The sequence below is a fragment of the Streptomyces solicamelliae genome, assembly GCF_045348655.1.
GTDB lineage: Bacteria > Actinomycetota > Actinomycetes > Streptomycetales > Streptomycetaceae > Streptomyces > Streptomyces solicamelliae.
This window is the reverse complement of the sequence record NZ_CP160404.1, coordinates 1222687-1280357: the sequence shown is the minus strand read 5'-3', so window position 1 is coordinate 1280357 and position 57671 is coordinate 1222687. Positions and strand designations below refer to the sequence as shown.

Genomic DNA, 57671 nt, shown 5'->3' with positions numbered 1-57671 from the left:
CGCGTCCACGAGCCCCTCGCGGGAGCCGAAGTGGTACTGCACGGCCGACGGATTGGCCTGTCCGGCCAGGGCGACGACGTCCCTGAGCTGGCCGCCGTGCACGCCCTGGGCGGCGAAGATCTCCTCCGCCGCCCGGATCAGCTTCTCCCGGGTCTCGGGTCCCGATGTCCTCGCCATGGGATCCATGGTAATGCTCGACATTAGAAAACGGGAGTGAGGCGACTCCGCCCGGACGGTTGACTGGATACAGTCCTGTATCCAAGATGCGGTCCATGTCGTACGACGCTGATGTGATCGTCATCGGGGCCGGGCTCGCCGGGCTCGTCGCCACCGCGGAGCTGGTCGAGGCCGGCCGGAGCGTGATCCTGCTCGACCAGGAGCCCGAACAGTCCCTCGGAGGCCAGGCACACTGGTCCTTCGGCGGACTCTTCCTCGTCGACTCGCCGGAGCAGCGGCGGATGCGGATCAAGGACAGCCACGCCCTCGCCCTGCAGGACTGGTACGGCACCGCCGGCTTCGACCGGGACGAGGACCACTGGCCGCGCCGCTGGGCGGAGGCGTACGTCGACTTCGCGGCGGGGGAGAAGCGCAGCTGGCTGCACTCCCGCGGGGTCCGCTTCTTCCCGGTGGTCGGCTGGGCCGAGCGCGGCGGCTACGACGCGAACGGGCACGGCAATTCCGTACCCCGCTTCCACATCACCTGGGGCACCGGCCCCGGCCTCGTCGCCCCCTTCGAGGCGAAGGTCCGCGAGGGCGCCGCCCGCGGCCTGGTGACCTTCCGCTTCCGGCACCGGGTGACCGGCCTCGGCCGTACCGCGGGCAGCGTCGACACCGTCACCGGCGAGATCCTGGCGCCCTCCGACGCCGAGCGCGGCACCGCCAGCAGCCGCGAGGTCACCGGCTCCTTCGAACTCCGCGCCCAGGCGGTGATCGTCACCTCCGGCGGCATCGGCGGCAACCACGACCTGGTGCGCAAGCAGTGGCCCGAGCGGCTCGGCACGCCGCCCGCCCGGCTGCTCTCCGGTGTCCCCGCGCACGTCGACGGGCTGATGCTCGGGATCACCGAGGACGCCGGCGCCCGCCACATCAACCGCGACCGGATGTGGCACTACACCGAGGGCATCGAGAACTGGAACCCGATCTGGGCCAGGCACGGCATCCGCATCCTGCCCGGCCCGTCGTCGCTCTGGCTGGACGCCCGCGGCCGCCGCCTGCCGGTGCCGCTGTTCCCCGGCTTCGACACCCTCGGCACCCTCGAACACATCATGCGGACCGGGTACGACCACACCTGGTTCGTCCTCGACAAGCGCATCATCGGCAAGGAGTTCGCGCTCTCCGGCTCCGAGCAGAACCCCGACCTCACCGGCAAGTCGGTCCGCGACGTGATCGGCCGCGCCCGCGCCGACGTGCCCGGCCCGGTGCAGGCGTTCATGGACCACGGCGTCGACTTCGTCGTCGAGGACGACCTGTCCGCACTGGTCCGGGGCATGAACGCGCTCACCGACGAGCCGCTGATCGACGAGGCGGAGCTGCGCCGCGAGATCACCGCCCGGGACCGCGAGATCGCCAACCCGTTCACCAAGGACCTCCAGGTCACGGCGATCCGCGGGGCCCGCAAGTACCTCGGCGACAAGCTGATCCGCACCGCGTCCCCGCACCGCATCCTCGACCCGAAGGCCGGCCCGCTGATCGCCGTACGGCTCAACATCCTGACCCGCAAGTCCCTCGGCGGCCTGGAGACGGACCTCTCCTCGCGGGTCCTGAAGGAGGGCGGCGAGGTCCTGGAGGGCGTGTACGCGGCGGGCGAGGCGGCCGGCTTCGGCGGCGGCGGCGTCCACGGCTACCGCTCCCTGGAGGGCACCTTCCTCGGCGGCTGCATCTTCTCCGGCCGCGCGGCGGGCCGGGCCGCGGCGCGGTCGGTCGGGTAGGCGGGCACGGGAAGGGCCGGCCGCCTCATCAGCGAGGCGACCGGCCCTTTCCCGTTCCAGGGGCCTTACAACACCAGCGACAGCAGCAGCACGAAGATGATGCCGACGACCGAGATGATCGTCTCCATCACCGACCAGGTCTTGATCGTCTGGCCGACGTTCATGCCGAAGTACTCCTTCACCAGCCAGAAGCCGGCGTCGTTGACGTGGCTGAAGAAGAGCGAGCCGGCGCCGATGGCCAGGACCAGCAGCGCGGTCTCGGTGGTCGACATGCCCTCGGCCAGCGGGGCCACCAGACCGGCGGCGGAGATCGTCGCCACGGTCGCGGAGCCGGTCGCGAGCCGGATCGCCACCGCGATCAGCCAGGCGAGCAGCAGGGCGGGGATCGACCAGTTCTCGGAGAACTCCAGGATCATCTGGCCGACGCCGACGTCGATCAGGGTCTGCTTGAAGCCGCCGCCCGCGCCGACGATCAGCAGCACGCCCGCGATGGGGGCGAGGGACTTCTCGACGGTCGTGGCGATCCGGTCCTTGCCGAAGCCGGCGGCGCGGCCCAGCGTGAACATGCCCACGATCACCGCGGCGAGCAGCGCGATCAGCGGCGAGCCGATGACGTCGGTGACCTTCTGGACCGGGTTCTCCGGGTCGTCCACGACGATGTCGACGAGCGCCTTGACCAGCATCAGGACGACCGGCAGCAGCACGGTGGCGACGGTCACGCCGAAGCCGGGGCGCTTCTCCAGGTCCTCCGTGGGCCGCTGCGGGATCAGGTTCTCCGGGGCGTGCACGTCCACCCAGCGGGCGGCGTACCGGGAGAACAGCGGACCCGCGATGATCACGGTCGGTATCGCGACCAGCAGGCCGAGGGCCAGCGTGATGCCGAGGTTCGCCTTGAGGGCGTCGATGGCCACCAGCGGGCCGGGGTGCGGCGGGATCAGGCCGTGCATGACCGACAGACCGGCCAGCGCCGGGATGCCGATCCGCATCAGCGAGTAGTTGCCGCGCTTGGCGACGAGCAGCACGACCGGGATCAGCAGCACGATGCCGACCTCGAAGAACAGCGGCAGGCCGATCACCGAGGCGATCAGCACCATCGCCCACGGCATGGACCGGCCCTTGGCCTTGGCCAGGATCGTGTCGACGATCTGGTCCGCGCCGCCGGAGTCGGCGAGCAGCTTGCCCAGGATCGCGCCGAGCGCGATCAGCACGCCGACGCTCGCCACCGTCTTGCCCAGACCCGTGGTGAACGAGTCGAGGGTCGCCCCGAGCGGCGCGCCGGCGAACGCGCCGAGCGCCAGGGAGCCGATGGTCAGCGCCAGGAAGGCGTGCAGCTTGAACTTGGTGATGAGCAGGACGATGACGGCGATGCCGGCGAGCACGGCGATGCCGAGCTGGGCGTTGCCGGCCGAGGTGATCGGCTCGGTCGCGTCCGCTGCCAGCATCTCGACGCTGAGTCTGGTCACGGGGGTTCCTTAGGGACGGGGGAGTAGCGGGGGACGGGGGTGCGGAGGAGCAGTGGGGGTCAGTCGGCGAAGCCGTCGAGCAACGCGGTCACGGCCCGCTCGGTGATCTCCTCCGGGGAGCCGGAGACGTCGACGGCGACGCCGGCCTCGTCGCCCTGCAGCGGCTGCAGGGTGGCGAACTGCGAGTCGAGGAGAGCGGTCGGCATGAAGTGGCCCTTGCGGGCCGCCATCCGCTGCTCGATCAGCTCGCGGTCGCCGGTCAGATGCAGGAAGACCACGCCGGGCGCGGCCGCCCGCAGCCGGTCCCGGTAGATCCGCTTGAGGGCGGAGCTGCTCACCACGCCGCCGAGCCCGGCCCGGCCGTGCGCCCAGCGCCCGATGGCGTCGAGCCAGGGGGCGCGGTCGTCGTCGTCCAGCGGGATGCCGGCCGACATCTTCGCCACGTTCGCCTCGGGGTGGAAGTCGTCGCCCTCGGCGTAGGGGACGCCGAGCGCCTCGGCCACCAGCGGACCGATCGTGGTCTTGCCGGTGCCGGCGACTCCCATCACGACGACGACCCGGGGGATCGTGCGAGAAGTGGTGCTCATGGGGTGCCTCGCGTTCTTCGCTGTCTTCGTCGACAGATTTCCGTCGCGCTCATGAAACCCATTGGGTACGACGTATTCAAGTCTCTGTGACATAAAAGTCGTACTTTTTGTTCCCGGCTCTCGCACGCCCGTAGGCTGAGCCCCATGACGACACCGGCCCCGGGCCTCCACCCGCAGGTTCTGGCCACTCTGGGCCTCGCGATCACGGCCGGTGAGTACCCGCCGGGCACCGTGCTCCGCAGCGACGAGCTCGCCGAGCGCTTCGACGTCTCCCGCACCGTGGTCCGCGAGGTCGTCCGCGTCCTCGAGTCCATGCACCTCGTCGAGTCCCGCCGCCGCGTCGGCGTGATCGTGCTGCCGACCGAGGCGTGGAACATGTACGACCCCCAGGTCATCCGCTGGCGGCTGGCGGGCGCCGACCGGCCCCGGCAGCTCCGCTCGCTCACCGTGCTGCGCTCCGCCGTCGAGCCCGTCGCCGCCGGGCTCGCCGCCCTCCACGCCACCCCCGAGCAGTGCCGCGAGCTCACCGAGGAGGCCCTCGGCATGGTCGCCACCTCGCGCGGCCGGCAACTGGAGGCGTACCTGGTGCACGACATCGCCTTCCACCGGGTCGTGCTCAACGCCTCCGGCAACGAGATGTTCGCCCGGCTCGGCGACGTCGTCGCCGAGGTGCTCACCGGCCGTACCCACCACCACGTGATGTTCGAGGACCCCGACCCGGCCGCCGTCACCCTCCACGTCCAGGTCGCCGAGGCCGTGCGGGAGCGCGACGCCGAGCGGGCCGAGCGGCTGACCCGCGAGATCGCCGAGGGCGCGCTGAAGGAACTGGACGTGCTCGCCCCGTAGTCCCGCGGATTCCTTGGTAATACCTGCGCGTAACCTCAGAAGTAGCTCAAAAATGGGCCTTCAGTGACCTTGCTCACTGTCAGTGAGGGGTTCTTGGCTGACGATGTGCGCTGGCCGCACGACGGGACGAACGCCCCCCGACCCGGCCGGGTACCGCACAGACCCTCCCCCTCACGAAGGCGAACAACTCCATGAGTGACCGCATCTCCACTGCGGCCGACCCGCTGTCCGCCGATTCGGCGGCGTCCACGGCGTCGAACACCTCCACCCACGTGGACGCCGGCGACGCCGGATACCGCAAGGACCTCAAGTCCCGGCACATCAACATGATCGCCATCGGCGGCGCGATCGGCACGGGCCTCTTCCTCGGCGCCGGCGGCCGCATGGCGAACGCCGGCCCCTCGCTCTTCATCGCCTACGCGGTCTGCGGCCTCTTCGCCTTCTTCGTGGTCCGGGCCCTCGGCGAGCTGGTGCTCTACCGCCCGTCGTCCGGAGCCTTCGTCTCCTACGCCCGTGAGTTCATGGGGGAGAAGGGCGCGTACACGGCCGGCTGGCTGTACTTCCTGAACTGGTCGACCACCGCCGTCGCCGACATCACCGCGGCCGCGACCTACGCCCACTTCTGGTCGATGTTCAGCGACATCCCGCAGTGGATCCTCGCGCTGATCGCCCTGGCGATCGTGCTCGCCGCCAACCTCATCTCCGTGAAGTACTTCGGCGAGATGGAGTTCTGGTTCGCCATCGTCAAGGTCGCCGCCCTGGTGATCTTCATGGTGGTCGGCATCTTCCTCATCGTGACCTCGCACGACGTCGGCGGCCACACCCCGGGCCTGGCCAACATCACCGAGAACGGCGGCATCTTCCCCAACGGCGTCATGCCGATGCTGCTGCTGATCCAGGGCGTCGTCTTCGCCTACGCCTCCGTCGAGCTGTGCGGCGTCGCCGCCGGTGAGACCGAGAACCCCGAGAAGATCATGCCGAAGGCGATCAACTCGATCATGTGGCGCGTCGGCCTGTTCTACGTCGGCTCCGTCGTCCTGCTCGCGCTGATCCTCCCGTACACCGCCTACACCGGCGACCAGAGCCCGTTCGTCACCGTCTTCGACAAGCTCGGCATCCCCGGCGCCGCCGGCGTGATGAACCTCGTCGTCCTGACGGCCGCGCTCTCCAGCCTGAACTCCGGCCTGTACTCCACCGGCCGCATCCTGCGCTCCATGTCGCTGGCCGGCTCCGCGCCGAAGTTCACCGGCGTCATGAACAAGGGCGGCGTCCCCTACGGCGGCATCCTGCTCACCGCGGGCTTCGGCGTCGTCGGCGTCTTCCTGAACTTCGTGATGCCGGGCGAGGCCTTCGAACTCGTCCTGAACTTCGCCTCCATCGGCATCATCGGCACCTGGGCGATGATCATGCTCTGCTCGCTGCTGTTCGTCCGCCGCGCCAAGCAGGGCAAGCTCGTCCGCCCGTCGTACCAGCTGCCCTGGGCCCCGTACACCCAGATCGTGACGCTGGTCTTCCTGGCCTCCGTCGTGGTCCTGATGTGGATGGACGGCGGCGTGGGCCGCACCACCGTCAACTTCCTGCCGCTCATCGCGGCGGCCCTGGTCGGCGGCTGGTTCCTGGTCCGCGGCCGGGTCCGCGCCGCGGCCGGCGGCGCGCAGGACTGACGCACCGCACGGATTCCCCCACGGGAGTACGAGACCCCCGCAGGCGTGGCCTGCGGGGGTCTCGCGCCGTGTCAGGGGACAGTGGTACCCAAGAGCCTTACAAGATCCGTTTTCGACGGGATCCCGTCCGACGAAGGGAAGTCCACGATGCCGCAGCAGGTGCAGGGGGTCGTCGCCCCCGGAAAGAACGAGCCCGTACGCGTCGAGACGATCGTGATCCCCGACCCGGGCCCGGGCGAGGCCGTGGTGAAGATCCAGGCGTGCGGCGTCTGCCACACGGACCTCCACTACAAACAGGGCGCCATCAACGACGAGTTCCCCTTCCTCCTCGGTCACGAGGCCGCGGGCGTCGTGGAGTCCGTCGGCGAGGGCGTCACCGACGTCGCCGCCGGCGACTTCGTGGTCCTCAACTGGCGCGCCGTCTGCGGCGCCTGCCGGGCCTGTCTGCGTGGCCGCCCCTGGTACTGCTTCGACACCCACAACGCGAAGCAGAAGATGACGCTCCTCGACGGCACGGAACTCTCCCCGGCCCTCGGGATCGGCGCGTTCGCCGAGAAGACCCTGGTCGCCGCCGGACAGTGCACCAAGGTGGACCCCGCGGTCTCCCCGTCCGTCGCCGGACTGCTCGGCTGCGGCGTGATGGCCGGCATCGGCGCCGCGATCAACACCGGCGACGTCGGCCGCGGCGACTCCGTCGCCGTCATCGGCTGCGGCGGCGTCGGCGACGCGGCGATCGTCGGCGCCCGGCTCGCCGGAGCGGCCCGGATCATCGCGGTCGACATCGACGACCGCAAGCTCGAGACCGCCCGCTCCATGGGCGCGACGCACACCGTCAACTCCCGCACCACCGACCCCGTCGAGGCGATCCGCGAGCTCACCGGCGGCTTCGGCGCCGACGTCGTCATTGAGGCCGTCGGCCGCCCCGAGACGTACCAGCAGGCCTTCTACGCCCGCGACCTCGCCGGCACCGTGGTCCTCGTCGGCGTCCCCACCCCCGACATGAAGCTCGAACTCCCGCTGCTCGACGTCTTCGGCCGCGGCGGCGCGCTCAAGTCCTCCTGGTACGGCGACTGCCTGCCGTCCCGGGACTTCCCGATGCTGATCGACCTGCACCAGCAGGGCCGTATCGACCTCGCCGCCTTCGTCACCGAGACCATCGGCCTCGGCGACGTCGAGAAGGCGTTCGCCCGCATGCACGAGGGCGACGTCCTGCGCTCGGTGGTGGTCCTCTAATGTCCGTCCGCATCGACCGCCTGGTCACCTCCGGCACCTTCTCGCTCGACGGCGGCACCTGGGAGGTGGACAACAACGTCTGGATCGTCGGCGACGACTCGGAGGCCCTCGTGATCGACGCCGCCCACGACGCCGACGCGATCCTGGCCGCCCTCGACGGCCGTACCCTGCGCGCCATCGTCTGCACCCACGCGCACGACGACCACATCGACGCCGCCCCGGCGCTCGCCGCCGCCACCGGCGCGCGGATCCTGCTGCACCCCGACGACCACGCCCTGTGGAAGCTCACCCACCCCGACCACACCCCGGACGGCGAACTCGCCGACGGTCAGGTCCTCACCATCGCCGGCACGGACCTCACGGTCCTGCACACCCCCGGCCATGCCCCCGGCGCGGTCTGCCTGTACGCCGCCGACCTCGGCACGGTCTTCTCCGGCGACACCCTCTTCCAGGGCGGCCCGGGCGCGACCGGCCGATCGTTCTCGGACTTCCCGACGATCATCGACTCGATCCGCGAGAAGCTTCTGACGCTGCCGCCGGAGACGGTGGTCCGCACCGGCCACGGCGACCCCACGACGATCGGCGACGAGGCCCCGCACCTGGAGGAATGGATCACCCGGGGCCACTGAGAGACAACCGACTGACGAACGTCGTCGCATCCCCCGTGAACGGGTCGGGGAACTCCAGCGTCCGCGCCAGCAGCCGCAGCGGCCGCGTGTAGTCCTCCGGCCCGTCCGGGCGCACCACCGGGTACACCGGATCGTCCAGGATCGGCACGCCCAGCGCGTTCATGTGCACCCGCAGCTGATGCGTCCGCCCGGTCACCGGCACCAGCCGGTACCGGGCGAGCCCGCCGGGCAGCCGCTCGAGGAGCTCGACGCGACTCTCGCTGTTCGGCTCACCGGGCACCTCCCGAGCGGCGATGACCCCCCGCTCCTTCTCGATCCGGCTCCGCACGGTGACGGGCAGCACCAGCTCCGGGTCGTACGGCGCCACCGCCTCGTACACCTTGCGCACGGCCCGGTCCCGGAACAGCGTCTGGTACGCCCCCCGGTCCTCCGGCCGCACGACGAACAGCACGAGCCCCGCGGTGAGCCGGTCCAGCCGGTGCGCCGGCTGCAGCGCGGGCACACCGAGGTCCCGCCGCAGGCGCGCGACCGCGGTCTCGGTCACGTGCCGCCCCCGCGGCATGGTGGCGAGGAAGTGCGGCTTGTCGGCCACCACGATCCGCTCGTCCCGGTACACCACCCCCATCTCGAACGGCACCCGCTCCTCCGGGGCGAAGTCCCGGTGGAACCACAGGTACCGCCCCGCGGCATACGGCTCGTCCCCGTCCACACCCCGCCCGTCGGCCCCCACGAACCGCCCCTCCCGGAGCATCGCCTCGACCCGCTCGACCCCCACGACCCCACCGAACCGCGCCACCAGATGCTCCCCCACGGTCCCCCAGCCCCCCTCGGGCAACCGCACCCGCACCGCATCGATCCCGCCCCGCTGCGGCAACGGCGACACCGGGGCCTTCGTCTTCCGTCGCATCAGGGTCGCTCCGTCGTACGTTTCCGGCCAAAAGCAAGAAGGACCCCACATCGTGGGGTCCTTCGTTGGTGTCCGAGGGGGGACTTGAACCCCCACGCCCGATAAAGGGCACTAGCACCTCAAGCTAGCGCGTCTGCCATTCCGCCACCCGGACCAGGTGGTGTCTTTTCGGCCTGGGCCGTTCCGACGAGGAAAACCATAGCAAACATTCGAGGGGGTCGATCACCACCCCGGGGCGCGGGAGGATGAGGGGGACCACCGGCAGTGATGGGGCAGTGAAGTGGGAGGAAGCAGCGTGAGCGAGTCGAACACGACCCGGGGCATCACCGGCGAGGACGAGGTCGTCGATCTCTGTCGCGACCTCATCCGCATCGACACCAGCAACTACGGCGACCACTCCGGGCCGGGGGAGCGGGCGGCGGCCGAGTACGTGGCCGAGAAGCTCGCCGAGGTCGGCCTGGAACCGAAGATCATCGAGTCGCACAAGGGGCGCGCCTCCACGGTCGCCCGGATCGAGGGCGAGGACCCGTCCCGGCCGGCGCTGCTGATCCACGGCCACACCGACGTCGTGCCGGCCAACGCCGACGACTGGACCCACCACCCCTTCTCCGGCGAGATCGCCGACGGCTGCGTCTGGGGCCGGGGCGCGGTGGACATGAAGGACATGGACGCGATGACCCTGGCGGTCGTCCGCGACCGGCTGCGCAGCGGGCGCAAGCCCCCGCGGGACGTCGTGCTCGCGTTCCTCGCCGACGAGGAGGCGGGCGGCACGTACGGGGCGCGGCACCTGGTCGACAAGCATCCGGATCTCTTCGAGGGCGTGACCGAGGCGATCGGCGAGGTGGGAGGGTTCTCGTTCACGGTCAACGAGAACCTGCGGCTCTACCTGGTGGAGACGGCGCAGAAGGGCATGCACTGGATGCGCCTGACCGTCGAGGGCACCGCCGGGCACGGCTCGATGACCAACAGCGACAACGCGATCACCGAGCTCTGCGAGGCCGTGGGCCGGCTGGGCCGGCACACCTGGCCGGTGCGGGTCACCAAGACCGTGCGGTCCTTCCTGGACGAGCTCTCGGACGCGCTGGGCACCCCGCTCGACCCGGAGGACATGGACGCCACCCTCGCCAAGCTCGGCGGCATCGCCAAGATGGTCGGCGCCACCCTGCAGAACTCCGCCGCCCCGACGATGCTCGGCGCCGGCTACAAGGTGAACGTGATCCCCGGCCAGGCCACCGCCCATGTCGACGGCCGCTTCCTGCCCGGCTACGAGCAGGAGTTCCTGGCCGATCTCGACCGGATCCTCGGGCCGCGGGTCAAGCGCGAGGACGTGCACGCCGACAAGGCGCTGGAGACCAGCTTCGACGGCAGCCTCGTGGACGCCATGCAGTCGGCGCTGCGGGCCGAGGACCCGATCGCGCGGGCCGTCCCGTACATGCTCTCCGGCGGCACCGACGCCAAGTCCTTCGACGACCTCGGCATCCGCTGCTTCGGTTTCGCGCCGCTGCAACTGCCGCCGGAGCTGGACTTCGCCGGAATGTTCCACGGCGTGGACGAGCGAGTCCCGGTCGACGGGCTGAAGTTCGGCGTACGGGTGCTCGACCGGTTCCTCGACGCCTCATGAGGAAACCGGCGGCAGGGTCGTGAGCGGACGGGCGAATTCGGGCATCGGATTCGCCCGTCTGTTTGTGTGTGCCCGGAAAGAGTGAATGCACTCATAGGTTCGTAGCCCCATAACTTCCCCCTCGTTACAGGTGTTGCGGTCTTCAGCGATGAGGCCGCTTGCCAACAAGGAGGAATAATGATCAAGAAGGTCGTCGCTGCTGCGGCTGCCACCGGCGGTCTCGTTCTCGCGGGCGCGGGCATGGCCGTTGCCGACGCGGGCGCCCAGGGTGCCGCCGTGCACTCCCCCGGCGTGCTCTCGGGCAACGTTGTCCAGGTGCCGGTTCACATCCCGGTGAACGTGTGCGGCAACACGGTCTCCGTGATCGGGCTGCTGAACCCCGCCTTCGGCAACACCTGCATCAACGCCTGACGTTGAGCCACGACCCCCTGGGGGTCTGAGCCAGGCCGGCCCCGGAGTGCGTGCCATGCACTCCGGGGCCGGTGGGCATTCCGCCTCCCGGCCGGGTTGCCGGGAGGATTCCGAGAAGCCGAGACGGCTTCAGCCGAGAAGGCAGGACAAGCTATGCGACAGGTCACGCGCAAGGGCCTGATCACCGTTGCGGCCGCGGGCGGAGTATTCGCCGCGCTGGGCGGCGGTTACGCGCACGCCGACGCGAACGCCGACGGCGTCGCGAAGAACTCCCCGGGCGTCGCGTCCGGCAATTCCGTCCAGGTTCCGGTGCACATTCCGGTGAACGCCTGCGGAAACACCGTCGACGTGATCGGGGTGCTGAACCCGGCGTTCGGCAACAAGTGCGCCAACGTCTCGAAGCCGGGCTCCCAGCCCGGGGGCGGGGACAGCGGCTCCTCCGCGGACGGACAGACGGGCAACTCGCCGGGCGTCGGCTCCGGCAACAACGTCCAGGTGCCGGTCGACGTGCCGGTGAACGCCTGCGGCAACAGCGTCAACGTCATCGGCGTGGGCAACGGCGCGTACGGCAACGAGTGCGACAACGGCATCGAGCCGTCGCCGCCCGGTCAGCCGGAGGAGCCGGGCAACCCCGGCGAGCCCGGCAACCCGGGCGAGCCGAACAACCCGGGCAACCCCGGCGAACCGAACAACCCCGGCAACCCGGGCCAGCCCGGAAACCCGGGGACGTCCGGCGGGCACAATAACCCCGGGCCGCAGACGGTCACCCCGCCGAAGGGCTCCGAGGAGCTCGCCGAGACCGGCGCGGGCCTCCCGCTCGGCCTGGCCGGCGCGGTCGGCGCGGGCGCGCTGATCGGTGGCGCGATCCTGTACCGCCGCGCGCGCATGTCCGCCTGAGGTACGGCGGCACGACGCACAGGGGGCCCCGCGCGGCGGGGCCCCTTCCCTGTCACCAGGTGGCGCGGAGCTGGCGGATGATCCGCCGGCGCAGCCGCACCCGGCGGCTGCCGTCCCGGTGCAGGCTCAACCGGTCCAACTCCCAGTGTCCGTACTCGGCATGGTCGGTCAGGAGCCGGGTCGCCTCCTTGCGGGAGACGCCTCGCGGCACGTACACGTCGACAAATTCGTATTCCGGCATCGCATCTATTGTGCGGGCACCGGCCCCGTACGGATAGCGTCTGTCCTATGTCTGATGCTGCGCAGCCCACCGCTGCCGAGGTACGCGCCGCCGCCGAGGCGGTCAAAACCGCACTGGACCGTCATCTGCAGGCGGTCGAAAGTCGCGAAGGTGACGACGACCCTGCTGTCTACGAGGCATTCAACGCCCTGGCCGCCGCGGCCGAGGCCTACGACGAGCGGCTCTACGACCGGTACGACGAGGTCACGCCCTTCGAGATCCCCGGTGCCGAGGACTCGCTGCCGCCGTACGCGGGGCCCGAGGAGCCGCACGCGCTGAGCGTGCTGATCCGGCGCGACTACGCCGTGGTGGAACCGCAGCGCCTGCTCGCCCAGGCGCAGCGGATCGCGGACGTGGAGGCCGACGAGGACGGGCCGGAGGCCGCGGCGGTGGTCGGCGGCAGCACGCATGCGGCGATCGGCGTGCTGTTCGGGGAGTACGAACCGGACGAGATCGCCTCCCGGCACAAGGAGTTCGGTCTGGAGGAGGGCGACTCCACGCTCTGGGTCTCGGCCGCCGAGGAACCGTCGGAGCCGGGGGAGTGGCTGGACGCCCCCTTCGAGCAGGCCGACCCGGAGCGGATCGTCTGCCGCTTCGACGTCAGCGCGGTCTTCGACGACGAACCGTCCGACGAGGACGGTGGCCGCGGCTGAGCGCTCGGGGGCGCGGGTATGCGAAGGGGCGGGACACCGGGTGTCCCGCCCCTTCGCGCGTGTCCGGGGGCGCTGCTACTCCTCGTCCGGCGCTGCCAGCAGGGACTCCAGCAGGGGGCGCAGGCGGGTCGTGCGCGGCGGGGCGAGGCCCTCCGCGACGGCGCGGGGGAGTGCCTGGTCCACGCCGTGGACGACCGACAGGTGACGCTCGGCCCGGCCGAAGGCCGTGTACACCCAGGCCCGGCTCAGGCCCTGCGCCGCGTCGCCCGGCAGCACCGCCACCACGGCCGGCCAGCGCATCCCGGCCGCCTGGTGCGCGGTCAGCGCCCAGCCGTGCCGGACCTCCGGCTCGACGCGGTCCTTCGGTACGAGGACCTTCTCGCCCTCGCAGTCCAGGTGCAGGCCCTCCGCGTCGGCCGAGACCACCGTGCCGGTCCTGGTGCGGCCGGGCGCGGGGGAGTGGGCCACGCGGTCGCCCGGGTCGAAGCCGCCGAAGCGGCCCGGGCCGGGGTTGAGCCGCTGCTTCAGCGCCGCGTTCAGCGCGCGGGTGCCGGCCGAGCCACCGTGGCCGACCGTGATCACCTGCGTCTGCTCGGCGGGGACGCCGATCGCCCGCGGGACCGAGTCCGCGACCAACTGGACCGTGCGGTGCACGGCCTCGCCCGCGTCCCGCACCGGGACGATCACCAGTTCCTTGCCCGGGGCGTCGACCTGGGTGAGCTCGCCGGCGCCGATGCCGGAGACCAGCTCGCCGAGCGGGCCCGGGTCCGGCGTGCGGGAGGCGAGCTGCGGGCAGACCTTGGCGGCCAGGACGTCGCCGAAGACACGGCCCGCGCCGGCCGGGCCCAGTACCCCGGGGTCGCCGCTCAGCAGCAGCCGGCAGCCGTCGGGCAGCGCCTCGACCAGCATCGCCGCCGTCTCCACGTCCAGCTGCGGGGCGTCCAGGACGGCGAGCAGATCGAGGGCGAGCGCGCCGTCCTCGTCGCGGTCCGGGCCCGCCGTACCGGACAGCAGGCCCGCGACGGTGACCGCGGCCGCGTCCGGGCCGAGCCGGCGGCGGCCGTTCTCGCCGTGCACCGCCACGGCGGCGCGCAGGCCCCGCTCCCGGGCGGTACGGACCAGCGCCACCGGCTCGGCGCGGGCGGCCTCGCCGCCGGTGTGCAGGACCAGGCCGTGCGTCCCGCAGGCGCGGGCGAGCTCGGGGCCGTCCCAGTCGGCCGGGGTGACCGTACGGGCCAGCCGCGCCAGGCCGTCGGCCAGGCTCTCCTCGGCGAGGGCGTACCGGTCCAGGCCCAGCAGCACGGGCGCCGGCGGACCGGCGTCCTGCACGGGCTCCGGGGCCTCCTCGCCCTCGACGGCCTCCTCCTCCGGTTCCTCCTCCTGGAACACCAGGACCACGCCCTCGGCGACCGCGTGCTGCACCGCCTCCTCCGGCTCGGGCACCGCCCGCTCGGCGAGCGCGGCGCGCAGCGCCGACAGCTCCATCGCGGTGTGGCCCTGCAGCGCGGCCCGCTCCAGGAGCCAGGCCACCAGGCCGTCGGTACGACGCGCGTCACCCGGCCCCGCGTCCGGACCGATCAGCGCCCGGGCGAAGCCGTCGGCATGGTCCGGCTGCACGCCGGGCACGGCGAGCAGCTGCCACGGGTCCTCCCGCAGGGCCTCCGCCGCACCCTCGCCGAGCAGCGCGGCGACCTTGGGCGCGAGCCCCTCGGGCGCGCCGCCCGCCGTCAGCACCTCCCGCACCGCCGCGACCGTCTCCGGGGCGGCGGCCCGCGGCGCGGGCACCGCCTCGGGCTGCCGCTGCGTCCGCTGGGGCGCGGCCGGCTGCGGGGCGGGCCGTCTGGGCGCGGGCCGGTCGTAGAACGCCGTCCCCGACTTCTCCCCGGACTCCACGGCGCGTACGGCCGCGAGCAGATCCGCCGCCGTGCCGCTCAGCTTCGCCCCGCTGTCGATCGGCCCGTCCTTCTCGGCCTTCCGCCGCTCGATCCGCGCCCGCTCCTCCCGCTGCGCCGCCAGCTCGGCCTCCGCCTCGGACACCTGCGCGGCACCCTCGGTACCCGCCGCACCGTCCGTGCCCGCACCGTCCGTGCCCGCACCGTCCGTGCCCGCACCGTCGGCAAGCGCCGCATCGTCCCTGCCCGCATCGTCCGTGCTCGCACCGTCCGCAAGCGCCGCACCGTCCGTGCCCGCCTCCTCCGCCCCCGCAGGCTCCACCGCGTCCTCCTGCGGCGCGGTGTCGGCCGCCTCCGGCTCGGGGGCGTCGGGGGTCGGGGGAACCCGCTCGGGGTCGGGGACGGTCACAAGGTGCTCCAGTCGTGGTCCGGGTAGCGGTGCACGGGCGCCGAGACGTCGTCGAGGGCCCGGCAGATCTCGTCAGGAAGACTAAGGGTCTCCACCGACAACGCCTCGACGAGCTGCCGCGCGTCGCGCGCGCCGACGATCGGCGCCGCCACGCCCGGCCGGTCCCGCACCCACGCGAGCGCCACCTGCAGCGGCGTCGCCGCCAGACCGTCCGCCGCCGTGGCCACCGCCTCCACGATGCGGCCCGCCGTCTCGTCCAGATACGGCTCCACGAACGGAGCCATCGTCTCCGAGCCGCCCCGCGAGTCCGCCGGGGTGCCGTGCCGGTATTTGCCGGTGAGCACCCCGCGGCCCAGCGGGGACGAGGGCAGCAGACCTATGCCGAGGTCCCGCGCCGCGGGCAGCACCTCCCGCTCGACGCCCCGCTGCAGCAGCGAGTACTCCATCTGCGCGCCGGCCAGCCGGGTCCGCGTCCCCGCCCCGCCCAGCTGCCAGGTCGCCGCCTTCGCCAGCTGCCAGCCGCAGAAGTTCGCCACCCCCGCGTACCGCGCCCGCCCGCTGCTCACGGCCAGGTCGAGCGCCTGCAGCGACTCCTCCAGCGGGGTGTGCGGGTCGTACGCGTGCAGCTGCCAGAGGTCCACGTAGTCCGTGCCGAGCCGCGCCAGCGAGGCGTCCAGCGCGTCCAGCAGATGCCCCCGCGAGCCGTCGCACCGCCGGTCCGGGTCGGGCACGCTGCCCGCCTTCGTGGTGATCACCAGGTCCCGCCGCGGCACCAGGCCGCCCACGAGCTGCCCGAGCAGATACTCCGCCTCCCCGCCGCCGTACACGTCCGCCGTGTCGACCAGCGTGCCGCCCGCCTCCCAGAACGCCTTGAGCTGGTCCGCGGCGTCGTGTTCGTCCGTGTCCCGGCCCCAGGTCAGGGTGCCGAGCCCGATCCGGGACACGCGCAGGCCGGTACGGCCGAGATGCCTCTGCTCCATGAGCGCGAGAGTACTGGCCAGGGCACCACGCGGAGAGAGCCTGTGGACAACCTGCTCCTGACGGATCCGGCGCACCGCGCTAGAGTCCGGCGCACAGGGACGTTACTGATCGGTAAAGAGGGTGTTGGGCATGCGACTGGGCATCAACCTCGGCTACTGGGGCGCCGGAATGGACGGCGACAACCTCGCCGTCGCGCAGGAGGCCGACCGGCTCGGCTACGACGTGTGCTGGGCCGCGGAGGCGTACGGCTCGGACGCTCCGACCGTGCTGTCCTGGGTCGCCGCCCAGACCGAGCGCATCGACGTCGGCTCCGCGATCATGCAGATCCCGGCCCGCCAGCCCGCCATGACCGCGATGACCGCGGCCACCCTCGACTCGCTCTCCGGCGGCCGCTTCCGACTCGGGCTCGGCGTCTCGGGCCCGCAGGTCTCCGAGGGCTGGTACGGCGTCAAGTTCGACAAGCCGCTCGCCCGCACCCGCGAGTACGTGGAGATCGTCCGCAAGGCGATGACCCGCGAGCGCCTGACCTACGCCGGCGAGCACTGGACGCTGCCGCTGCCCGACGGCCCGGGCAAGCCCATCAAGCTCACCGTGCACCCGGAGCGCGAGCACATCCCGCTCTACATCGCCGCGATCGGCCCGAAGAACCTGGAGCAGACCGGCGAGATCGCCGACGGCGCGCTGCTGATCTTCCCCTCGGCCGAGCACCTGGAGGAGACCGCGATCCGCCACATCCGGGCGGGCCGCGAGAAGGCCGGTCTGACCATGGACGGCTTCGACGTCCACCCGACCCTGCCGATCGCCCTGGGCCCGGACGTGGACGCGCTGGCGGACATGTTCCGCCCGTACACCGCCCTGTACGTCGGCGGCATGGGCAGCCGCAAGCAGAACTTCTACAACCAGCTCGCCCAGCGCATGGGCTACGAGAAGGAAGCCGCCGAGATCCAGGAGAAGTACCTGGCCGGCGACAAGACCGGCGCGGCCGCCGCCGTGCCGCAGCGGCTGATCGAGCAGACCGCGCTGCTCGGCGACGTGGCCGCCATCGCGGACCGGATGGCCGCCTACGCCGCGGCCGGCGTCAACACGCTGACGCTGTCCCCCGCCGGATTCACCCTGGACGAGCGGCTGGCCGCCCTCCGGACCGGCGTCGAGGCCCTGGAGCGCGCGGGCCTCGCGTAACGCCCGGCGGAGAGCGAAGTCCGCGGCCGTGGTGGGGGCTCGGGGGGTCTTCCCCGCCACGGCCGTCACGCTGCACAACGCGTCACCGGGCCCCCGGTTACGGCCCCGGGCGATTCCGCGTGATTCCACCGTTCGGCGGAGCGGTCCCGTCCTCGTGTTGCCGCCTTCGGCCGAGCGCATTTGACTTTTCCTCTGCGGGCGTGCGACGTGCGGACGTCCGCGTGGAGGTGGCAGCAATGCTCTCGGCCCGAAGCCTGTTCCAGGAAATCATCGACGACGACGACTCGTTCCGGCTCTTCTGTTCCATCGCCGCCAGCGGCGAGGCGCAGGGCGGCTGGGAGAACGGCCGGATCGCCGCCCTCGTCCCCGCGAGCATGCGGGACCTGGCGCCGAAGATCACCCGGCACGGCGCCGACGAGGACAAACACGGCAGGATCTTCCAGGCGCTGCTCAAGAAGCGCAGCCTGCCGCCCGCGGACGTCCCGCCGGAGACCGACTACACGATGCTCCTGGAGAAGCAGGGGATCGGTCTGCCCCACGCCAAGCTCAAGCGCGACGAGCCGCTGACCGAGCGCGACATCATCGTCTACCTCGCGCACAGCCGGGTCACCGAGCAGCGGGCCGCCGACCAGATGGACATGCTGGTCAAGTACTTCGGCGACCACCCGGAGGTCGGCAAGGCGATCCGGATGATCTGCAACGACGAGGACAACCACCTCGCGTACTGCCACGAGGAGCTCCTGCGCCTCGCGTACGCCGGGAACGGCCGGCTCATCCAGCGCACCCTGCGCGAGTCCGCCCTGACAGAGATCCGGATCTACCGCGACGTCAGCCTCGCCGTGATGGCCCACATGGGCCGGCTGCTTCGCTGGCCGAAGCCCAAGTCCCTCGCCCTGGCGGCCGGTATCCACGCCATGTACACCTACGAGCGGCTCGGCGGCTGGCGGCGCATGGTCGACCTCAAGATGCCCGAGCGCCGCGACGCCCTCGGCGGCCCGGCCACCCCCGCGCCCGCGTTCTGAGCGGCCACGGGCCCGGGCCGCTACAGCCAGCCGCGCCGCTTGAACAGCCGGTGCAGGCCCACCACCGCGGTCGCCATCAGGAGGATCATCCCGGGATACGCCCACCACCAGCGCAGTTCGGGCATGTGCTCGAAGTTCATGCCGTAGATCCCCGCCACCATGGTGGGGACCGCGGCCATGGCCGCCCAGGCCGAGATCTTGCGCATGTCGTCGTTCTGCCGCACGCCCATCTGCGCCAGATGCGCCGACAACACGTCCGAGAGCAGCCGGTCCAGGCCCTCCACCTGCTCGTTGGCGCGCAGCAGATGGTCGCTCACGTCCCGGAAGAACGGCCGTGCCTCCTCGTGCACGAACGGCACCGAGCCCGCCGCCAGCCGCGACAGCGGCGCCGTCAGCGGGCCGCTGGCCCGGCGGAACTCCAGCACCTGCCGCTTCGCCGTGTAGATCCGGGCCGCGGTGCCCTTCGCGTCCCCGCCCTGCGGCGACCCGCTCGGCGCGAACACGGCCGTCTCCAGCTCCTCCAGGTCCACCTGGAGTTCGGCCGCCACGTCGATGTAGTGGTCCACGATCGTGTCGCTGATCGCGTACATCACCGCCGTCGGCCCCTGCCGCAGCATCCCGGGCTCCGCCTCCAGCCGGCGGCGGACCTCCGCCAGCGGCGTGCTCTCGCCGTGCCGGACCGTCACCACGAACGAGTCGCCGACGAAGACCATCAGTTCGTCCGTGGAGACCCGGTCGCTCTCCGGCTCGTACACGACCGGCTTGAGGACCATGAACAGCGAGTCGTCGTACACCTCCAGCTTCGGCCGCTGATGCGCCTTCAGCGCGTCCTCGACCGCCAGCGGATGCAGCGTGAACTCCTTGGTGACGTGATCGAACTCGTCCTCGGTGGGCTCGTAGAGGCCCACCCACAGGAACGCGTCCCCCGTCGCCCTGGCCTCGTCCAGCGCGTCCGAGAGATCCGCGGGACCCTCCGTACGGCGTCCGCCCCGATAGATGGCACTGTCCACGATCACGCCGCGTATTCTTCCCCGCCCGTCCGCCCCGTGCACCTGCTCGGGCCCTTACCCTTCCCCCATGGCCACGCTGATCCTCGTCCGCCACGGACGCTCCACCGCCAACACCTCCGCGGTCCTCGCCGGCCGGACCCCCGGCGTCGGGCTCGACGAACGAGGCGTCGCGCAGGCCGCCGCACTGCCCGGCCGGCTGGCCGGAGTACCGCTGGCCGCCGTCGTCAGCAGCCCGCTCCAGCGCTGCCGGGAGACCCTCGGGCCGCTTCTCGAGGCCCGCCCGGACCTGCCGCTGCACATCGAGGAGCGGATCAACGAGTGCGACTACGGCGACTGGTCCGGACGCAAACTCGCCGAACTCGCCGACGCGCCCCTGATGGAGGTCGTCCAGACGCACCCGTCCGCCGTCGCGTTCCCCGGCGGCGAGTCGATGCGCGGCATGCAGCAGCGGGCCGTCGAGGCGGTACGGGACTGGAACGCCCGGATCGACGCCGAGCACGGCGAGGACGCCGTCTACGCCATGTGCTCGCACGGCGACATCATCAAGTCGATCGTCGCCGACGCCCTCGGCATGCACCTGGACCTCTTCCAGCGCATCCACGTCGACCCCTGCTCCGTCACCGCGATCCGCTACGGCCGGCTGCGGCCGTTCCTCCTGCGCCTCGGCGACACCGGCGACCTCACCGGCGTCGCGCCCCGCGCGGGCCGCGACACGGAGGCAGCCGAGGTCGGCGGCGGCGCGGGCGCACCGTGATCGCTCCGCGCAGTAGGGTGGACGGGCCGGAGGGCTGCCGCCGGGACAACCCCGGGGCCCCATAGCCCGATTGCATCGCCGCCGAGACCCAAGGGAGACAGGGACGTGGCCCGTCAGGTGTTCCTCTACGACCCACCGGAGCGTTTCGTGGCCGGCACGGTCGGGCTGCCTGGCCGCCGCTCGTTCTTCCTGCAGGCCTCCGCCGCCGGCCGGATCACCAGCGTGGCCCTGGAGAAGACGCAGGTCGCGGCGCTCGCCGAGCGCATGGACGAACTCCTCGACGAGGTCGTGCGGCGCACCGGCGGCAACGCCCCAGTGCCCGCCGTCGCCCCGCCGGACGTCTCCGACACCGCCCCGCTCGACAGCCCCGTCGAGGAGGAGTTCCGCGTCGGCACCATGGCCCTGGCCTGGGACGGCGAGGAACAGCGGATGATCGTCGAGGCGCAGGCCCTGGTCGAACTCGACGTCGAGTCCGAGGAGGACCTCGCCGAGGCCGAGGAGCGGCTGCTCCAGGACGAGGAGAACGGCCCGCCCATGCTGCGGGTCCGGCTGACCGGCGCCCAGGCCCGCGCCTTCGCGAAGCGGGCCCTCGACGTCGTCAACGCCGGCCGACCGCCGTGCCCGCTGTGCAGCCTCCCGCTCGACCCGGAAGGACACGTATGCCCGCGCCAGAACGGATACCGCCGGGGGGCGTGACGGTGCTCGACCTGCTGACCAAGGGCGAGCTCACCGTCAAGGGCCAGGTCCGCGAGGCGTCCAACGCCGTCCTGTTCTGCACCGTCGCGTACGAGGGCGAGTCCGCCGACTGCGTGTACAAGCCGGTCGCCGGCGAGCGGCCCCTGTGGGACTTCCCCGACGGCAACCTGGCCCGGCGGGAGGTCGCCGCGTACGAGATCTCCGAGGCCACCGGCTGGGGCCTGGTGCCGCCCACCGTGCTGCGCGACGGCCCGTACGGCGAGGGCATGGTCCAGCTGTGGATCGACGCCGACGACGGCACCGAGCTGCTCGCCCTCGTCGAGCGGGACGAGCCCGGCGAGGGCTGGAAGGCCGTCGGGCTCGCCCAGGTCGCCGAGGACCGCACCGCCCTGCTCGTGCACGCCGACGACCCCGCGCTGCGCCGCCTCGCCGTCCTCGACGCGGTGATCAACAACGGCGACCGCAAGGGCGGCCACCTGCTGCCCGCGCCCGACGGCCGGCTGTACGCCATCGACCACGGCGTCACCTTCCACGTCGAGGACAAGCTGCGCACCCTGCTGTGGGGCTGGGCCGGCGAACCGCTGCCCGGCGAGTCCGCCGCCCCGCTCGCCGCACTCGACGCCGGGCTCGCCCCCGGCGCCCCGCTCGCCACCCGCCTGGCGGAGCTGCTCACCCCGGCCGAGGTCGACGCGATCAGGGCCCGCGTCACCCGGCTGCGCACCACCGGACGCCACCCCGAACCGTCCGGCCGGTGGCCCGCGATCCCCTGGCCCCCGGTCTGACGAGGAAGGAAGCGGCCGGCGGGCTCGTCCTGCCACAGGCACACCTCGCGCGCATCCGCAAGAACGCCTGATCGGACAAGATCTCGTATCCGGTTCGTATCCGGAACACCCGTCCGGTTACGCTCGGGGCATGCATGCCTGGCCCGCTTCCGAGGTCCCCGCCCTGCCCGGCAAGGGCCGCGACCTCAGGATCCACGACACTGCGACCGGTGGACGAGTGACCCTCGCCCCCGGCCCCGTCGCCCGTATCTACGTCTGCGGCATCACGCCGTACGACGCGACCCACATGGGTCACGCGGCGACCTACAACGCGTTCGACCTCGTTCAGCGCGTGTGGCTCGACACCAAGCGGCAGGTCCACTACGTCCAGAACGTCACCGACGTCGACGACCCGCTTCTGGAGCGCGCGCTCCGCGACGACATCGACTGGGTCGCCCTCGCCGAGCGCGAGACCGCCCTCTTCCGCGAGGACATGACGGCCCTGCGTCTGCTCCCGCCGCAGCACTACATCGGCGCCGTCGAGGCGATACCCGGGATCGTGCCGCTGATCGAGCGGCTGCGCGACGCCGGAGCCGCCTACGAGCTGGACGGCGACATCTACTTCTCCGTCGAGGCCGACCCGCACTTCGGCTCGGTCTCGCACTACGACACCGACCTCATGCGGCACCTGTCCGCCGAGCGGGGCGGCGACCCGGACCGTCCGGGCAAGAAGAACCCGCTCGACCCGATGCTGTGGATGGCCGCCCGCGAGGGCGAGCCGAGCTGGGACGGCGGCAGCCTCGGTGCCGGCCGCCCCGGCTGGCACATCGAGTGCGTCGCCATCGCCCTGGACCACCTCGGCATGGGCTTCGACGTGCAGGGCGGCGGCTCCGACCTGATCTTCCCGCACCACGAGATGGGCGCCTCGCACGCCCAGGCCCTCACGGGCGAGTACCCCATGGCCAAGGCGTACGTGCACGCCGGCATGGTCGCCCTGCACGGCGAGAAGATGTCCAAGTCCAAGGGCAACCTGGTCTTCGTCTCCGCGCTGCGCCGCGCCGGCGTCGACCCGGCGGCGATCCGCCTCGCCCTGCTCGCCCACCACTACCGCGCCGACTGGGAGTGGACCGACGACGTCCTCGACCAGGCCGTCGCCCGACTCGGCCGCTGGCGCGCGGCCGTCTCCCGGCCGGACGGCCCGTCGGCCGACGCGCTGGTCGAGGAGCTCCGCGAGGCCCTCGCGGACGACCTCGACGCCCCGGCCGCGCTCGCCGCGGTCGACCGCTGGGCCGCGCTCCAGGAGAGCGGGGGCGGCACGGACGAGTCCGCGCCCGGCCTCGTCTCCCGCGCCGTCGACGCCCTCCTCGGCGTCGCGCTGTAACAGCCGCCGCGGGCCGCTCCCGGACACATAAGTCCAGGAGCGGCCCGCGCAAGTCCATGGTCCGGCCCGCCGCCGCGGCGCTACACACGGGCCATGAGATCACCGACACGACTGACAACAGCGGCCGTCGGCACACTTCTCGGGCTGCTCGCCGCCCTCGCCGTCCCCCTCCCCGCCGGCGCGGCGGAACCCGCCGACACCACCGTCGGCGCCGTCACCGGCTTCACCGCCGACGGCCCGGTCTACCGGCTGGCCGCGGGGCACGCGGAGGCCCGGGTGAGCTTCGTCACCGACGAGACCTTCCGCATCGAACTCGCCCCCGACGGCACGTACACCGACCCCACCGGCCAGGACATCGTCCTGCCCCAGGGCACCCCGCCCGCCACCCGCTGGGCGGACCGCGGTGACCGCTACGAGCTGAGCACCGACCGGGTCACCCTGCGCGCCTACAAGTCGCCGCTGCGCTTCGCCGCGTACCGCGCCGACGGCACCGAACTCTGGTCCGAGACCAAGGGCCTGACGTGGAACCAGGACCGCACCGTGCAGACCCTGGCCCGCGGCGGCGCCGAGCAGTACTACGGCGCGGGGATGCAGAACGGGCGCGGCAACACCTCGCACCGCGGCAAGACCGTCGAGGTCGGCGTCGACTACAACTGGAACGACGGCGGCCACCCCAACTCCGTCCCGTTCTACCTCTCCTCGTCCGGCTACGGCGTCTACCGCAACACCTACGCCCCCAACACCTACGTCTTCGGCGAGCCCGTCACCACCACCGCCCGCGAACGCCGCTTCGACGCCTACTACTTCGCCGGCGCCGGACCGGACGCGCTGAAGGACGTCATCGGCCAGTACACGAAGCTCACCGGCAAACCCTTCCTGCCGCCCGTGTACGGTCTCGAGATCGGCGACGCCGACTGCTATCTGCACAACGCCAACCGCGGCGAGCGGCACACCCTCGACGCCCTCGAGGTCGCCGACGGGTACGTGCAGAACGACATGCCGAACGGCTGGATGCTCGTCAACGACGGCTACGGCTGCGGCTACGAGAACCTCGCCGAGACCGCGACCGGCCTGCAGCAGCGCGGCATGCAACTCGGCCTGTGGACCGAGGACGGCCTCGACCGGCTCGCCGACCAGGTGAAGGCCGGCCAGCGGGTCGCCAAACTGGACGTCGCCTGGGTCGGCGCCGGCTACAAGTTCGCCCTGGACGGCTGCAAGGCCGCGCACGCCGGCATCGAGGCGCACAGCGACGCCCGCGGCTTCACCTGGGCCCCCGAGAGCTGGTCCGGCGCGCAGCGCTGCGGCGTCCAGTGGTCCGGCGACCAGTCCGGCAGCTGGGAGTACATCCGCTGGCAGATCCCCACCTACGCCGGCGCGTCCATGTCCGGGCTCGCCTACACCACCGGCGACGTCGACGGCATCTTCGGCGGCAGCGCCAAGACCTACACCCGCGACCTGCAGTGGAAGACGTTCCTGCCGGTCACCATGACCATGGACGGCTGGGCCGCCAACGACAAGCAGCCCTTCCGGTACGGCGAGCCGTACACCACGATCAACCGCAGCTACCTCAAGCTCCACGAGGCCCTGCTGCCGTACATCTACAGCCACGCCCACCAGGCGACGCGGACCGGCGTCGGCCTCGCCCGCCCGCTGGTCCTGGAGTACCCCGACGACCCGAAGGCCGCGTCGGACGCCGCGAAGTACGAATTCCTCAGCGGCGAGGACTTCCTCGTCGCCCCGGTCTACCAGGACGCCGTCGAACGCGACGGCATCTACCTGCCGAAGGGCACCTGGATCGACTACTGGAGCGGCCGCGTCTACGAGGGGCCGCGCACCCTCGACGACCACAGCGCCCCGCTCGACACCCTGCCGCTGTTCGTCCGCGCCGGGGCGACCGTGCCGATGTGGCCCGGCGGCATCCGCTCGTACACCGACCGCACGCCCGGCTCCCCGGTCGCCTGGGACGTGTACCCGCAGGGGAAGTCGTCGTTCACCCTGTACGAGGACGACGGCGTCACCCGCGCCCACCGCACCGGCGCCCACGCCACCCAGCGCGCCGACGTCACCGCCCCGGTGCGCGGCGCGGGCGACGTGACGGTACGCATCGACGCGAGCCGCGGCACCTACCGCGGCAAGGCGGCCGCCCGGCCGTACGACTTCACCGTGCACACCGGCGACGCGCCGGGCCGGGTCGTCCTCGGGGGCACGACGCTCACCCGTCATTCCGGCCGCGCCGCGTTCGAGGCGGCCGAGCAGGGCTGGTGGTACGACCCCGCCGACCGCGGGGGAGTGGTGCGGGTGAAGACCGCTGCGCTGCGCACCGACCGGCCCTTCGCGCTCACCCTGCACGACACCGCGGCCGTCGGCGGAGCCGTGCCGGGCGCCGCGGCGTCCGTCGCCGCGCCCACCGGGCAGGAGCTCGGCGCGGGTGTGCCCGGGACGGTCGCCGTGGACGTCACCGCGGGCTCCCGGGACGCCACCGGCGTCGACGTGACCGTGGCCGCCCCGGAGGGGTGGCAGGTCGAGCCGGCCGCCCGGATCGACCGGCTCCCGGCCGGGACGACCCGGCGCGTCGAGGTGACGGTGACCCCGTCGAAGGAGGCCGTGCCGGGGGAGTCGACGCTCACCGCGACCGTGCGGCACCGGTCCGCCGGACAGGACCGGGTGGCGGTGCAGCGATTCGCGGTCGGGGTCGTGCCCGAGCCGCCGACCGCCGACGCCTGGGCGAGCGACCTGGTGTGGCTGAAGTCCGCCAACGGCTGGGGGCCGCCCGAACGCGACCGCTCCAACGGCGAGTCCGGCGCGAACGACGGCCGGACCCTGACCCTGGCCGGCACGACCTATGAGAAGGGCATCGGCGCGCACGCCGACTCCGACATCGAGGTCTACCTCGGCGGCCGGTGCACCGCCTTCACCGCGGACGTCGGCATCGACGACGAGATCAATGGGTACGGCGAGGTGGCCTTCTCGGTCGAGGCCGACGGCCGTGTGCTGTGGACCTCGCCGAAACTGACCGGGGCATCCGCCACCGTCCCGGTGCGGGTGGACCTGGCCGGAGCCCGGCACGTCCGGCTCAGGATCACCGACACCAACGGCTCGAAGTCCGGCGACCACGGCGACTGGGCCGCGGCGCGCTTCGCCTGCGGCTGACGACCGTCCGGGCGCCGGAAGCGGCGACGGGAGGGGCGGCCGCGCCGCCCCTCCCGTACCGCTCAGTCCTCCGAGCCGGTGTCCGTGTCGCCGTCCTCGTCGCCGGAGGCTCCGGACTCCCCGGACTGCTCGGACTCGCCGGACTCCCCGGACTGATCGGGCGGCTCCGTGCCCGGTACCGCCTCCGGCCCCGGCTGCTGCGGTTTCGGCGGCCGGGTGCGGTCGCTGCCCGGGTCCCGCAGGTACGAGCCGTCGCCGCCCTCCGTCGCCAGGCCCGGGCCGGTACCGGGCTCGCGGCGGCGCAGATAGCGCTCGAACTCGCGGGCGATGGCCTCGCCCGACGCCTCCGGCAGCTCCGCGGTGTCCCGGGCCTCCTCGAGCGTCTGCACGTACTCGGCCACCTCGCTGTCCTCGGAGGCGAGTTGGTCCACGCCCAGCTGCCAGGCCCGCGCGTCCTCGGGGAGTTCGCCCAGCGGGATGTGCAGCCCGATGAGGTCCTCGAGACGGTTCAGCAGCGCCAGCGTCGCCTTCGGGTTCGGCGGCTGGGACACGTAGTGCGGCACCGCCGCCCACAGGCTCACCGCCGGGACGCCGGCGTGCGTGCACGCCTCCTGGAGGATGCCGACGATGCCGGTGGGACCCTCGTACCGGGTCTCCTCCAGGTCCATGGTGCGGGCCAGGTCGGGGTCGGAGGTGACGCCGCTGACCGGGACCGGACGGGTGTGCGGGGTGTCGCCGAGCAGTGCGCCCAGGATCACCACCATCTCCACGCCCAGCTCGTGGGCGAAGCCCAGCAGCTCGTTGCAGAACGAACGCCAGCGCATGGACGGCTCGATGCCGCGGACCAGTACCAGGTCGCGCGGCTTCTCGCCGCCGATCCGGACCACGGAGAGCCGGGTGGTGGGCCAGGTGATCTTCCGGACTCCGCCGTCCATCCACACCGTGGGCCGGTTGACCTGGAAGTCGTAGTAGTCCTCGGCGTCGAGCGCCGCGAAGACCTCGCCCTTCCATTCCCGGTCGAGATGGGCGACCGCGGTGGAGGCGGCGTCGCCGGCGTCGTTCCAGCCCTCGAACGCGGCCACCATGACCGGGTCGATCAGCTCGGGTACCCCCTCGAGCTCGATCACCCAGTGCCTCCTTTTCGAAGTTCCTGTCGTACGGACCAACCTTACGGCTTTCCGAAGACCGATTCGGTCTTGATCAACTACCCAGGAAACCCCGCCCGCACACGAAACCGACCGCACACGAAGACGTCAGGGACGGTCCCCCGTGAGACCGCCCCTGACCGTTTTGTGTCCGCGCCTTACTTGCGCAGCATGTCCTCGACCTTCGCGCGGACCTCGTCCGTCGCCAGACCGCGGATCGTCAGCGTGGTGCGGCGGCGCAGCACGTCGTCCGCCGTCTCCGCCCACTCGTGGTCCCGGGCGTACGCCACCTGCGCCCAGATCTCCGGGGCGTCGGGGTGGATGCGCTCGCCGAGCTCCGGGTTCTCGTTCGCCATCCGGGCGATGTCGAAGGAGAGCGAACCGTAGTGCGTCGCCAGGTGCTTGGCGGTGTCGGCGGCCATCCGCGGACCGGGCGCGGGGCCGTCCACGAGCAGCCGGTGCGCGACCGCGTTCGGGTTGGCTATGCCGGGCAGCGGCAGCCGCTTGGGCAGCGTGGCGACCGGCTCGTAGTCCTCGCCCAGCGGACGGCCCGGCAGCGACTCCAGCTTCTTCATGATCGTGCGGCCGATGTGGCGGAACGTCGTCCACTTGCCGCCGGCCACCGACAGCATCCCGCCGCGGCCCTCGGTGACGACCGTCTCGCGCTTGGCCTTGGAGGTGTCGCCGGGACCGCCCGGCAGCACCCGCAGACCCGCGAACGAGTAGGTGATCAGGTCGCGCGACAGCTGCTGGTCGCGGATCGAGAAGGCCGCCTCGTCCAGGATCTGGGCGGTGTCCTTGTCGTTCACCGCGACCTCGGACGGGTCGCCCTCGAACTCCTCGTCGGTGGTGCCGAGCAGCAGCATGTCCTCCCACGGGAGGGCGAAGGTGATCCGGTACTTGTCGATCGGGGTGGCCAGCGCCGCCTTCCAGGGGGAGGTGCGCTTGAGGACGAGGTGCGCGCCCTTGGACAGGCGGATCGACGGGGCCGCGTTCGGGTCCTCCATCCGGCGCAGGTGGTCCACCCACGGGCCGGTGGCGTTGAGCACCAGCCGGGCGGAGACGCCGAACTCGTCGCCGGAGAGCCGGTCCCGCAGCTCCGCGCCGGTGACCCGGCCGTGGGTGAAGCGCAGCCCGGTGACCTCGGCGTGGTTGAGGACGGTCGCGCCGGCGTCGACGGCGGCCCGGACGGTCATCAGGGCCATGCGGGAGTCGTTCATCTGGTCGTCGCCGTACACGGCCACGGCCTTGAGGTCCCGCGTCCGCAGCTCCGGCACGTCCTGCGCCGCCTTGGCGGGGGAGAGCAGGTGGCCGACGCCGTCGCCGAACGCGGAGAGCGCGCTGTACGCGAAGACGCCCGCGCCCAGCTTCGCGGCGCCGTGCGGGCCGCCCTTGTAGACGGGCAGGTAGAAGGTCAGGGGGTTCGAGAGGTGCGGTGCCACCTGACGGGACACCGCACGCCGCTCGAAGTGGTTCTCCGCGACCAGCTTCACCGCGCCGGTCTGCAGGTAGCGCAGACCGCCGTGGAGCAGCTTGGAGGAGGCGGAGGAGGTGGCGCCGGCGAAGTCGCCGGCGTCCACCAGGGCCACCCGCAGACCGGACTGCGCGGCGTGCCAGGCGGTGGAGATGCCCAGGATGCCGCCGCCGATCACCAGAAGGTCGTACGTCGCCTTCGCAAGCTGCTCTCTGGTCTCGGCGCGGGTCGGAAGCGACCCGGCCGCCGGGTGCGTCCCGAGGGAGGGGACGCTCTGCAGGGTGGTCATCTCGAATTACTCCTCGTCCTCGATCCAGCCCATGGTCCGCTCGACGGCCTTGAGCCAGCTCTTGTACTCGCTCTCACGCTTGTCGGCGTCCATGCGAGGGGTCCATTCCGCGGCCCGGCGCCAGTTGGCGCGCAGGGCGTCGGTGTCCGGCCAGAAGCCGACGGCGAGGCCGGCGGCGTAGGCCGCGCCGAGGCAGGTGGTCTCGGCGACCATGGGGCGCACGACCGGCGCGTCCAGGAAGTCCGAGAGGGTCTGCATCAGCAGGTTGTTGGAGGTCATGCCGCCGTCGACCTTCAGCGCGGTCAGCTCGACGCCGGAGTCCTTCGTCATGGCGTCGGTGATCTCGCGGGTCTGCCAGGCGGTGGCCTCCAGGACGGCGCGCGCGATGTGCGCCTTGGTGACGTACCGGGTGAGGCCGGCGATCACACCGCGGGCGTCGGAGCGCCAGTACGGGGCGAAGAGACCGGAGAAGGCCGGCACGAAGTAGGCGCCGCCGTTGTCGTCGACCGAGGACGCCAGGGTCTCGATCTCGGCGGCGGAGTTGATCAGGCCCATCTGGTCGCGCATCCACTGCACCAGCGAACCGGTGACGGCGATCGAGCCCTCCAGGGCGTAGACCGGCTTCTCGGCGCCGATCTGGTAGCCGACCGTGGTCAGCAGGCCGCTGTAGGAGTTGATGATCTTGTCGCCGGTGTTCATCAGCATGAACGTGCCGGTGCCGTACGTGGACTTGGCCTCGCCCTCGGCGAAACAGGTCTGGCCGAACAGGGCGGCCTGCTGGTCGCCGAGCGCGGAGGCGACCGGGACGCCGTCCAGGACGCCGCCCTTGACCGCGCCGTACACCTCGGCGGAGGAGCGGATCTCGGGCAGGACCGAGGCCGGGACCTCCATGGAGGTGAGGATCTTGTCGTCCCACTCCATGGTGTGCAGGTTCATCAGCATCGTGCGCGAGGCGTTGGTGACGTCGGTGACGTGCCTGCCGCCGTCGGTGCCGCCGGTCAGGTTCCAGATGACCCAGGAGTCCATGGTGCCGAAGAGGATGTCGCCGCGCTCGGCGCGCTCGCGCAGGCCCTCGACGTTGTCGAGCAGCCAGCGGACCTTGGGACCGGAGAAGTACGAGGCCAGCGGCAGGCCGGTCTCGCGGCGGAAGCGGTCCTGACCGACGTTGCGGCCGAGCTCCTTGCAGAGGGCGTCGGTGCGGGTGTCCTGCCAGACGAGGGCGTTGTGCACCGGCTCGCCGGTGTTCTTGTCCCACAGCACGGTGGTCTCGCGCTGGTTGGTGATGCCGATGGCCTTGACGTCGGCGGCGGTGATGCCGGCCTTGTCGAGGGCGCCGGCCACGACCTCCTGGACGTTGGTCCAGATCTCGGTGGCGTCGTGCTCCACCCAGCCCGGCTTCGGGAAGATCTGCTCGTGCTCCTTCTGGTCGACGGAGACGATGCGTCCGTCGCGGTCGAAGACGATGCAGCGGGAAGAGGTCGTGCCCTGGTCGATCGCGGCGATGAACGGGCCGGCGGTGTGTGCGTCGGTCACGGTGAACTCCAAGAGAGGTCTGGAAGCAGGACGGCTCAGGCGAACGCGATGTTGTAGATACCCGCGGCGAGGGCGCCGCCCACCAGGGGGCCGACGACCGGGATCCAGGCGTAGCTCCAGTCGGAGCCGCCCTTGTTCGGCAGCGGGAGCAGGGCGTGCACGATGCGCGGACCGAGGTCACGGGCGGGGTTGATGGCGTAGCCGGTCGGGCCGCCGAGCGAGAGGCCGATGCCGACGACGACGAGCGCGGTGATCAGGGCGCCGAGGACGCCGAGGCCCTTGCCGCTGTCGTTCAGGCCCTGGGTGAGCACCGCGAGGACCAGCACGACCGTGCCGATGATCTCGGTGGCCAGGTTCTGCCAGACGACGCGGACCTCGGGTCCGGTGGAGAAGACGCCGAGGACGGGGCCGGCGCCGCCGTTGTCGTGCGGGCCCTCGATGGCCTTCTTCTCCGGGTCGCCCACGATCTCCGGGTCGGTGAGGTGGGCCTGGAACTGGCCGTAGTACGCGATCCAGACCAGGAAGGCGCCGAGCATGGCGCCCAGCAGCTGGCCGGCGAAGTAGACCGGAACGTTGTTCCAGTCGCCGTCCTTGATCGCGATACCGACGGTGACGGCCGGGTTGAGGTGCGCGCCCGAGAGGGAGCCGGTCATGTAGACGGCGGTCAGGACCGCGAAACCCCACCCGAAGGTGATCGCGAGCCAGCCGGCGTTCTGCGCCTTGGAGCGCTTGAGCACGACGGCGGCGACGACGCCACCACCGAGGAGGATGAGTACGGCGGTCCCGATGACCTCGCCGATGAAGATGTCGGAGCTGGACACCCGCGACTCCTTTGTCCTACGTCCAGGGGAAAGGCGAACCCCAGGTCCCACCAGGGTTCGCGCCCTCAGGTGAGGGCGAACTCGGCCCTTGGCACCGTCACACTCTAGCGGTCATTCCCGGTAGGTGTTCGACAATGCCGACCGATGAACGGAAGTTTTGCCCTCGTGTGAACAACCCGTCAAGGGTTCCGGTAACGAAAAACCCGCCGATAACGCGATCGTTACCAGCGGGTTCCAGGGATTCCGCTTAGCGGTCCCGTGCCTCCGTCGAGCGGTTCAGAAGCGGCCGGCCCCCAGGTCCCTGGAGACCGCCCGCGCACAGTCGCGCACCGCCGCCACGAGCTCCGAGCGCAGCTCCCCGCCGTCGCAGACCCGCTCCACCGCGCCCGTGATGGCCACCGCACCCACCGGCATCCGCCGCCGGTCGTGGATCGGCGCAGCCACCGAGGCCACGCCCTCCCAGGTCTCCTCCACGTCCGCGGCCCAGCCGCGCGACCGCGTCATGTCCAGCAACGACTCGAAGTCCTGCAGCCCGGTCACCGTACGGTCCGTGAAGGACTTCAGCTCGACCTCCAGAACCTCGCTGTGCGCCACCGGGTCGTACGCCGACAGCACCTTGCCCAGGGCCGTGGAGTGCAGCGGCTGCATGGCCCCCACCTCCAGGACCTGGCGGCTGTCGTCCGGCCGGAACACGTGGTGCACGATCAGCACGCCCTGCTGGTGCAGCACGCCCAGGTGGACGCTCTCGCCGCTGGACCGGGCCAGATCGTCCGTCCACACCAGCGCCCGCGCCCGCAGCTCGTGCACGTCCAGATAGCTGTTGCCCAGGCGCAGCAGCTCCGCGCCCAGCTGGTACCGGCCCGAGGCCGCGTCCTGCTCGACGAAGCCCTCCGCCTGCAGCGTGCGCAGGATGCCGTGCGCGGTGCCCTTGGCCAGACCCAGGGAAGAAGCGATGTCGGACAGGCCGAGCCGGCGCTCGCCGCCCGCGAGCAGTCGCAGCATCGCCGCCGCCCGTTCAAGCGACTGGATGTTCTTCGCCATCGCCCGGCCCTTTCTCCTGCCTGGATCGCGTGGATCGATCGTCGATCAACGCCGTTCGACAATGCTGAACACTATCGGTCGATGCCGACCTCGTGTGACACATGCCTAGTGTCCGCCACGAACGAGCCGACCGGGAGTACCCCGACACAGGATGCCGTCCGGCCAGTGGGACACCGTGTCCACCCCGGCATCCGCACGGTTACGCTGGCCCCGTGCGCCCTCCCCCGAGGGTGCAAAGCCGACAGCCGTCGCATCCCAGGGAGCACATCCATGGCCTCGTTGCCGACCCCTTCCGCCGACAGCCGGACCCGCGCCGCCGCGCTCCGCGAGGCACTCGCCACCCGTGTGGTGGTCGCCGACGGAGCGATGGGCACCATGCTCCAGGCGCAGGACCCGACGCTCGAGGACTTCCAGAACCTCGAGGGCTGCAACGAGATCCTCAACGTCACCCGGCCCGACATCGTCCGTTCGGTGCACCAGGAGTACTTCGCCGCCGGCGTCGACTGCGTCGAGACCAACACCTTCGGCGCCAACTTCGCCGCCCTCGGCGAGTACGACATCCCCGAGCGCGTCCACGAGCTCTCCGAGTCCGGCGCCCGCATCGCCCGCGAGGTCGCGGACGAGTTCGCGGCCGGGGACGGGCGGCAGCGCTGGGTGCTCGGCTCCATCGGCCCCGGCACCAAGCTGCCCACCCTCGGCCACGCTCCCTACACGACGCTGCGCGACGCCTACCAGGCCAACGCGGAGGGCCTGCTCTCCGGGGGCGCGGACGCGCTTCTGGTGGAGACGACCCAGGACCTGCTGCAGACCAAGGCGTCCGTGATCGGTGCGCGCCGGGCCATGGAGAGCGCCGGATACACCGTGCCGCTGATCTGCTCGGTCACTGTGGAGACGACCGGGACGATGCTGCTCGGCTCGGAGATCGGGGCGGCGCTGACCGCGTTGGAGCCGCTGGGTATCGACATGATCGGTCTGAACTGTGCGACCGGTCCTGCCGAGATGAGTGAGCACCTGCGCTATCTGGCCCGGCATTCCCGGATCCCGTTGTCGTGTATGCCGAATGCGGGTCTGCCGGTGCTGGGGAAGAACGGTGCGCATTACCCGTTGGGTCCGGGCGAGCTGGCGGATGCGCAGGAGACGTTCGTGCGCGAGTACGGGCTGTCTCTGGTGGGCGGGTGCTGTGGTACGACGCCGGAGCATCTGCGGCAGGTCGTGGAGCGGGTGAAGGGCCTGGCTCCGGTGGTCCGTGTGCCGCAGCCGGAGCCGGGTGCTGCGTCGTTGTATCAGACGGTGCCGTTCCGGCAGGACATCTCGTACATGGCGATCGGTGAGCGGACGAACGCCAATGGTTCGAAGAAGTTCCGTGAGGCGATGCTGGACGGTCGTTGGGACGACTGTGTGGAGATGGCCCGGGATCAGATCCGTGAGGGCGCGCACATGCTCGACCTGTGTGTCGATTATGTGGGCCGTGACGGGGTCGCGGACATGAAGGAGTTGGCCGGCCGGTTCGCGACGGCCTCCACGCTGCCGATCGTGCTGGACTCCACCGAGGTCGAGGTGATCCGGGCCGGTCTGGAGAAGCTCGGCGGCCGGGCGGTGATCAATTCCGTCAACTACGAGGACGGTGACGGCCCGGATTCGCGTTTCGCCAGGGTCACCCGGCTGGCGCAGGAGCATGGTGCGGCGTTGATCGCGCTGACCATCGACGAGACGGGTCAGGCCCGCAGTGTCGAGGACAAGGTCGCGATCGCGGAGCGGATCATCGCCGACCTCACCGGCAACTGGGGGATTCTGGAGTCGGACATTCTGATCGACACGCTGACGTTCACGATCTGCACGGGTCAGGAGGAGTCCCGCAGGGACGGTGTCCACACGATCGAGGCGATCCGTGAGCTCAAGCGTCGTCATCCGGACGTGCAGACCACCCTGGGTCTGTCGAACATCTCCTTCGGTCTCAACCCGGCCGCGCGGATCCTGCTGAACTCGGTGTTCCTCGACGAGTGTGTGAAGGCGGGTCTCGACTCGGCGATCGTGCACGCCTCGAAGATCCTGCCGATCGCGCGGTTCGAGGAGGAGCAGGTGCGGACGGCCCTCGACCTGATCTATGACCGGCGTGCGGAGGGTTATGACCCGTTGCAGAAGCTGATGGCGCTGTTCGAGGGTGCCACGGCGAAGTCGCTGAAGGCGGGCAAGGCCGAGGAGCTGCTCGCGCTGCCGCTGGAGGAGCGGCTGAAGCGGCGGATCATCGACGGGGAGAAGAACGGTCTGGAGGCCGATCTCGATCAGGCGCTGACCACCACTCCCGCCCTGGACATCGTCAACGAGACGCTGCTGGACGGGATGAAGGTCGTCGGTGAGCTGTTCGGGTCGGGTCAGATGCAGCTGCCGTTCGTGCTGCAGTCGGCCGAGGTGATGAAGAGTGCGGTGGCCTATCTGGAGCCGCACATGGAGAAGTCGGACGCGGAGGGCAAGGGCACCATCGTGCTGGCCACGGTCCGTGGCGACGTGCATGACATCGGCAAGAACCTCGTCGACATCATCCTGTCCAACAACGGCTACAACGTCGTCAACCTGGGCATCAAGCAGCCGGTCTCCGCGATCCTCGAGGCCGCCGAGGAACACCGGGCCGACGTCATCGGCATGTCCGGGCTCCTGGTCAAGTCCACGGTGATCATGAAGGAGAACCTGGAGGAGCTCAACCAGCGCGAGCTGGCCGCCAAGTACCCCGTCATCCTCGGCGGCGCGGCCCTCACCCGCGCCTACGTCGAACAGGACCTCCACGAGATCTACCAGGGCGAGGTCCGCTACGCCCGCGACGCCTTCGAGGGCCTGCGCCTGATGGACGCACTCATCGCCGTCAAGCGCGGCGTCCCCGGAGCCACCCTGCCCGAACTCAAGCAGCGCCGTGTCGCCAAGCGGGACACGGCCCTGGAGATCAACGAGCCCGAGCCCGGCGGCCGCTCCGACGTCGCCGTCGACAATCCCGTGCCCACCCCGCCGTTCTGGGGCACCCGCGTCGTCAAGGGCATCCCGCTCAAGGACTACGCGAGCTGGCTCGACGAGGGCGCCCTGTTCAAGGGCCAGTGGGGCCTGAAGCAGAACCGCGCCGGTGACGGCCCGACGTACGAGGAGCTGGTGGAGACCGAGGGCCGGCCGCGGCTGCGCGGCTGGCTGGACCGGCTGCACACCGACAACCTCCTGGAGGCGGCCGTCGTCCACGGCTACTTCCCGTGCGTCTCCAAGGGCGACGACCTGATCATCCTGGACGAGGAGGGCAACGAGCGGACCCGCTTCACCTTCCCGCGCCAGCGTCGCGGCCGCCACCTCTGCCTCGCGGACTTCTTCCGCCCGGAGGAGTCCGGGGAGACCGACGTGGTCGGCCTCCAGGTCGTCACCGTCGGCTCGAGGATCGGCGAGGCCACGGCCGAGCTGTTCGCCGCCGACTCCTACCGCGACTACCTGGAGCTGCACGGCCTGTCCGTCCAGCTGGCCGAGGCCCTCGCCGAGTACTGGCACGCCCGCGTCCGCGCCGAGCTCGGCTTCGGCGGCGAGGACCCGGCGAACGTCGAGGACATGTTCGACCTGAAGTACCGCGGCGCGCGCTTCTCGCTCGGCTACGGGGCCTGCCCCGACCTGGAGGACCGGGCGAAGATCGCCGAGCTGCTGAAGCCCGAGCGGATCGGCGTCCACCTCTCCGAGGAGTTCCAGCTGCACCCCGAGCAGTCAACGGACGCCATCGTGATCCACCACCCGGAGGCGAAGTACTTCAACGCTCGGTGACCGGAATCAGCGCACCGTGACGGGGGACACGGGTACATCCGTGCTTCCCGTGTGATTCCGACGTACACTGGTCGGTCCAGTGCAGGCCGGTCTCCCTCCCCGTACCGGGGTGGGTGACCGGCCTCTTCGTCCCTTCGTGGAGGTGTCCGGATGACCAGTACGGTCCCCGCGTCCTTGTTCCGTGCCAACGGCAGCTCCGCCCTGCAGGCGGTCTTCCTGGACATGGACGGCACCCTCGTGGACACGGAGGGGTTCTGGTGGGACGCGGAGGTCGAGGCGTTCGCCGCGCTCGGTCACGCCCTGGAGGAGTCCTGGCGCGACATCGTCGTGGGCGGCCCGATGAGCCGCAGCGCCGGGTACCTCATCGAGGCCACGGGCGCCGACATCACCCTCCCCGAGCTGACCGTGCTGCTCAACGAGAAGTTCGAGCAGCGCATCGACCGGGGCGTGCCCCTGATGCCCGGGGCCGAGCGGCTGCTCACGGAGCTGGCCCGGCACAACATCCCCACGGCGCTGGTCTCCGCCTCGCACCGGCGGATCATCGACCGGGTGCTCGCCTCGGTGGGCCGCGACCGGTTCGCGTACTCCATCGCCGGCGACGAGGTGAGCCGTACCAAGCCGCACCCGGAGCCGTACCTCACGGCCGCCGAGCGGGCCGGGGCCGACCCGGTGCTGTGCGCGGTCATCGAGGACACCGCGACCGGCGTGGCCTCCGCGGAGGCGGCCGGCTGCCGGGTCGTGGCGGTGCCGTCCGTCGCGCCGATCGCGCCCGCGGGCGGCCGGGTCGTGGTCCGCTCGCTCGAAGAGGTCGACGTGCCGTTCCTGCGGACGCTGATCTCCGGCGCCTGAGCCGGTCCGCGCCAACGCGGACGTCGGTTCGCGCGAACGCGGAAGGGAACGCAGGGCTCCGTACCGTGCGTTCTCCGTGATCGCGGCCCCTCGCCTCTCGGCCACCTGTCCTGAAGTCGCCCGAGTGACCTTGGTCACCCAGCGTACTGGGGGGTAGGTGGCCTTTCTGTGCCCCATGCCCGGAACATGCGCTTCAGCTGTCTCCATGTGTCCGGATTCATGGACCCTTGGGCGGGTCGTACCTTCGCATGACTATCGATCATCGCGCATCGGTGATCACTCACCGGTGACCGTTCTCCGGCGACCGCGTCAGGCCCGCACCCCGCCGCGCACTAATCTTTCGGTCGTACTTCGCCGCACCCACCGTGTGCGCCGGCGCAAACCCGAGTCGCCGCGCCCAGAGGAACGATCGCTGTATCCGGCCCGATCGCTCCGCCCCGACCGGGCGGCAGCGGCGGAGTGTTCCGTACCCGCTGCATCCCGTGCCGGATGAGGAGAACGTTTCCGTTGAACCGCAAGACCCTTGTGCTGCCGGCCCTCGCCGGCGTACTCGCCCCCGTACTCGCCGGCTGCGGTACCACCGTCGGCGGCGGCGAGGAGCACATCGTCGTCGGCACCACGGACCAGTTCGTCGCCACCGAGGACGCCCCCGCGCCCCTCGACCCCGCCTATGCGTACGACACCGGCACCTGGAACGTCCTCCGCCAGACCCTCCAGACCCTGATGCACGTCCCGCGCGGCGGCGGCCGCCCGGTCGGCGACGCCGCCTCCGGCTGCGGTTTCACCGACAAGGCCAGCCAGAGCTTCCGGTGCACCCTGCGCGAGGGCCTGTCCTTCGCCGACGGCACGCCCGTCACCTCCGAGGACGTCAAGTTCTCCATCGAGCGCGTCCTCGCCATCAAGTCCGACAACGGCACCGCCGCCCTGCTCGCCAACATCGACAAGGTCGAACCCCAGGGCGAGCGGGCGGTCGTCTTCCACCTGAAGACCCCCGACGCCACCTTCCCGTACAAGCTCTCCACCCCCGTCGCCGGCATCGTCAGCAAGGACAAGTACGACGGCAAGAAGCTCCGCGAGGGCTTCGACGTCGACGGCTCCGGCCCGTACACCCTCCAGGTCGAGCGCGACGGCGACCGGATGACCAAGGCCGCCTTCATCAAGAACCCGCGCTACAAGGGCGACGTCACGCTCCGCAACGACAAGGTCGAACTGCGCTCCTTCGAGACCGCCGAGGCCATGGGCGACGCGCTGAAGGCCGGCCAGGTCGACCTGGCCACCCGCGCCCTCGGCCCCGAGCAGATCAAGGAACTCGGCGACGACCCCAAGCCGGGCATCGAACTCATCGAGGTCCCCGGGCTCGAGATCCGCTACCTCGCCTTCAACACCACCGACCCGTCCGTCAAGAACAAGGCCGTCCGGCAGGCCATGGCCGCCGTCGTCGACCGCGGCCGGATCGCCGGCGAGGTGTACGGCTCCACCGCCCAGCCGCTGTACTCGCTGATCCCGTCGAGCATCCCCGCGCACACCAACTCGTTCTTCGACAAGTACGGCGAGCCCAGCAAGGCCAAGGCCGCCGAACTGCTGCGCGACGCCGGCATCACCACCCCGGTGAAGCTCACCCTGCACTACACCACCGACCGCTACGGCGACAGCACCGCCAAGGAGTTCGCCGCCCTGCAGTCGCAGCTCAACGCCACCGGCCTCTTCGACGTCACCGTCAAGGGCACGAAGTGGTCCGAGTTCCGCCCCGCGCAGAAGCGCGGCGACTACCCCGTCTACGGCCTCGGCTGGTTCCCCGACTTCCCGGACCCGGACAACTACGTCGCCCCGTTCCTCGACGCGGACAACTTCCTCAACACCCCCTACGTCAGCAAGGTCGTCCGCGACCGACTGATCCCGCAGTCGCGCCGCGAGGCCGACCGCAACGCCGCGGCCCCCGCGTTCGAGCAGATGCAGGAGATCGTCGCCGGCGACGTGCCCGTCCTCCCGCTGTGGCAGGGCAAGCAGTACGTCGCCGCCCGCGACGATGTGACCGGCGTCGAATGGGCGCTGAACAACTCCTCCGACCTGCAGCTCTGGGAGCTCGGTCGCGGCACCGCCTGACCCCCTGCGTTACCCGGCCGCGCGACCCGCGCGCGGCCGGCCGGCAAGAGATCACGAGGCAAGGTTCTGTGAAGGCACACAACAAGTGGCTGACCGCCCCGCTGGCGGCCGGCCTGGCCACCGCACTGCTCAGCGGCTGTGGCACGGAGACGGGCGGCGGCGCGGGCGGCGCGGGCGACGCCATACGCGTCGGCATGTCGGACGAGGTCATGGCCACCGACCCCGCCGCCGGCTACGACCCCGGCTCCTGGCTGCTGTTCAACAACGTCTTCCAGTCCCTCCTCGCCTTCCCCAAGGGCGGCACGGAGCCCGAGCCCGAGGCCGCCGAGCAGTGCGGCTTCGAGGGCGGCAGCAAGGTCTACCGCTGCACCCTGCGGGACGGTCTGAAGTTCAGCAACGGCAACCCGCTGACCTCGGAGGACGTCAAGTTCTCCTTCGAACGCGCGCTGAAGATCGACGACCAGTCCGGCCCCGGCCCGCTGCTCGCCACCATCGACAAGATCGAGACCCCCGACGAGAAGACCGTCGTCTTCCGCCTCAAGGTCCCCGACGCCACCTTCCCCAGCAAGATCGCCTCCGGCGCCGGCTCCATCGTCGACCACCGCGAGTACGAGGCCGACGCGCTGCGCACCGACGGCAAGGCCGTCGGCTCCGGCCCGTACAAGCTCGACAAGATCGACGACCGCGAGGCCGTCTTCTCCGTCAACACCGAGTACAAGGGCACCGCCAAGACCCAGAACAAGGGCGTCACCCTCAAGCTGTACGACGGCGACCGCAAGGCCCTGGCCGAGGCGCTCACCAAGGGCGACATCGACGTCGCCTACCGCGGTCTCGCCGCCGGCGACGTCGCCGCCCTGGAGACCGCCGCGACCAGTGCCGACCGCGAGGTCGAGGTCGTCGAGGGCAGCAGCGCCGAGGTCCAGCACCTGGTGTTCAACCTCAAGGACCCGGTAGTCGGCAAGCTCGGCGTCCGCAAGGCCATCGCCCACCTGGTCGACCGCGACGCACTCGTCGAGGACGTCTACAAGTCGACCGCCACGCCGCTGTACTCGATCGTCCCCGCGGGCATCGCCGGCCACAACACCGCCTTCTTCGACGCCTACGGCGGCCGCCCCGACCCGGCCAAGGCCAAGGCCGCGCTGCGCGCCGCCGGCATCAAGGACAAGGTCAAGCTCACCCTCTGGTCCACGCCCAGCCGCTACGGCCCGGCCACCGACCAGGAGTTCGAGGCCATCGCCAAGCAGCTCAACGACAGCGGCCTGTTCGAGGCCGACGTCCAGTCCGTCGAGTTCGAGCAGTACGAGAAGGACATCGAGGCCGGCAAGTACGGCGTCTACGTCAAGGGCTGGGTGCCCGACTACCCGGACCCCGACAACTTCACCGGCCCGTTCTTCGGCGAGGGCAACGTCCTCGGCAACAACTACGAGAACAAGCGGATCACCGGCACCCTCATCCCGAAGACCTCCTCCGCCGCCGAGCGCGCCACCACCGCCGCCGACTTCGGCGAGCTGCAGGACCTGGTCGCCGAGGACCTGCCGATCCTGCCGCTGTGGCAGGGCAAGCAGTACGCGGTCGCCGCCCCGAACATCACCGGCCTGGAGTGGACCCTCGACGCCTCCACCGTCTTCCGCTTCTGGGAGCTCAAGAAGTCCTGACCGGGACACCGCACCACGCGGACGGGCCCGGCGCGCAGACGATGCGCGCCGGGCCCGTCCCCGTACTGCCGAAGGTCTACTGCGCGCCGGGGCGGACCAGACCGCTCTCGTACGCGTACACCGCCGCCTGCACCCGGTCGCGCAGCCCCAGCTTCGTCAGCACATGACCCACATGCGTCTTGACCGTCGTCTCGCTGACGAACAGATCCGCCGCGATCTCCGCGTTCGACAGACCCCGCGCCACCAGCTTCAGCACCTCTACCTCACGCTCCGTCAGCGTGTTCAGGGTGTCCGGCACCTGCTCGTCACCCGACGGCAGATGCCCCGCGTACTTGTCCAGTAGCCGCCGCGTGATGCTCGGCGCCAGCATCGCCTCACCGGCCGCCACCACCCGGATCGCCTGCACCAGCTCGTTGGCCGGCGCGTCCTTCAGCAGAAAGCCGCTCGCCCCGGCACGCAGCGCCTCCACCACGTACTCGTCCAGGTCGAAGGTCGTCAGCACCAGCACCTTCGCCGGGCCGTCACGGCCCGGACCCGTGATCTGCCGGGTCGCCTCCACCCCGTCCATCCGCGGCATCCGGATGTCCATCAGCACCACGTCCGGCTGCAGCGCCCGCACCTGCTCCAGGGCCTGCAGACCGTCCCCGGCCTCGCCGACGACCGCGAGATCCGCCTCCGCCTCCAGAATCATCCGGAAACCGGTGCGCAGCAGCGGCTGATCGTCGACCAGAAGGACGCGGATGGCCACGAGAACTCCTTTACGGGGCGGGCTGAACCGGCTCCATTCTGCCCTGCTCGTCCGGCCCCGCCTCAGGCGGGCGCGCGGAGACGATCTCCAGCGGGTACACCGGGGGAGTGCCCCCGAACTCCGGGCAGTGCGCCCGGTGGTCGCACCACCCGCACAGCTTCGTCTGCCGCGGCCGCCAGTCACCCGTCCGGGTGGCCAGCACGATCGCCTCCCACAGCGCGTGCAGCTTCCGCTCCACCCGCAGCAGATCCTCCTCCACCGGGTCGTACGTCAGCACCTCGCCACTGCCCAGGTACACCAGCTGCAGCCGCCGCGGCACCACCCGCTTCAACCGCCACACCACCAGCGCGTAGAACTTCATCTGGAACAGCGCGCCCTCGCTGTACTCCGGCCGCGGCGCCTTGCCCGTCTTGTAGTCGACGATCCGCACCTCGCCCGTCGGCGCGACGTCCACCCGGTCGATCACCCCGCGCAGCCGCAGCCCCGACTCCAGCTCCGTCTCCACGAACAGCTCGCGCTCCGCCGGCTCCAGCCGCGTCGGATCCTCCAGCGTGAACCACCGCTCGACCAGCCGCTCCGCCTCACCGAGCCAGCGCGCCAGCCGCTCCCCCTCCGCGTCCCCCTCGAACAGCTCCGACAGCTCCGGCCGCGACGTCAGCAGCCGGTCCCACTGCCCGGGGATCAGCGACTTCGCCCGCGGCGCCGTCCGCTCCGCCGCCGGCGCGTCGAAGAGCCGCTCCAGCACCGCGTGCACCAGCGTCCCCCGCGTCGCCGCCTCACTCGGCCTCTCCGGCAACCGGTCGATCACCCGGAACCGGTACAGCAGGGGGCACTGCATGAAATCGCTCGCCCGCGACGGCGACAACGACGACGGCGTCGAAGGCGTACGCGGCTCCGCCGCCGGCTGCTCGCTGCTACTCATGCCCCAGACCCTACGGCCCGCCACTGACACCGGCGGAATACCATCGACTACACACCCCGTCACGCTGCATGATCGAAGCGTGCCGCGACGACGTGGGACGGCGCACAGGCAGCGAAGGGAACCCGTGAACCAGGACGACGCCAGCGGCAAGAACGACCGGCCGCGGTCCGGCCCGGCGGGACCGGAGGACGGCGACGGCAAGCCGCAGCGCACCGAGGACCCCGGAGGCGGCATCCTCATGGGCCGTCTCTTCGGCGTACCCGTGTACGTCGCCCCCAGCTGGTTCCTCGTCGCCGCCCTGATCACCTGGGTCTTCGGCAACCAGATCGACCGGGTGCTGCCCGATCTCGGCGCCGCCCGCTACCTCGTCTCCCTGTTCTTTGCCGTCGCCTTCTACGCCTCCGTCCTCGTCCACGAACTCGCCCACACCGTCGCCGCCCTCCGCTTCAAACTGCCGGTCCGCCGCATCCAGCTCCAGTTCTTCGGCGGCGTCTCCGAGATCGAGAAGGAGGCCGAGACCCCCGGCCGCGAATTCGTCCTCGCCTTCGTCGGCCCCCTGCTCTCCCTCGTCCTCGCCGGCGTCTTCTACGCCGCCATGGACGCCGTCCGGCCCGGCACCGTCCCCGGCGTCCTCCTCGCCGGCCTGATGATCTCCAACCTCATCGTGGCCGTCTTCAACCTCCTGCCCGGCCTGCCCCTCGACGGCGGCCGCATGCTCCGCGCCGTCATCTGGAAGCTCACCGGCAAGCCGATGAGCGGCACCGTCGCCGCCGCCTGGGTCGGCCGCGCCCTCGCCGTCACCGTCCTCATCGGCCTCCCTCTGCTCACCCGCACCGGCCTCCTCGGCAACGACCCCTCCGAGATCAGCGGCGTCGACACCGTCACCGACGCCCTGCTCGCCGCCATCCTCGCCGCCATCATCTGGACCGGCGCCGGCAACAGCCTCCGCATGGCCCGGCTCCGCGAGCACCTGCCCGAACTGCGCGCCCGCACCCTCACCCGGCGCGCCATCCCCGTCCCGCCCGCCACCCCCCTCTCCGAGGCACTGCGCCGCGCCAACGAAGCCGGCGCCCGCGCCCTCGTCGTCGTCGACGGCGGCGGCAACCCCACCGGCCTCGTCCGCGAGACCGCCATCGCCGGCGTCCCCCAGCACCGCCGCCCCTGGGTCGCCGTCAGCGCCCTCTCCCAGGACCTCGCCGACGGCATGCGCGTCCCCGCCGAACTCGCCGGACAGGGCCTCCTCGACCACCTGCGGGCCAGCCCCGCCACCGAGTACCTCGTCGTCGAGGACAGCGGAGAGATCTACGGAGTCCTCTCCACCGCCGACGTCGAGCGCGCCTTCGTCCGGGCCATGGCAAGACCGTCCTCCTGACCCCGGTACTCTGGTCACATGTCCGAACCGACCGGTGCCGCCCGCCGTCGCGGGCCCTTCAAGGTCGGGGACCAGGTCCAGCTCACCGACCCCAAGGGACGCCACTACACGTTCACGCTCGAAGCCGGGAAGAATTTCCACACCCACAAGGGTTCCTTCCCCCACGACGAGCTGATCGGCGCTCCTGAGGGCAGTGTCGTCCGTACCACGGGAAACGTCGCCTACCTGGCGCTGCGCCCCCTGCTCCCCGACTACGTCCTGTCCATGCCCCGCGGCGCCGCCGTGGTCTACCCGAAGGACGCGGGACAGATCCTCGCCTTCGCCGACATCTTCCCCGGCGCACGCGTCGTCGAAGCCGGCGTGGGCTCCGGCTCGCTCAGCAGCTTCCTGCTCCGCGCCATCGGCGACAGCGGAATGCTGCACTCGTACGAGCGCCGCGAGGACTTCGCGGAGATCGCCAAGGGCAACGTGGAGCGCTACTTCGGCGGCCCGCACCCCGCCTGGCAGCTCACCGTCGGCGACCTCCAGGACAACCTGAGCGACACCGACGTCGACCGCGTCATCCTCGACATGCTCGCCCCCTGGGAGTGCCTGGAGGCCGTCTCCAAGGCGCTCGTCCCCGGCGGCATCCTGTGCTGCTACGTGGCCACCACCACACAGCTCGCGCGCACCGTGGAGTCCATCCGCGAGTTCGGCTGCTACGCCGAGCCTCAGCCCTGGGAATCCATGATCCGCAACTGGCACGTCGAGGGCCTGGCCGTCCGCCCGGACCACCGGATGATCGGCCACACCGGCTTCCTGGTCACCGCCCGTCGCCTCGCCGACGGCGTCGAGCCCCCGATGCGCCGCCGCCGTCCCGCCAAGGGTGCGTACGGCGAGGACTACGAGGGCCCCAACAAGGGCTGACGTCCACCATCCCTCCGACAACGTGACGGCGCCGCTGCCGAGTTCCCCGCCCCATGGCGAGAACTCGACAGCGGCGCCGCCGCGTTGCCACCGAGCGCCGAAGCGGAGCCACCCCGCCTGTTCCGCCCTCCTGTGACGTATGGCACGATGCTGGCCACTCCCACCGCACCACCCCTCACAGGAGACGCCCCGCGTGCAGCCTGCCGCCCTCCCGGACCTCGCGCACACCCACCCCCGCCCGGTGCACTGGCTCGCCACCGCAGCCGCCATGGCCGCCGTCGTCGCCGGCGCCGGCCTGCTCCAGCCCGACGCGGCCACCGCCACCACCGCCGCGGCCGCGACCGCCGGATCGCCCGAGGCGCCGCCGAGACCGGCCCCCGAAGCGGCGGGCGCCGCCTACCCGCTGGAGTGCGGGGGAGCACCGAGCGTCGTCGCCCGGCAGGCCACCGGCGACCTCGACGGGGACGGCAGCCCGGAGACCGTGGCCGTGGCACGCTGCGACGCCGGATCGGGCACCCCGCCGAGCGGGCTCTACGTGCTGACCCGGGACAGGACCGGTGCCGCCCGCGTCGTCGCCACCCTGGTCGAGCCGACGAGCAGACAGAACGTGGAGAGCCTCACCGTCCGCGACGGCGTCGTCACGGCCACCCTGCTCGGCTACTCCACCCCGGACGTGCCCCGCTGCTGTCCCGACGTGCGGGAGAGCGCCGAATGGCGCTGGCAGGGCGGTGCGTTCACGCGCAGCAAGGCCGGCGCGGCGGCACAGAGCGTCTGACCCGTCACACGCGGTGGCGCGGACGCGTCACACGCAGGGGCGGTGAGCGCGGCTCACCCGGCGTCGGGGCCGTACACCTCGACGCCGTCCGCCACCCGCCGGACGTGGATGCAGTCGCCCGGGCACTCCTTGGCGGAGTCCACCACGTCCTGCAGCAGCGGCAGCGGCACCGGAGTCGTGGCCCCCACGTCCTGGAGCAGTTCGTCGTCCGTGCTCTTCACGTACGCGAGCCCGTCGATGTCCAGCTCGAAGACCTCCGGCGCGTACTGCGCACAGATCCCGTCGCCCGTGCAGAGATCCTGATCGATCCACACCTCCAGCGCCTCGCCGGCGTCCGTGGACGGGACCTCGTGCTGCACGGTCATTTCCCCTGCCGTTTCCTGCGACTGCTGATCGAATCCGAAGTAAGTCCTGCCACCCCTGACGGGTGTTGACCACCGCCGACGATACAACCGCGCGCATTCCGATGTTTGGCGAGGGGTATTCCCCTGGCGTGAGGGGAAGCGCAAGGGTGAAGATCGGACACACCCCGAGAGTGTTTGTGATCTAGGGGTTTCAATCACCACCCACGCAGGTAGGGTCAGGAAGCGTCCAGCTCCCCTTGGAGGAGGTGAGGACCGTGGCAGCCCACGACGACGACATCAACCGCGGCATCCGGCCGGGGCGGGGGTCTGAGGACCCCGCCGGCCAGGTTGCCTATCTCGAGCAGGAAATCGCCGTCCTGCGCCGCAAGCTCGCCGACTCTCCGCGACACACGAGGATTCTCGAGGAGCGGATCGTCGAGCTGCAGACCAACCTGGCCGGCGTGTCCGCTCAGAACGAGCGACTCGCCAACACGCTCCGTGAGGCCCGCGACCAGATCGTGGCCCTCAAGGAGGAGGTCGACCGGCTCGCCCAGCCGCCGGCCGGCTTCGGAGTGTTCCTGCAGGCCAACGAGGACGACACCTGCGACATCTTCACCGGGGGCCGCAAGCTCCGGGTGAACGTCAGCCCCGGCGTCGCCCTCGAAGAACTCCGGCGCGGCCAGGAAGTCATGCTCAACGAGGCGCTCAACGTGGTCGAGGCCATGGAATTCGAGCGCACCGGCGACATCGTCACCCTCAAGGAAGTCCTCGAGGACGGCGAGCGCGCCCTGGTGCTCGGGCACACCGACGAGGAACGGGTGGTCAGGCTCGCCGAGCCGCTGCTGGACGTCACCATCCGCCCCGGCGACGCCCTGCTCCTCGAGCCCCGCTCCGGGTACGTCTACGAAGTCGTTCCCAAGAGCGAGGTCGAGGAACTCGTCCTCGAAGAGGTCCCCGACGTCGACTACGGCAAGATCGGCGGCCTCGGCGACCAGATCGAACTGATCCGGGACGCCGTCGAGCTCCCCTACCTCTACCCCGACCTCTTCAAGGAGCACGAGCTCCGCCCGCCCAAGGGCATCCTGCTCTACGGGCCCCCCGGCTGCGGCAAGACACTGATCGCGAAAGCCGTCGCCAACTCCCTTGCCAAGAAGGTCGCCGAGGTCACCGGGCAGCCCGCCGGAAAGTCCTACTTCCTGAACATCAAGGGCCCCGAACTGCTCAACAAGTACGTCGGCGAGACCGAGCGGCACATCCGCCTGGTCTTCCAGCGGGCCCGGGAGAAGGCGAGCGAGGGCACCCCCGTCATCGTCTTCTTCGACGAGATGGAATCGCTCTTCCGCACCCGCGGCTCCGGGGTCAGCTCGGACGTGGAGAACACCATCGTCCCGCAGCTGCTCGCCGAGATCGACGGCGTCGAAGGACTCGAGAACGTCATCGTCATCGGCGCCTCCAACCGCGAGGACATGATCGACCCCGCGATCCTGCGCCCCGGCCGACTCGACGTCAAGATCAAGATCGAGCGTCCGGACGCCGAAGCGGCCCGCGACATCTTCGCCAAGTACCTCACCGCATCCCTGCCGCTCCACTCCGACGACGTCGCCGAACACGGCGGCTCCAAGGACGCCGCGGCCAGCGGGATGATCCAGTCGGTCGTCGAGAAGATGTACGCCGAAAGCGAGGAGAACCGCTTCCTCGAAGTGACCTACGCCAACGGCGACAAGGAAGTCCTCTACTTCAAGGACTTCAACTCCGGAGCGATGATCCAGAACATCGTCGACCGGGCCAAGAAGATGGCCATCAAGGCCTTCCTCGACCACAACCAGAAGGGCCTCCGCGTCTCCCACCTCCTCCAGGCATGCGTGGACGAGTTCAAGGAGAACGAGGACCTGCCCAACACCACCAACCCCGACGACTGGGCCCGCATCTCCGGAAAGAAGGGCGAGCGGATCGTCTTCATCCGCACCCTCGTCACCGGAAAGCAGGGCGCGGACACCGGACGCTCCATCGACACGGTGGCCAACACCGGTCAGTACCTGTAAAACGCCGGCCGGCTGCGGATGTCCGGAAACCCGGACATCCGCAGCCGTCGCATTCCGCCCCGGCACCCGCTCCAACTCAGCAAAAACTCGAACTCCAGCAAATCCTCGAAACGATCTCCCCACCGGCGCGGAGTCGCTCTAGGCTCGTCGGTACTTGTTGCGCCGCTCCCGGAGGGGAGCGCCGCCGGGCAAGGAGGGCCGCATGACCGTACGGCGAGTAATGGGCATCGAGACGGAGTACGGGATCTCCGTCCCGGGCCACCCGAACGCCAATGCCATGCTCACCTCGTCCCAGATCGTCAACGCCTACGCGGCGGCGATGCACCGGGCGCGCCGCGCCCGCTGGGACTTCGAGGAGGAGAACCCGCTGCGGGACGCCCGTGGCTTCGACCTCGCCCGCGAGGCCGCCGACTCCAGCCAGCTCACCGACGAGGACATCGGCCTCGCCAACGTGATCCTCACCAACGGCGCCCGGCTCTACGTCGACCACGCCCACCCCGAATACAGCGCCCCCGAGGTCACCAATCCCCGCGACGCCGTCCTCTGGGACAAGGCCGGCGAGCGGATCATGGCCGAAGCCGCCGAACGAGCCGCCCAGCTCCCCGGCGCCCAGCCCATCCACCTCTACAAGAACAACACCGACAACAAGGGCGCCTCCTACGGCACGCACGAGAACTACCTGATGAAGCGGGAGACCCCCTTCTCGGACATCGTGCGCCACCTGACCCCGTTCTTCGTCTCCCGCCAGGTCGTCACCGGCGCCGGCCGCGTCGGCATCGGCCAGGACGGCCGCGAGCACGGCTTCCAGATCAGCCAGCGCGCCGACTACTTCGAGGTCGAGGTCGGACTCGAGACGACCTTGAAGCGCCCCATCATCAACACCCGCGACGAACCCCACGCCGACGCCGAGAAATACCGCCGACTCCACGTGATCATCGGCGACGCGAACCTCTCCGAGATCTCGACCTACCTCAAACTCGGCACCACCGCGCTCGTCCTCTCCATGATCGAGGACAGCTTCATCAACGTCGACCTGGCCGTCGACCAGCCCGTCCGCACCCTCCACCAGGTCTCCCACGACCCCGGCCTCCAGCACCTCATCACGCTGCGCAGCGGCCGGACACTCACCGCGGTCCAGCTCCAGATGGAGTACTTCGAACTGGCCAGGAAGTACGTCGAGGAGCGGTACGGCGCCGACGCCGACGACCAGACCAAGGACGTCCTCGTCCGCTGGGAGGACACCCTCAACCGGCTCGAACACGACCCCATGAGCCTCGCCGGCGAACTGGACTGGATCGCCAAACGCGAACTCATGGAGGGCTACCGGCGCAGGGACGGCCTCGACTGGGACGCCGCCCGGCTGCACCTCGTCGACCTCCAGTACGCCGACGTACGCCCCGAGAAGGGCCTGTACAACCGTCTGGTGGCCCGCGGGCGCATGAAGCGACTCCTGACCGAGGAAACGGTCGAACGGGCCGAGACGAACCCTCCGGAGGACACCAGGGCGTACTTCCGCGGCCGCTGCCTGGAGCAGTACGCGGACGACGTGGCCGCGGCGTCCTGGGACTCGGTCATCTTCGACCTGCCCGGACGGGACTCGCTCCAGCGCGTCCCCACCCTGGAACCCCTCCGGGGTACCCGGAACCACGTCAAGGAACTCCTCGACCGCTGCCGCACCGCGGAAGAACTGGTCCGCGTACTGTCCGGCGGCTGAGGTACGCCTGAAAGCCCTCCGGGGCGGGAATCATGAAAGCAGCCCCCGCGGTCACAACGACCGCGGGGCCGATGTCAGAGCAGGCTTGTAGGGTCTGAACTCGACAGACTCAACCGAGCGGGCCGATTCGAGCGGGGTGAGGGACATGGCGACCAAGGACACCGGCGGCGGACAGCAGAAGGCGCAGCGGACCACCGAGGAGGTCGAGGAGACCACCGCGGAGGCGAGCTCCGACCTCAAGGAACGCCAGGAGAAGCTGAGCGACGACGTCGACTCGGTGCTGGACGAGATCGACGACGTCTTGGAAGAGAATGCTGAGGATTTCGTGAGGTCGTTCGTTCAGAAGGGTGGCCAGTAGGCCGCTTGACCTTCGAATCCAAGGTTCAGGGTGGGGTGAGTGGCAGAGGGCGGAATGACGAAGCGCTGCTCGCGGTGCAAGGAGTGCAAACCGCGGGCAGCCTTCGCCGGGAACAAGTCCATGAGTGATGGCCTGCAGGCGTACTGCAAGGAGTGCTCAGCCGAGTACTACCGGCAGCGTCAGGAGGCGAAAGGCAAGAGCGTACGGCTCAAGGTTCCGGTGGCGTCGGGGCACAAACGCTGCCCGCAGTGCAGAGAGATCAAGCCGCACTCGGAATGGGAGCGCAACAAGACCAGCTCGGACGGATGGTCGAGCTACTGCAAGGTGTGTCGTGCCGAGCGGAATCGCGTCAGCTACTTCAAGCGCAAGTACGGTCTCACCCCTGCCGAGTTGGAAGCCATGATTGCCGAGCAGCAGGGCGTGTGCTGTATATGCCTTGCCGCACCCGCAGAGCATGTGGATCACTGTCACGAGACGGGTAAGGTCCGTGGCGTACTGTGCTTCAGCTGCAACGCAGGCCTGGGGCAGTTCAAAGATCGGCCCGATGCCATGAGACGGGCCGCCGCATACCTGGAGGGACACGCGTGGAAGCCAACACTCGTAGCACCGGGCGTCTACCAGCTGCCTTCCTGACGCCGGGCTCGTCGTCGTTCATGGACTTCCTGTCCGCGCACTCGCCGGACCTGCTGCCGGGGAACCGGAAGCTGCCCGACGGGATCGTCGAGGCGCCGCACGGCACGACCATCGTCGCGACCACCTTCCCCGGCGGCGTGGTGCTCGCCGGTGACCGGCGGGCGACGATGGGCAACATGATCGCGCAGCGCGACATCGAGAAAGTCTTCCCGGCGGACGAGTACTCGGCCGTGGGCATCGCCGGCACCGCCGGCCTCGCCGTGGAGATGGTCAAGCTCTTCCAGCTCGAGCTGGAGCACTTCGAGAAGGTCGAAGGCGCCCAGCTCTCCCTGGAGGGCAAGGCCAACCGGCTCTCCACGATGATCCGCAGCAACCTCGGCATGGCCATGCAGGGCCTCGCCGTGGTGCCGCTGTTCGCGGGCTTCGACCTGGACCGCGAGCGCGGCCGGATCTTCTCCTACGACGTCACCGGCGGCCGCTCCGAGGAGCACGGTTACGCGGCCACCGGTTCCGGCTCCCTGTTCGCCCGGGGTGCCATGAAGAAGCTGTACCGCGACGACCTGACGGAGCAGCAGGCGACCACGCTGGTCGTGCAGGCGCTGTACGACGCGGCGGACGACGACTCGGCGACCGGCGGTCCGGACGTGGCCCGCAGGATCTATCCGATCGTCACCGTCATCACCGAGGACGGTTTCCGCCGGCTCACCGACACCGAGTCCTCGGACATCGCCCGCTCGATCCTGGAGCGCCGCCTCGAGCAGCCCGACGGCCCGCGCGCCGCGCTGCTCTGACTCCTTCGCCATCGACAGAAAGGGACGGGTAGCCGGTGTCCACGCCGTTCTATGTCTCTCCCCAGCAGGCCATGGCCGACCGGGCGGAGTACGCCCGCAAGGGCATCGCCCGCGGCCGCAGTCTGGTCGTCCTCCAGTACACCGACGGCATCGTCTTCGTCGGTGAGAATCCGTCCCGTGCGCTGCACAAGTTCAGTGAGATCTATGACCGGATCGGCTTCGCGGCCGCCGGCAAGTACAACGAGTACGAGAACCTCCGTATCGGTGGCGTCCGTTATGCCGATCTGCGGGGCTACACCTACGACCGTGACGATGTGACGGCCCGTGGTCTGGCGAACGTCTATGCGCAGACGCTGGGCACGATCTTCTCGAGTGCCGGTGAGAAGCCGTACGAGGTGGAGCTGGTCGTCGCCGAGGTGGGTGAGTCGCCCGAGGGTGACCAGATCTACCGGCTGCCTCATGACGGTTCGATCGTGGACGAGCACGGCTCGGTCGCGGTCGGCGGCAACGCGGAGCAGATCAGCAGTTTCCTGGATCAGCGGCATCGTGACGGGATGTCGCTGGCCGAGGCGCTGAAGCTGGCGGTGCAGGCCCTGTCGCGGGACACCAACGGCAGCGAGCGGGAGATTCCCGCGGAGCGGCTGGAGGTGGCGGTGCTGGATCGTACGCGCCCGCAGACGCGTAAGTTCAAGCGGATCGTGGGGCGTCAGTTGTCGCGTCTGCTGGAGGCGGACAACGCGGCGACGACGAAGACGGACGATCCGTCGGACGAGTTGCCGGAGGCCGGTTCCGGTTCCGGTTCCGGTTCCGGCTCTGAGGAGTAGTCCTCAGAACCGTCGCTGCCGGGCCCTGTTCCTCCGTATCTCCCGGAGGGGCGGGGCCCGTTCGCGTGTTCAGGGCGTCGGGGCGGGGCCGGAGGAGGCGCGTTCGACGAGGGTGACGGGGATGTGGCCGCGTTCCGGTTCCTCGCCGGCCAGGACGGCGAGGAGTGCGGCCATGCCCTGTTCGCCGATCCGTTCGGCGGGGAGTCGGACGGTGGTGAGTTCGGGTTCCACGGCGGTGGCGAGCGCGAGGTCGTCGAAGCCGGTGACGGAGACGTCTTCGGGGACGCGCAGGCCGAGGCGTCGTAGGGCTTTGCAGGCGCCGGCGGCGAGGATGTCGTCGTCGCAGATGACGGCGGTGGGCCGGGGGCCGGGGGCGGCGAGGGCCTGTTCGGTGGCGGCGCGTGCGCCTGCGACGTCGAGGGGGGCGCGTACGGTGCGGACCTCTGTGCCCCGCAGGGCTTCGGCGAGTGCGGCGGCGCGTACGTCGAAGGTCCAGGACGGTACGGCGGATGCCAAGTGCAGGAAGCGTCGGTGGCCCAGGGCGAGCAGATGGTCCGTCACCTGTCGCATGCCGTCGGCGATGTCAAGGTTGACCTGGGCGGCGGCGCCGGTGTCGGCGGGGTCGCTGTCGAGCATGACGAGGGGCAGGTCGGTGCCGTGGAAGGCGGTGAGTGCGTCTGCGGCCATGGAGGAGGCGATGACGCCGTCGAGGGCGGCGCGGGCGGAGGCGAAGGGGTCTTTGGCGGGGCCGACGCCTTCGGGGGAGGGGTAGAGGACGACGCCGAAGCCGTGGCGTGCGGCGACGGTGGCGGCGCCGGTGTAGACGCGGGCGAAGAATTCGTTGGTGAGTGCGGGGACGACGAGGAGTGCGGTTCGGGTGCGGCCGAGGCGCAGGTTGCGGGCGGCGAGGTTGGGCCGGTAGCCGAGGTCGCGGGCGGCGTCGCGGACGATGCCGGCGGTGCGTTCGGAGACGCGGCCGCGCCATTTGTCGCCGAGGACGAGGGAGACGGTGGCCTGGGAGACCCCTGCGGCGCGTGCGACGTCGCGGCTGGTGGGCCGGGCGCCGCCGGGGGGTTCCGTGGTCTGCACTGGTGCTGCCTCCGCTGGGGCCGGTCCGGGGCGCGGGGTGGACCCGCGTATGCGGGACATGGTACGTATGACCCACGACGTTATACGTAAAACCTCGCTGGGGGCGGGGGGAACGCCCGGGAGATCCGGACGACACAGGAGGCAGTCATGGGCAGCGGGACCGGCCCGAGCGGCGGTTATCTCGACATCCTCCGGGCGCCGCACGCCGCCCGGCTGCTCGCGGGCACGCTCCTCGGCCGGCTGCCCAACGGCACCGGACCGGTCGCGATCGTGCTGTTCACCCGGGCCGAGGGCGGCTCGTACAGCCTCGCGGGCGGTCTCGCCGCCGCGTACGGCCTGGCCAACGCCGTCGGCCAGCCTCTGCTCGGCCGGCTGGTCGACCTCAAGGGGCAGCCCCGGGTCCAGCTCCCGGCCGCCGTCGTCTCCGCCCTCGGCATGGTCCTTCTGGCCGTCGCGGGCATCGCCCCCCTTGCCGTCGCCTACGCGGCCGTGGTCGTCGCGGGGCTGTTCACCCCGCCCCTGGAGGGCGGGCTGCGTGCGCTGTGGCCGGGTGTCCTCGGCAGCGAGGACCGGGTGCACCGGGCCTATGCCCTGGACGCGGTCGCGCAGGAGGTCATGTTCACCGTCGGCCCGCTCCTGGTGACTGTCCTGGTGGCGTTGCACTCGCCGGCCGCCGCGCTGGTGGTCATCAACGTCCTCGGGGTCCTGGGCGCGCTCTCCGTGATCGTCTCGAAGCCGTCCCGTGCCTGGCGTTCCGCGCCCCGCGAGGCCCACTGGCTGGGTGCGTTGCGCTCGCCGGGTCTGCTGGCGCTGCTGGGCTCGTTCCTGTTCGTCGGCATCGCCCTGGGTTCCATCACGGTCGCCGCGGTCGCGTACGCGGACGGTCACGGTGACGAGTCGGTGTACGGCTGGCTGATGGCGGCGCTGGGGCTCGGCGCGCTCGTCGGTGGTGTGCTGTACGGGGCGCGGCAGTGGGCCGGTGCGCCGGAGCGGCGGCTGCGGGTGATCGTGGGCCTGTTGGCCCTGGGCTACGTGCCGCTGCTGCTGACGCCGGGCGTGGCTGCGATGACGGCTCTGTCGGCCCTTGCGGGCGTCTTCCTGGCCCCGGCCCTCGCCTGCGGCTTCATCGTGGTGGACCGGCACGCTCCGCGGGGCACGGTCACGGAGGCGTTCTCCTGGCTGGTGACCACGTTCGGCGTGGGGGCGGCCCTGGGTACCGCGGCCGCCGGGCCGGCCGTGGAGCTGAACGGCACCTCCGCGGGCTTCGGTGTGGCCGTCGCGGCGGGCTTCGCGGCCCTCCTCGTCCTCGTCGTCACGGGCCGGGTGCTCACGGTGCCGGGACGCTCCGTTCGGCACGCGGGACACGCCGGACACGCCGACAACTCCGCGCAGTCAGCGGAAAACGATCGGAACGCGGCCGTCGAACCCGGTTTCAGCTCAGGCCATCAGGCGTAATGTTCACTCATGGACCGCCGCATTTTCGGGCTGGAGAACGAGTACGGCGTCACGTGCACGTTCAGGGGACAGCGCCGACTGTCTCCTGACGAAGTGGCGCGCTACCTCTTCCGCCGTGTCGTGTCATGGGGCCGCAGCAGCAATGTCTTCCTGCGGAACGGCGCCCGCCTGTACCTGGACGTGGGTTCGCATCCGGAATACGCAACGCCCGAATGCGACAACGTGACCGAGCTGGTCACCCACGACAAGGCCGGCGAGCGCATTCTCGAAGGTCTGCTCGTCGACGCGGAACGCCGCCTGCACGAGGAGGGAATCGCGGGCGACGTCTATCTCTTCAAGAACAACACCGATTCGGCGGGAAACTCCTACGGCTGCCACGAGAACTATCTCGTCGCCCGGCACGGGGAGTTCTCCCGGCTCGCGGACATCCTCATTCCGTTCCTGGTGACCCGTCAGCTGATCTGCGGTGCCGGCAAGGTGCTGCAGACCCCGCGCGGGGCCGTGTACTGCGTCTCCCAGCGTGCCGAGCACATCTGGGAGGGCGTCAGCTCCGCGACCACCCGGTCGCGGCCCATCATCAACACCCGTGACGAGCCGCACGCGGACGCCGAGCGCTACCGCCGGCTGCACGTCATCGTCGGCGACTCGAACATGTCCGAGACGACGATGCTGCTGAAGGTCGGCGCGACCGATCTGGTGCTGCGCATGATCGAGGCCGGCACGGTGATGCGTGACCTGACCCTGGAGAACCCGATCCGGGCGATCCGCGAGGTCAGCCACGACATCACGGGGCAGCGCAAGGTGCGCCTCGCCAGCGGGCGGGAGGCGTCCGCCCTGGAGGTCCAGCGCGAGTACTACGAGAAGGCCGCCGACTTCGTGGACCGCCGGGGCATCCGCACCGGCACCGTCGCCCAGGTCCTGGAGCTGTGGGGCCGCACGCTCGACGCGATCGAGGCGGAGGACCTCGACCGCATCGGTACCGAGATCGACTGGGTGATGAAGTACAAGCTCATCGAGCGGTACCGCGCCAAGAACAACATGACCATGTCGCATCCGCGGGTCGCGCAGATAGACCTCGCGTACCACGACATCCACCGCCGCCGCGGCCTGTACTACCTCCTGGAGCGCAAGGGTCAGGCGGCCCGGATCTGCAACGACGTGAAGATCTTCGAGGGCAAGTCGGTGCCCCCGCAGACCACCCGGGCCCGGCTGCGCGGCGACTTCATCCGCCGTGCCCAGGAGCAGCGGCGCGACTTCACGGTGGACTGGGTGCACCTGAAGCTGAACGATCAGGCCCAGCGCACGGTCCTGTGCAAGGACCCGTTCCGCTCCGTCGACGACCGGGTGGAAAAGCTGATCGCCGGAATGTAGGAGCGCGCTTGGGCAGGCGGTCCGGGCCCCGTACGTTTGCGTGCGGGGCCCTCGGCACGCCCCCGGCGGCACAGGGACACCCCCTAGAGTGTCGGGCAACTACTGTGCCGTCTGAGATCTGAGGAAAACGTGCGCCGACTTGCCGGTCTGCTCGTCGTCCCGCTGCTGCTGCTTTCGACCGCGGCCTGCGGCAGCGAGGACAAGGGCTCCGATAACGCCTCGATGACCAACGGGCTGCCCGCGATCACCGCGGGTGCCGAGTTCGGGGAGAAGCCGACCCTCGCCAAGGGGGAGGGCGATCCGCCGAAGGAGCTCAAGGTCAATGTGATCAGTGAGGGCAAGGGTCCGGTCACCAAGAAGGGCGACGCGATCCAGGTCAATTACCTGGGCCAGTCCTGGGACTCCGACAAGCCCTTCGACAACAGCTTCGACCGCGGCCAGCCCTTCGATCTGACGCTCGGCGCCGGCCAGGTCATCAAGGGCTGGGACCAGGGTCTGGAGGGGCAGAAGGTCGGCAGCCGTGTCGAGCTCGGCATTCCGCCGGAGCTGGGCTACGGCGCTCAGGGGCAGGGCGACATCAAGCCCAACGCCACGCTGGTCTTCGTCGTCGACATCCTGAAGGCGACCACGATCCCGAAGTCCGCCACGGGCACCGAGGTCGCGCAGGAGAACAAGGACCTGCCCAAGGTCGGCGTCAACACCGACGGCAAGGAGCCCTCGGTCACCGTCCCCAAGGTGGACCCGCCCACCAAGCTGGTCTCGAACTACGTGATCGAGGGCAAGGGCGAGGCCGTCAAGGACTCGGACACCGTCGTGGTGAACTACGTGGCCCTCCTGTGGAAGGACGGCAAGAAGTTCGACTCCACGTACGACATGGGCAAGACGGCGAACTTCCCGCTGCCGCAGCTGACCCTCAAGGGCCTCAAGGACGGCATGGTCGGCAAGAAGGTCGGCAGCCGTGTCCTGATCGTCGCGCCGCCGAACATGGCCTTCGGCGCGGAGGAGAAGCAGGGCATCCCGAAGAACTCGACGCTGGTGTTCGCCGTGGACATCCTGGCGAAGATGTAAGACTGTCCCGGTTGCGCAGTTCATCAGTTTGAGGAGCACACTGCAGTGAGCATCGAGAAGCCCGAGGTCGACTTCCCGGGCGGCGAGCCGCCGAAGGACCTGGAGATCAAGGACATCTGGGAGGGCGACGGCGAGGTCGCCAAGGCCGGTGACTTCGTCAAGGTCCACTACGTGGGTGTCTCCTTCGACTCCGGCGAGGAGTTCGACGCCTCCTG

At 70.8% G+C, this 57671-nt stretch carries 50 protein-coding genes and 1 tRNA gene (2 of these 51 only partly in view); 33 read left to right on the top strand and 18 right to left on the bottom strand.

Translation table 11 applies throughout. From position 1 onward, the window contains the following. Positions 1–177 carry the beginning of a TetR/AcrR family transcriptional regulator gene (locus tag ABZO31_RS05910; protein ID WP_406859923.1) on the bottom strand. The gene continues 465 nt to the left of window position 1, outside the view, so 177 of the gene's 642 nt are visible here — the first part of the coding sequence; the start codon lies at positions 175–177; the stop codon falls past the left edge of the window. Positions 178–272: 95 nt separating this feature from the next. Here ABZO31_RS05910 and ABZO31_RS05905 point away from each other — a divergent pair, with 95 nt between their 5' ends. Beyond that, entirely contained in the window at positions 273–1928 is a 1656-nt protein-coding gene (locus ABZO31_RS05905; RefSeq protein ID WP_406859922.1) for an FAD-binding dehydrogenase, read from the top strand. Positions 1929–1993: 65 nt separating this feature from the next. Here the strand turns inward: ABZO31_RS05905 and ABZO31_RS05900 are convergent, their stop codons facing one another. Together ABZO31_RS05900 and ABZO31_RS05895 are read right to left on the bottom strand one after the other, a co-directional pair. Then, positions 1994–3391, bottom strand: coding sequence for a gluconate:H+ symporter (locus tag ABZO31_RS05900; RefSeq protein WP_406859921.1), 1398 nt, complete (start codon positions 3389–3391; stop codon positions 1994–1996). Positions 3392–3450: 59 nt separating this feature from the next. After that, on the bottom strand, positions 3451–3978 hold the full coding sequence (locus tag ABZO31_RS05895) for a gluconokinase (protein WP_406859920.1): 528 nt from the start codon (positions 3976–3978) through the stop codon (positions 3451–3453). Between the two features lie 144 nt (positions 3979–4122). On the opposite strand from ABZO31_RS05895, the gene ABZO31_RS05890 reads away from it, so the two are divergent. The 4 genes from ABZO31_RS05890 (at position 4123) to ABZO31_RS05875 (ending at position 8350) form a co-directional block, all read left to right on the top strand. Then, positions 4123–4824 carry a FadR/GntR family transcriptional regulator gene (locus tag ABZO31_RS05890; RefSeq protein WP_406859918.1) on the top strand — a complete coding sequence of 234 codons (702 nt, stop codon included), beginning with the start codon at positions 4123–4125 and terminating at the stop codon, positions 4822–4824. Between the two features lie 191 nt (positions 4825–5015). Beyond that, a complete protein-coding gene (locus ABZO31_RS05885) occupies positions 5016–6488 on the top strand; it encodes an amino acid permease (protein WP_406859916.1) in 1473 nt (490 codons plus the stop codon). A 147-nt stretch (positions 6489–6635) separates the two neighbouring features. Next, complete coding sequence (locus ABZO31_RS05880; protein WP_406859915.1) at positions 6636–7721, top strand: S-(hydroxymethyl)mycothiol dehydrogenase; 1086 nt, start codon at positions 6636–6638, stop codon at positions 7719–7721. Further along, a complete protein-coding gene (locus ABZO31_RS05875) occupies positions 7721–8350 on the top strand; it encodes an MBL fold metallo-hydrolase (RefSeq protein WP_406859914.1) in 630 nt (209 codons plus the stop codon). Before ABZO31_RS05880 ends, ABZO31_RS05875 begins: the two co-directional genes overlap by 1 nt. On the opposite strand, the gene ABZO31_RS05870 is transcribed toward ABZO31_RS05875, so the two are convergent. Both ABZO31_RS05870 and ABZO31_RS05865 read right to left on the bottom strand, forming a co-directional pair. After that, positions 8334–9257 (bottom strand): pseudouridine synthase, encoded by a 924-nt coding sequence (locus ABZO31_RS05870; RefSeq protein WP_406859912.1) that lies wholly within the window; start codon positions 9255–9257, stop codon positions 8334–8336. The two genes, ABZO31_RS05875 and ABZO31_RS05870, sit on opposite strands and share 17 nt — an antisense overlap. Positions 9258–9323: 66 nt before the next feature. Beyond that, positions 9324–9411 (bottom strand) — tRNA-Leu (locus ABZO31_RS05865). A gap of 141 nt (positions 9412–9552) precedes the next feature. Between ABZO31_RS05865 and ABZO31_RS05860 the strand changes: the two genes are divergently transcribed. The 3 genes from ABZO31_RS05860 to ABZO31_RS05850 all read left to right on the top strand — a co-directional run bounded on the left by ABZO31_RS05860 (position 9553) and on the right by ABZO31_RS05850 (position 12186). Continuing rightward, a complete protein-coding gene (locus tag ABZO31_RS05860; RefSeq protein WP_406859911.1) occupies positions 9553–10878 on the top strand; it encodes a M20/M25/M40 family metallo-hydrolase in 1326 nt (441 codons plus the stop codon). A 177-nt stretch (positions 10879–11055) separates the two neighbouring features. Further along, positions 11056–11289: a chaplin ChpH gene (chpH, locus tag ABZO31_RS05855; RefSeq protein ID WP_406859909.1), complete on the top strand. Its 234-nt coding sequence runs from the start codon at positions 11056–11058 to the stop codon at positions 11287–11289. Between the two features lie 153 nt (positions 11290–11442). Next, complete coding sequence (locus tag ABZO31_RS05850; RefSeq protein ID WP_406859908.1) at positions 11443–12186, top strand: chaplin family protein; 744 nt, start codon at positions 11443–11445, stop codon at positions 12184–12186. A gap of 52 nt (positions 12187–12238) precedes the next feature. Here ABZO31_RS05850 and ABZO31_RS05845 read toward each other — a convergent pair whose 3' ends face one another. Further along, entirely contained in the window at positions 12239–12427 is a 189-nt protein-coding gene (locus tag ABZO31_RS05845) for a DUF5703 family protein (RefSeq protein ID WP_114041729.1), read from the bottom strand. 47 nt (positions 12428–12474) lie between these two features. Here ABZO31_RS05845 and ABZO31_RS05840 point away from each other — a divergent pair, with 47 nt between their 5' ends. Continuing rightward, positions 12475–13119: a hypothetical protein gene (locus ABZO31_RS05840; RefSeq protein WP_406859907.1), complete on the top strand. Its 645-nt coding sequence runs from the start codon at positions 12475–12477 to the stop codon at positions 13117–13119. Positions 13120–13194: 75 nt separating this feature from the next. Here ABZO31_RS05840 and ABZO31_RS05835 read toward each other — a convergent pair whose 3' ends face one another. Continuing rightward, positions 13195–15420, bottom strand: coding sequence for a helix-hairpin-helix domain-containing protein (locus tag ABZO31_RS05835; RefSeq protein WP_406859906.1), 2226 nt, complete (start codon positions 15418–15420; stop codon positions 13195–13197). Continuing rightward, entirely contained in the window at positions 15417–16400 is a 984-nt protein-coding gene (locus tag ABZO31_RS05830; RefSeq protein WP_406859905.1) for an aldo/keto reductase, read from the bottom strand. The genes ABZO31_RS05835 and ABZO31_RS05830 overlap by 4 nt, the downstream gene beginning before the upstream one ends. A gap of 130 nt (positions 16401–16530) precedes the next feature. Here ABZO31_RS05830 and ABZO31_RS05825 point away from each other — a divergent pair, with 130 nt between their 5' ends. Together ABZO31_RS05825 and ABZO31_RS05820 are read left to right on the top strand one after the other, a co-directional pair. After that, positions 16531–17580, top strand: a complete 1050-nt coding sequence (locus ABZO31_RS05825; RefSeq protein WP_406859904.1) for an LLM class F420-dependent oxidoreductase — start codon at positions 16531–16533, stop codon at positions 17578–17580. 236 nt (positions 17581–17816) lie between these two features. After that, complete coding sequence (locus ABZO31_RS05820; RefSeq protein ID WP_406859903.1) at positions 17817–18602, top strand: ferritin-like domain-containing protein; 786 nt, start codon at positions 17817–17819, stop codon at positions 18600–18602. A gap of 20 nt (positions 18603–18622) precedes the next feature. On the opposite strand, the gene corA is transcribed toward ABZO31_RS05820, so the two are convergent. Further along, complete coding sequence (corA, locus tag ABZO31_RS05815; RefSeq protein WP_406865262.1) at positions 18623–19627, bottom strand: magnesium/cobalt transporter CorA; 1005 nt, start codon at positions 19625–19627, stop codon at positions 18623–18625. Positions 19628–19679: 52 nt separating this feature from the next. On the opposite strand from corA, the gene ABZO31_RS05810 reads away from it, so the two are divergent. The 5 genes from ABZO31_RS05810 (at position 19680) to ABZO31_RS05790 (ending at position 26354) form a co-directional block, all read left to right on the top strand. Further along, the gene (locus tag ABZO31_RS05810; protein WP_406859902.1) at positions 19680–20366 is read left to right on the top strand and encodes a histidine phosphatase family protein; all 687 of its coding nucleotides are present in this window, start codon (positions 19680–19682) and stop codon (positions 20364–20366) included. Positions 20367–20471: 105 nt separating this feature from the next. Next, a complete protein-coding gene (locus ABZO31_RS05805) occupies positions 20472–21062 on the top strand; it encodes a DUF3090 domain-containing protein (RefSeq protein ID WP_406859900.1) in 591 nt (196 codons plus the stop codon). Next, positions 21026–21844, top strand: coding sequence for an SCO1664 family protein (locus ABZO31_RS05800; RefSeq protein ID WP_406859899.1), 819 nt, complete (start codon positions 21026–21028; stop codon positions 21842–21844). The genes ABZO31_RS05805 and ABZO31_RS05800 overlap by 37 nt, the downstream gene beginning before the upstream one ends. A gap of 130 nt (positions 21845–21974) precedes the next feature. Next, on the top strand, positions 21975–23204 hold the full coding sequence (mshC, locus tag ABZO31_RS05795; protein ID WP_406859897.1) for a cysteine--1-D-myo-inosityl 2-amino-2-deoxy-alpha-D-glucopyranoside ligase: 1230 nt from the start codon (positions 21975–21977) through the stop codon (positions 23202–23204). Positions 23205–23297: 93 nt separating this feature from the next. Continuing rightward, entirely contained in the window at positions 23298–26354 is a 3057-nt protein-coding gene (locus tag ABZO31_RS05790) for an NPCBM/NEW2 domain-containing protein (protein ID WP_406859896.1), read from the top strand. 62 nt (positions 26355–26416) lie between these two features. Here ABZO31_RS05790 and ABZO31_RS05785 read toward each other — a convergent pair whose 3' ends face one another. The 5 genes from ABZO31_RS05785 to ABZO31_RS05765 all read right to left on the bottom strand — a co-directional run bounded on the left by ABZO31_RS05785 (position 26417) and on the right by ABZO31_RS05765 (position 32657). After that, complete coding sequence (locus ABZO31_RS05785; RefSeq protein WP_406859894.1) at positions 26417–27481, bottom strand: PAC2 family protein; 1065 nt, start codon at positions 27479–27481, stop codon at positions 26417–26419. Between the two features lie 176 nt (positions 27482–27657). Beyond that, positions 27658–29262 (bottom strand): glycerol-3-phosphate dehydrogenase/oxidase, encoded by a 1605-nt coding sequence (locus ABZO31_RS05780; RefSeq protein WP_406859893.1) that lies wholly within the window; start codon positions 29260–29262, stop codon positions 27658–27660. A gap of 6 nt (positions 29263–29268) precedes the next feature. Further along, the gene (glpK, locus tag ABZO31_RS05775; protein ID WP_406859892.1) at positions 29269–30795 is read right to left on the bottom strand and encodes a glycerol kinase GlpK; all 1527 of its coding nucleotides are present in this window, start codon (positions 30793–30795) and stop codon (positions 29269–29271) included. Positions 30796–30830: 35 nt separating this feature from the next. Then, positions 30831–31616: an MIP/aquaporin family protein gene (locus ABZO31_RS05770; RefSeq protein WP_406859890.1), complete on the bottom strand. Its 786-nt coding sequence runs from the start codon at positions 31614–31616 to the stop codon at positions 30831–30833. A 276-nt stretch (positions 31617–31892) separates the two neighbouring features. Further along, positions 31893–32657, bottom strand: coding sequence for an IclR family transcriptional regulator (locus ABZO31_RS05765; protein WP_406859889.1), 765 nt, complete (start codon positions 32655–32657; stop codon positions 31893–31895). Between the two features lie 270 nt (positions 32658–32927). Between ABZO31_RS05765 and metH the strand changes: the two genes are divergently transcribed. From metH to ABZO31_RS05745, 4 genes are all read left to right on the top strand, one after another. Then, entirely contained in the window at positions 32928–36437 is a 3510-nt protein-coding gene (gene metH, locus ABZO31_RS05760; RefSeq protein WP_406859888.1) for a methionine synthase, read from the top strand. Between the two features lie 150 nt (positions 36438–36587). Beyond that, positions 36588–37286: an HAD family hydrolase gene (locus tag ABZO31_RS05755; protein ID WP_406859886.1), complete on the top strand. Its 699-nt coding sequence runs from the start codon at positions 36588–36590 to the stop codon at positions 37284–37286. 507 nt (positions 37287–37793) lie between these two features. Further along, the gene (locus tag ABZO31_RS05750; protein WP_406859885.1) at positions 37794–39389 is read left to right on the top strand and encodes an ABC transporter substrate-binding protein; all 1596 of its coding nucleotides are present in this window, start codon (positions 37794–37796) and stop codon (positions 39387–39389) included. 68 nt (positions 39390–39457) lie between these two features. Beyond that, positions 39458–41044, top strand: coding sequence for an ABC transporter substrate-binding protein (locus tag ABZO31_RS05745; protein WP_406859884.1), 1587 nt, complete (start codon positions 39458–39460; stop codon positions 41042–41044). A gap of 76 nt (positions 41045–41120) precedes the next feature. Here ABZO31_RS05745 and ABZO31_RS05740 read toward each other — a convergent pair whose 3' ends face one another. Further along, positions 41121–41792 carry a response regulator gene (locus tag ABZO31_RS05740; RefSeq protein WP_393647733.1) on the bottom strand — a complete coding sequence of 224 codons (672 nt, stop codon included), beginning with the start codon at positions 41790–41792 and terminating at the stop codon, positions 41121–41123. 10 nt (positions 41793–41802) lie between these two features. Next, a complete protein-coding gene (locus ABZO31_RS05735) occupies positions 41803–42714 on the bottom strand; it encodes a RecB family exonuclease (RefSeq protein ID WP_406859883.1) in 912 nt (303 codons plus the stop codon). Positions 42715–42838: 124 nt separating this feature from the next. On the opposite strand from ABZO31_RS05735, the gene ABZO31_RS05730 reads away from it, so the two are divergent. The 3 genes from ABZO31_RS05730 (at position 42839) to ABZO31_RS05720 (ending at position 45767) form a co-directional block, all read left to right on the top strand. After that, positions 42839–44086, top strand: a complete 1248-nt coding sequence (locus ABZO31_RS05730; protein WP_406859882.1) for a site-2 protease family protein — start codon at positions 42839–42841, stop codon at positions 44084–44086. Between the two features lie 18 nt (positions 44087–44104). Continuing rightward, positions 44105–44992 carry a tRNA (adenine-N1)-methyltransferase gene (locus ABZO31_RS05725; RefSeq protein ID WP_019884997.1) on the top strand — a complete coding sequence of 296 codons (888 nt, stop codon included), beginning with the start codon at positions 44105–44107 and terminating at the stop codon, positions 44990–44992. Between the two features lie 193 nt (positions 44993–45185). Then, the gene (locus ABZO31_RS05720) at positions 45186–45767 is read left to right on the top strand and encodes a hypothetical protein (RefSeq protein WP_406859881.1); all 582 of its coding nucleotides are present in this window, start codon (positions 45186–45188) and stop codon (positions 45765–45767) included. 53 nt (positions 45768–45820) lie between these two features. Here the strand turns inward: ABZO31_RS05720 and ABZO31_RS05715 are convergent, their stop codons facing one another. Then, a complete protein-coding gene (locus tag ABZO31_RS05715; protein WP_406859880.1) occupies positions 45821–46132 on the bottom strand; it encodes a ferredoxin in 312 nt (103 codons plus the stop codon). A gap of 254 nt (positions 46133–46386) precedes the next feature. On the opposite strand from ABZO31_RS05715, the gene arc reads away from it, so the two are divergent. From arc to prcA, 6 genes are all read left to right on the top strand, one after another. Next, positions 46387–48153, top strand: a complete 1767-nt coding sequence (gene arc / locus ABZO31_RS05710; RefSeq protein ID WP_406859879.1) for a proteasome ATPase — start codon at positions 46387–46389, stop codon at positions 48151–48153. 202 nt (positions 48154–48355) lie between these two features. Beyond that, entirely contained in the window at positions 48356–49867 is a 1512-nt protein-coding gene (gene dop / locus ABZO31_RS05705; RefSeq protein WP_406859878.1) for a depupylase/deamidase Dop, read from the top strand. A 145-nt stretch (positions 49868–50012) separates the two neighbouring features. Further along, positions 50013–50225 carry a ubiquitin-like protein Pup gene (locus ABZO31_RS05700; protein ID WP_406859877.1) on the top strand — a complete coding sequence of 71 codons (213 nt, stop codon included), beginning with the start codon at positions 50013–50015 and terminating at the stop codon, positions 50223–50225. 120 nt (positions 50226–50345) lie between these two features. After that, the gene (locus ABZO31_RS05695; protein WP_406859876.1) at positions 50346–50858 is read left to right on the top strand and encodes an endonuclease VII domain-containing protein; all 513 of its coding nucleotides are present in this window, start codon (positions 50346–50348) and stop codon (positions 50856–50858) included. Continuing rightward, entirely contained in the window at positions 50810–51649 is an 840-nt protein-coding gene (prcB, locus tag ABZO31_RS05690; protein WP_406859875.1) for a proteasome subunit beta, read from the top strand. The genes ABZO31_RS05695 and prcB overlap by 49 nt, the downstream gene beginning before the upstream one ends. 35 nt (positions 51650–51684) lie before the next feature. Continuing rightward, positions 51685–52473, top strand: coding sequence for a proteasome subunit alpha (gene prcA / locus ABZO31_RS05685; RefSeq protein ID WP_406859874.1), 789 nt, complete (start codon positions 51685–51687; stop codon positions 52471–52473). A gap of 69 nt (positions 52474–52542) precedes the next feature. Here prcA and ABZO31_RS05680 read toward each other — a convergent pair whose 3' ends face one another. Beyond that, positions 52543–53562, bottom strand: a complete 1020-nt coding sequence (locus ABZO31_RS05680) for a LacI family DNA-binding transcriptional regulator (RefSeq protein WP_406859873.1) — start codon at positions 53560–53562, stop codon at positions 52543–52545. Positions 53563–53709: 147 nt separating this feature from the next. On the opposite strand from ABZO31_RS05680, the gene ABZO31_RS05675 reads away from it, so the two are divergent. The 4 genes from ABZO31_RS05675 to ABZO31_RS05660 form a co-directional block, all read left to right on the top strand. Beyond that, a complete protein-coding gene (locus ABZO31_RS05675; RefSeq protein WP_406859872.1) occupies positions 53710–55017 on the top strand; it encodes an MFS transporter in 1308 nt (435 codons plus the stop codon). A 9-nt stretch (positions 55018–55026) separates the two neighbouring features. Next, complete coding sequence (gene pafA, locus ABZO31_RS05670; RefSeq protein ID WP_406859871.1) at positions 55027–56388, top strand: Pup--protein ligase; 1362 nt, start codon at positions 55027–55029, stop codon at positions 56386–56388. A gap of 129 nt (positions 56389–56517) precedes the next feature. Then, positions 56518–57456, top strand: a complete 939-nt coding sequence (locus ABZO31_RS05665; protein WP_406859870.1) for an FKBP-type peptidyl-prolyl cis-trans isomerase — start codon at positions 56518–56520, stop codon at positions 57454–57456. Between the two features lie 45 nt (positions 57457–57501). Then, positions 57502–57671 carry the start of an FKBP-type peptidyl-prolyl cis-trans isomerase gene (locus tag ABZO31_RS05660; protein ID WP_406859869.1) on the top strand. 211 nt of this gene lie beyond the right edge of the window, so the window shows 170 of its 381 coding nt (coding positions 1–170); its start codon is at positions 57502–57504; the stop codon falls past the right edge of the window.

Excerpts from the sequence above, each read along its gene's own strand:
- pafA (WP_406859871.1), top strand. The coding sequence starts at position 55,027 with ATGGACCGCCGCATTTTCGGGCTGGAGAACGAGTACGGCGTCACGTGC.
- ABZO31_RS05810 (WP_406859902.1), top strand. The coding sequence starts at position 19,680 with ATGGCCACGCTGATCCTCGTCCGCCACGGACGCTCCACCGCCAACACC.
- ABZO31_RS05735 (WP_406859883.1), bottom strand. The coding sequence starts at position 42,714 with ATGAGTAGCAGCGAGCAGCCGGCGGCGGAGCCGCGTACGCCTTCGACG.
- ABZO31_RS05875 (WP_406859914.1), top strand. The coding sequence starts at position 7,721 with ATGTCCGTCCGCATCGACCGCCTGGTCACCTCCGGCACCTTCTCGCTC.
- ABZO31_RS05700 (WP_406859877.1), top strand. The coding sequence starts at position 50,013 with ATGGCGACCAAGGACACCGGCGGCGGACAGCAGAAGGCGCAGCGGACC.
- mshC (WP_406859897.1), top strand. The coding sequence starts at position 21,975 with ATGCATGCCTGGCCCGCTTCCGAGGTCCCCGCCCTGCCCGGCAAGGGC.
- ABZO31_RS05895 (WP_406859920.1), bottom strand. The coding sequence starts at position 3,978 with ATGAGCACCACTTCTCGCACGATCCCCCGGGTCGTCGTCGTGATGGGA.
- dop (WP_406859878.1), top strand. The coding sequence starts at position 48,356 with ATGACCGTACGGCGAGTAATGGGCATCGAGACGGAGTACGGGATCTCC.
- ABZO31_RS05790 (WP_406859896.1), top strand. The coding sequence starts at position 23,298 with ATGAGATCACCGACACGACTGACAACAGCGGCCGTCGGCACACTTCTC.
- ABZO31_RS05830 (WP_406859905.1), bottom strand. The coding sequence starts at position 16,400 with ATGGAGCAGAGGCATCTCGGCCGTACCGGCCTGCGCGTGTCCCGGATC.
- ABZO31_RS05840 (WP_406859907.1), top strand. The coding sequence starts at position 12,475 with ATGTCTGATGCTGCGCAGCCCACCGCTGCCGAGGTACGCGCCGCCGCC.
- ABZO31_RS05850 (WP_406859908.1), top strand. The coding sequence starts at position 11,443 with ATGCGACAGGTCACGCGCAAGGGCCTGATCACCGTTGCGGCCGCGGGC.
- ABZO31_RS05885 (WP_406859916.1), top strand. The coding sequence starts at position 5,016 with ATGAGTGACCGCATCTCCACTGCGGCCGACCCGCTGTCCGCCGATTCG.
- ABZO31_RS05825 (WP_406859904.1), top strand. The coding sequence starts at position 16,531 with ATGCGACTGGGCATCAACCTCGGCTACTGGGGCGCCGGAATGGACGGC.
- ABZO31_RS05695 (WP_406859876.1), top strand. The coding sequence starts at position 50,346 with ATGAGTGATGGCCTGCAGGCGTACTGCAAGGAGTGCTCAGCCGAGTAC.
- ABZO31_RS05880 (WP_406859915.1), top strand. The coding sequence starts at position 6,636 with ATGCCGCAGCAGGTGCAGGGGGTCGTCGCCCCCGGAAAGAACGAGCCC.
- ABZO31_RS05870 (WP_406859912.1), bottom strand. The coding sequence starts at position 9,257 with ATGCGACGGAAGACGAAGGCCCCGGTGTCGCCGTTGCCGCAGCGGGGC.
- ABZO31_RS05725 (WP_019884997.1), top strand. The coding sequence starts at position 44,105 with ATGTCCGAACCGACCGGTGCCGCCCGCCGTCGCGGGCCCTTCAAGGTC.
- ABZO31_RS05905 (WP_406859922.1), top strand. The coding sequence starts at position 273 with ATGTCGTACGACGCTGATGTGATCGTCATCGGGGCCGGGCTCGCCGGG.
- ABZO31_RS05780 (WP_406859893.1), bottom strand. The coding sequence starts at position 29,262 with ATGACCACCCTGCAGAGCGTCCCCTCCCTCGGGACGCACCCGGCGGCC.
- ABZO31_RS05820 (WP_406859903.1), top strand. The coding sequence starts at position 17,817 with ATGCTCTCGGCCCGAAGCCTGTTCCAGGAAATCATCGACGACGACGAC.
- ABZO31_RS05715 (WP_406859880.1), bottom strand. The coding sequence starts at position 46,132 with ATGACCGTGCAGCACGAGGTCCCGTCCACGGACGCCGGCGAGGCGCTG.
- ABZO31_RS05765 (WP_406859889.1), bottom strand. The coding sequence starts at position 32,657 with ATGGCGAAGAACATCCAGTCGCTTGAACGGGCGGCGGCGATGCTGCGA.
- ABZO31_RS05755 (WP_406859886.1), top strand. The coding sequence starts at position 36,588 with ATGACCAGTACGGTCCCCGCGTCCTTGTTCCGTGCCAACGGCAGCTCC.
- ABZO31_RS05890 (WP_406859918.1), top strand. The coding sequence starts at position 4,123 with ATGACGACACCGGCCCCGGGCCTCCACCCGCAGGTTCTGGCCACTCTG.
- metH (WP_406859888.1), top strand. The coding sequence starts at position 32,928 with ATGGCCTCGTTGCCGACCCCTTCCGCCGACAGCCGGACCCGCGCCGCC.
- ABZO31_RS05800 (WP_406859899.1), top strand. The coding sequence starts at position 21,026 with ATGCCCGCGCCAGAACGGATACCGCCGGGGGGCGTGACGGTGCTCGAC.
- ABZO31_RS05675 (WP_406859872.1), top strand. The coding sequence starts at position 53,710 with ATGGGCAGCGGGACCGGCCCGAGCGGCGGTTATCTCGACATCCTCCGG.
- ABZO31_RS05845 (WP_114041729.1), bottom strand. The coding sequence starts at position 12,427 with ATGCCGGAATACGAATTTGTCGACGTGTACGTGCCGCGAGGCGTCTCC.
- chpH (WP_406859909.1), top strand. The coding sequence starts at position 11,056 with ATGATCAAGAAGGTCGTCGCTGCTGCGGCTGCCACCGGCGGTCTCGTT.